The sequence below is a fragment of the Pseudoduganella sp. UC29_106 genome, assembly GCF_044055365.1.
Lineage (GTDB): Bacteria > Pseudomonadota > Gammaproteobacteria > Burkholderiales > Burkholderiaceae_D > Rugamonas.
On record NZ_CP171977.1, the window covers coordinates 4368637 to 4426307 of the forward strand.

Annotated in this window: 51 protein-coding genes, 5 tRNA genes and 8 pseudogenes (2 of these 64 only partly in view); 22 read left to right on the forward strand and 42 right to left on the reverse strand. The window is 61.8% G+C overall.

Annotation, left to right across the window (positions count from 1 at the left end):
- The 5 genes from ACHMW6_RS21720 to ACHMW6_RS21740 all read left to right on the forward strand — a co-directional run.
- Positions 1-279 carry the final stretch of a siderophore-interacting protein gene (locus ACHMW6_RS21720; RefSeq protein ID WP_395399833.1) on the forward strand. The gene continues 453 nt to the left of window position 1, outside the view, so only the last 279 of its 732 coding nucleotides appear in the window; its start codon lies off the left edge, out of view; it ends in the stop codon at positions 277-279.
- Positions 280-540: 261 nt separating this feature from the next.
- Positions 541-2121, forward strand: coding sequence for an isocitrate lyase (locus ACHMW6_RS21725; RefSeq protein ID WP_395399835.1), 1581 nt, complete (start codon positions 541-543; stop codon positions 2119-2121).
- Positions 2122-2320: 199 nt separating this feature from the next.
- Positions 2321-2593: a DUF4148 domain-containing protein gene (locus ACHMW6_RS21730; RefSeq protein ID WP_395399837.1), complete on the forward strand. Its 273-nt coding sequence runs from the start codon at positions 2321-2323 to the stop codon at positions 2591-2593.
- A gap of 315 nt (positions 2594-2908) precedes the next feature.
- Entirely contained in the window at positions 2909-3826 is a 918-nt protein-coding gene (locus tag ACHMW6_RS21735) for an MBL fold metallo-hydrolase (protein WP_395399839.1), read from the forward strand.
- A gap of 6 nt (positions 3827-3832) precedes the next feature.
- Positions 3833-4090, forward strand: a complete 258-nt coding sequence (locus ACHMW6_RS21740; protein ID WP_395399841.1) for a hypothetical protein — start codon at positions 3833-3835, stop codon at positions 4088-4090.
- Between the two features lie 4 nt (positions 4091-4094).
- On the opposite strand, the gene ACHMW6_RS21745 is transcribed toward ACHMW6_RS21740, so the two are convergent.
- The gene (locus ACHMW6_RS21745; RefSeq protein WP_395399843.1) at positions 4095-4556 is read right to left on the reverse strand and encodes a lipocalin-like domain-containing protein; all 462 of its coding nucleotides are present in this window, start codon (positions 4554-4556) and stop codon (positions 4095-4097) included.
- 97 nt (positions 4557-4653) lie between these two features.
- Here ACHMW6_RS21745 and ACHMW6_RS21750 point away from each other — a divergent pair, with 97 nt between their 5' ends.
- Positions 4654-5502: a LysR family transcriptional regulator gene (locus ACHMW6_RS21750; protein ID WP_395399845.1), complete on the forward strand. Its 849-nt coding sequence runs from the start codon at positions 4654-4656 to the stop codon at positions 5500-5502.
- Positions 5503-5731: 229 nt separating this feature from the next.
- Here the strand turns inward: ACHMW6_RS21750 and ACHMW6_RS21755 are convergent, their stop codons facing one another.
- From ACHMW6_RS21755 to ACHMW6_RS21765, 3 genes are all read right to left on the reverse strand, one after another.
- On the reverse strand, positions 5732-6835 hold the full coding sequence (locus ACHMW6_RS21755; RefSeq protein WP_395408685.1) for a TonB-dependent receptor domain-containing protein: 1104 nt from the start codon (positions 6833-6835) through the stop codon (positions 5732-5734).
- Positions 6744-7445, reverse strand: coding sequence for a hypothetical protein (locus ACHMW6_RS21760; RefSeq protein ID WP_395399847.1), 702 nt, complete (start codon positions 7443-7445; stop codon positions 6744-6746). The genes ACHMW6_RS21755 and ACHMW6_RS21760 overlap by 92 nt, the downstream gene beginning before the upstream one ends.
- 88 nt (positions 7446-7533) lie before the next feature.
- Entirely contained in the window at positions 7534-8379 is an 846-nt protein-coding gene (locus tag ACHMW6_RS21765; RefSeq protein WP_395399849.1) for a TonB-dependent receptor plug domain-containing protein, read from the reverse strand.
- A 705-nt stretch (positions 8380-9084) separates the two neighbouring features.
- Here ACHMW6_RS21765 and ACHMW6_RS21770 point away from each other — a divergent pair.
- The 13 genes and pseudogenes from ACHMW6_RS21770 (at position 9085) to ACHMW6_RS21830 (ending at position 24045) form a co-directional block, all read left to right on the forward strand.
- A complete protein-coding gene (locus tag ACHMW6_RS21770) occupies positions 9085-10281 on the forward strand; it encodes a DUF3089 domain-containing protein (protein ID WP_395399851.1) in 1197 nt (398 codons plus the stop codon).
- 665 nt (positions 10282-10946) lie between these two features.
- Positions 10947-11322, forward strand: a pseudogene (locus tag ACHMW6_RS21775) (TolC family protein); the annotation flags it as partial.
- A 90-nt stretch (positions 11323-11412) separates the two neighbouring features.
- Complete coding sequence (locus ACHMW6_RS21780; protein WP_395399853.1) at positions 11413-11598, forward strand: LacI family DNA-binding transcriptional regulator; 186 nt, start codon at positions 11413-11415, stop codon at positions 11596-11598.
- Complete coding sequence (locus ACHMW6_RS21785; RefSeq protein WP_395399855.1) at positions 11529-12437, forward strand: substrate-binding domain-containing protein; 909 nt, start codon at positions 11529-11531, stop codon at positions 12435-12437. The genes ACHMW6_RS21780 and ACHMW6_RS21785 overlap by 70 nt, the downstream gene beginning before the upstream one ends.
- Complete coding sequence (locus ACHMW6_RS21790; RefSeq protein WP_395399857.1) at positions 12434-13705, forward strand: extracellular solute-binding protein; 1272 nt, start codon at positions 12434-12436, stop codon at positions 13703-13705. The genes ACHMW6_RS21785 and ACHMW6_RS21790 overlap by 4 nt, the downstream gene beginning before the upstream one ends.
- Complete coding sequence (locus tag ACHMW6_RS21795; RefSeq protein WP_395399859.1) at positions 13702-14772, forward strand: carbohydrate ABC transporter permease; 1071 nt, start codon at positions 13702-13704, stop codon at positions 14770-14772. The genes ACHMW6_RS21790 and ACHMW6_RS21795 overlap by 4 nt, the downstream gene beginning before the upstream one ends.
- A complete protein-coding gene (locus tag ACHMW6_RS21800; RefSeq protein WP_395399861.1) occupies positions 14769-15638 on the forward strand; it encodes a carbohydrate ABC transporter permease in 870 nt (289 codons plus the stop codon). Before ACHMW6_RS21795 ends, ACHMW6_RS21800 begins: the two co-directional genes overlap by 4 nt.
- A gap of 17 nt (positions 15639-15655) precedes the next feature.
- A complete protein-coding gene (locus ACHMW6_RS21805; RefSeq protein ID WP_395399863.1) occupies positions 15656-16633 on the forward strand; it encodes a family 43 glycosylhydrolase in 978 nt (325 codons plus the stop codon).
- A complete protein-coding gene (locus ACHMW6_RS21810; protein WP_395399865.1) occupies positions 16633-17874 on the forward strand; it encodes a LamG-like jellyroll fold domain-containing protein in 1242 nt (413 codons plus the stop codon). Before ACHMW6_RS21805 ends, ACHMW6_RS21810 begins: the two co-directional genes overlap by 1 nt.
- Positions 17798-18997 carry a glycoside hydrolase family 32 protein gene (locus ACHMW6_RS21815; RefSeq protein ID WP_395408686.1) on the forward strand — a complete coding sequence of 400 codons (1200 nt, stop codon included), beginning with the start codon at positions 17798-17800 and terminating at the stop codon, positions 18995-18997. Before ACHMW6_RS21810 ends, ACHMW6_RS21815 begins: the two co-directional genes overlap by 77 nt.
- 13 nt (positions 18998-19010) lie before the next feature.
- A pseudogene (locus ACHMW6_RS21820) lies at positions 19011-20075 on the forward strand (ABC transporter ATP-binding protein); the annotation flags it as partial.
- Between the two features lie 38 nt (positions 20076-20113).
- The gene (locus ACHMW6_RS21825) at positions 20114-21040 is read left to right on the forward strand and encodes a carbohydrate kinase (protein WP_395399867.1); all 927 of its coding nucleotides are present in this window, start codon (positions 20114-20116) and stop codon (positions 21038-21040) included.
- Between the two features lie 155 nt (positions 21041-21195).
- The gene (locus ACHMW6_RS21830; protein ID WP_395399869.1) at positions 21196-24045 is read left to right on the forward strand and encodes a TonB-dependent receptor; all 2850 of its coding nucleotides are present in this window, start codon (positions 21196-21198) and stop codon (positions 24043-24045) included.
- A 301-nt stretch (positions 24046-24346) separates the two neighbouring features.
- On the opposite strand, the gene ACHMW6_RS21835 is transcribed toward ACHMW6_RS21830, so the two are convergent.
- The 30 genes and pseudogenes from ACHMW6_RS21835 to ACHMW6_RS21980 form a co-directional block, all read right to left on the reverse strand.
- Entirely contained in the window at positions 24347-25264 is a 918-nt protein-coding gene (locus ACHMW6_RS21835) for an alpha/beta fold hydrolase (protein ID WP_395399871.1), read from the reverse strand.
- 444 nt (positions 25265-25708) lie between these two features.
- Positions 25709-25782 (reverse strand) — tRNA-Cys (locus ACHMW6_RS21840).
- 53 nt (positions 25783-25835) lie between these two features.
- Positions 25836-25911, reverse strand: a tRNA-Gly gene (locus ACHMW6_RS21845).
- Between the two features lie 14 nt (positions 25912-25925).
- Positions 25926-26001, reverse strand: a tRNA-Gly gene (locus tag ACHMW6_RS21850).
- Positions 26002-26040: 39 nt separating this feature from the next.
- Positions 26041-26116, reverse strand: a tRNA-Gly gene (locus tag ACHMW6_RS21855).
- Between the two features lie 63 nt (positions 26117-26179).
- Positions 26180-26255 (reverse strand) — tRNA-Gly (locus ACHMW6_RS21860).
- An 82-nt stretch (positions 26256-26337) separates the two neighbouring features.
- Entirely contained in the window at positions 26338-26922 is a 585-nt protein-coding gene (gene pgsA, locus ACHMW6_RS21865) for a CDP-diacylglycerol--glycerol-3-phosphate 3-phosphatidyltransferase (protein ID WP_395399873.1), read from the reverse strand.
- 128 nt (positions 26923-27050) lie between these two features.
- On the reverse strand, positions 27051-28904 hold the full coding sequence (uvrC, locus tag ACHMW6_RS21870) for an excinuclease ABC subunit UvrC (protein WP_395399875.1): 1854 nt from the start codon (positions 28902-28904) through the stop codon (positions 27051-27053).
- Entirely contained in the window at positions 28897-29295 is a 399-nt protein-coding gene (acpS, locus tag ACHMW6_RS21875; protein WP_395399877.1) for a holo-ACP synthase, read from the reverse strand. The genes uvrC and acpS overlap by 8 nt, the downstream gene beginning before the upstream one ends.
- A pseudogene (gene pdxJ, locus ACHMW6_RS21880) lies at positions 29292-30052 on the reverse strand (pyridoxine 5'-phosphate synthase). Before pdxJ ends, acpS begins: the two are co-directional and overlap by 4 nt.
- A gap of 7 nt (positions 30053-30059) precedes the next feature.
- Positions 30060-30846: pseudogene (recO, locus tag ACHMW6_RS21885) on the reverse strand (DNA repair protein RecO).
- Positions 30846-31748: a GTPase Era gene (gene era / locus ACHMW6_RS21890; protein ID WP_395399879.1), complete on the reverse strand. Its 903-nt coding sequence runs from the start codon at positions 31746-31748 to the stop codon at positions 30846-30848. Before era ends, recO begins: the two are co-directional and overlap by 1 nt.
- 16 nt (positions 31749-31764) lie before the next feature.
- Positions 31765-32554, reverse strand: a pseudogene (rnc, locus tag ACHMW6_RS21895) (ribonuclease III).
- A gap of 6 nt (positions 32555-32560) precedes the next feature.
- Entirely contained in the window at positions 32561-32947 is a 387-nt protein-coding gene (locus ACHMW6_RS21900; protein WP_395399881.1) for a DUF4845 domain-containing protein, read from the reverse strand.
- Positions 32948-32978: 31 nt separating this feature from the next.
- Positions 32979-33905, reverse strand: a complete 927-nt coding sequence (gene lepB, locus ACHMW6_RS21905) for a signal peptidase I (RefSeq protein WP_395399883.1) — start codon at positions 33903-33905, stop codon at positions 32979-32981.
- Positions 33902-35696: pseudogene (gene lepA / locus ACHMW6_RS21910) on the reverse strand (translation elongation factor 4). Before lepA ends, lepB begins: the two are co-directional and overlap by 4 nt.
- A gap of 151 nt (positions 35697-35847) precedes the next feature.
- Positions 35848-36090, reverse strand: coding sequence for a glutaredoxin family protein (locus ACHMW6_RS21915; RefSeq protein ID WP_395399885.1), 243 nt, complete (start codon positions 36088-36090; stop codon positions 35848-35850).
- 6 nt (positions 36091-36096) lie between these two features.
- Positions 36097-36477 carry a hypothetical protein gene (locus tag ACHMW6_RS21920; protein ID WP_395399887.1) on the reverse strand — a complete coding sequence of 127 codons (381 nt, stop codon included), beginning with the start codon at positions 36475-36477 and terminating at the stop codon, positions 36097-36099.
- Positions 36478-36542: 65 nt separating this feature from the next.
- Positions 36543-38018 carry a DegQ family serine endoprotease gene (locus tag ACHMW6_RS21925; protein ID WP_395408687.1) on the reverse strand — a complete coding sequence of 492 codons (1476 nt, stop codon included), beginning with the start codon at positions 38016-38018 and terminating at the stop codon, positions 36543-36545.
- Between the two features lie 114 nt (positions 38019-38132).
- Positions 38133-38357, reverse strand: coding sequence for an RseA family anti-sigma factor (locus ACHMW6_RS21930; protein ID WP_395399889.1), 225 nt, complete (start codon positions 38355-38357; stop codon positions 38133-38135).
- 30 nt (positions 38358-38387) lie between these two features.
- Positions 38388-39020: an RNA polymerase sigma factor RpoE gene (gene rpoE / locus ACHMW6_RS21935; protein ID WP_395399890.1), complete on the reverse strand. Its 633-nt coding sequence runs from the start codon at positions 39018-39020 to the stop codon at positions 38388-38390.
- A 12-nt stretch (positions 39021-39032) separates the two neighbouring features.
- Complete coding sequence (locus tag ACHMW6_RS21940; RefSeq protein ID WP_395399892.1) at positions 39033-39416, reverse strand: hypothetical protein; 384 nt, start codon at positions 39414-39416, stop codon at positions 39033-39035.
- Positions 39417-39517: 101 nt separating this feature from the next.
- Entirely contained in the window at positions 39518-40762 is a 1245-nt protein-coding gene (gene fabF, locus ACHMW6_RS21945; protein WP_395399894.1) for a beta-ketoacyl-ACP synthase II, read from the reverse strand.
- Positions 40763-40797: 35 nt separating this feature from the next.
- Complete coding sequence (gene acpP, locus ACHMW6_RS21950; RefSeq protein ID WP_028104092.1) at positions 40798-41037, reverse strand: acyl carrier protein; 240 nt, start codon at positions 41035-41037, stop codon at positions 40798-40800.
- A gap of 145 nt (positions 41038-41182) precedes the next feature.
- Entirely contained in the window at positions 41183-41929 is a 747-nt protein-coding gene (gene fabG / locus ACHMW6_RS21955) for a 3-oxoacyl-ACP reductase FabG (RefSeq protein ID WP_395399897.1), read from the reverse strand.
- A gap of 13 nt (positions 41930-41942) precedes the next feature.
- A pseudogene (gene fabD / locus ACHMW6_RS21960) lies at positions 41943-42885 on the reverse strand (ACP S-malonyltransferase).
- 46 nt (positions 42886-42931) lie between these two features.
- Positions 42932-43918: a beta-ketoacyl-ACP synthase III gene (locus ACHMW6_RS21965; protein WP_395399899.1), complete on the reverse strand. Its 987-nt coding sequence runs from the start codon at positions 43916-43918 to the stop codon at positions 42932-42934.
- Positions 43872-44981 carry a phosphate acyltransferase PlsX gene (gene plsX, locus ACHMW6_RS21970; protein ID WP_395399901.1) on the reverse strand — a complete coding sequence of 370 codons (1110 nt, stop codon included), beginning with the start codon at positions 44979-44981 and terminating at the stop codon, positions 43872-43874. The genes ACHMW6_RS21965 and plsX overlap by 47 nt, the downstream gene beginning before the upstream one ends.
- 91 nt (positions 44982-45072) lie before the next feature.
- The gene (gene rpmF / locus ACHMW6_RS21975; protein ID WP_028104096.1) at positions 45073-45255 is read right to left on the reverse strand and encodes a 50S ribosomal protein L32; all 183 of its coding nucleotides are present in this window, start codon (positions 45253-45255) and stop codon (positions 45073-45075) included.
- A gap of 278 nt (positions 45256-45533) precedes the next feature.
- Positions 45534-46034: a YceD family protein gene (locus ACHMW6_RS21980; protein ID WP_395399904.1), complete on the reverse strand. Its 501-nt coding sequence runs from the start codon at positions 46032-46034 to the stop codon at positions 45534-45536.
- A 116-nt stretch (positions 46035-46150) separates the two neighbouring features.
- Here ACHMW6_RS21980 and ACHMW6_RS21985 point away from each other — a divergent pair, with 116 nt between their 5' ends.
- Positions 46151-46744, forward strand: a complete 594-nt coding sequence (locus ACHMW6_RS21985; protein WP_395399906.1) for a Maf-like protein — start codon at positions 46151-46153, stop codon at positions 46742-46744.
- A gap of 58 nt (positions 46745-46802) precedes the next feature.
- Complete coding sequence (locus ACHMW6_RS21990; protein ID WP_395399908.1) at positions 46803-47540, forward strand: SAM-dependent methyltransferase; 738 nt, start codon at positions 46803-46805, stop codon at positions 47538-47540.
- Here the strand turns inward: ACHMW6_RS21990 and ACHMW6_RS21995 are convergent.
- The 5 genes from ACHMW6_RS21995 to ACHMW6_RS22015 all read right to left on the reverse strand — a co-directional run bounded on the left by ACHMW6_RS21995 (position 47534) and on the right by ACHMW6_RS22015 (position 53268).
- Complete coding sequence (locus ACHMW6_RS21995) at positions 47534-48805, reverse strand: EAL and HDOD domain-containing protein (protein ID WP_395399910.1); 1272 nt, start codon at positions 48803-48805, stop codon at positions 47534-47536. The genes ACHMW6_RS21990 and ACHMW6_RS21995 overlap by 7 nt on opposite strands.
- A 67-nt stretch (positions 48806-48872) precedes the next feature.
- Complete coding sequence (locus ACHMW6_RS22000) at positions 48873-49793, reverse strand: 23S rRNA (adenine(2030)-N(6))-methyltransferase RlmJ (RefSeq protein WP_395399911.1); 921 nt, start codon at positions 49791-49793, stop codon at positions 48873-48875.
- 116 nt (positions 49794-49909) lie between these two features.
- Positions 49910-51214 (reverse strand): isocitrate lyase, encoded by a 1305-nt coding sequence (gene aceA, locus ACHMW6_RS22005; RefSeq protein ID WP_395399912.1) that lies wholly within the window; start codon positions 51212-51214, stop codon positions 49910-49912.
- Between the two features lie 306 nt (positions 51215-51520).
- Positions 51521-52015 (reverse strand): ribonuclease E activity regulator RraA, encoded by a 495-nt coding sequence (rraA, locus tag ACHMW6_RS22010; protein ID WP_395399913.1) that lies wholly within the window; start codon positions 52013-52015, stop codon positions 51521-51523.
- A 35-nt stretch (positions 52016-52050) separates the two neighbouring features.
- Positions 52051-53268, reverse strand: a complete 1218-nt coding sequence (locus ACHMW6_RS22015; RefSeq protein WP_395399915.1) for an MFS transporter — start codon at positions 53266-53268, stop codon at positions 52051-52053.
- 70 nt (positions 53269-53338) lie between these two features.
- On the opposite strand from ACHMW6_RS22015, the gene ACHMW6_RS22020 reads away from it, so the two are divergent.
- A complete protein-coding gene (locus ACHMW6_RS22020) occupies positions 53339-54127 on the forward strand; it encodes an AraC family transcriptional regulator (protein ID WP_395399917.1) in 789 nt (262 codons plus the stop codon).
- A 228-nt stretch (positions 54128-54355) separates the two neighbouring features.
- Here ACHMW6_RS22020 and ACHMW6_RS22025 read toward each other — a convergent pair whose 3' ends face one another.
- From ACHMW6_RS22025 to clpB, 3 genes and pseudogenes are all read right to left on the reverse strand, one after another.
- The gene (locus tag ACHMW6_RS22025; RefSeq protein WP_395399919.1) at positions 54356-54781 is read right to left on the reverse strand and encodes a YybH family protein; all 426 of its coding nucleotides are present in this window, start codon (positions 54779-54781) and stop codon (positions 54356-54358) included.
- The gene (locus ACHMW6_RS22030) at positions 54778-55374 is read right to left on the reverse strand and encodes an HD family hydrolase (RefSeq protein ID WP_395399921.1); all 597 of its coding nucleotides are present in this window, start codon (positions 55372-55374) and stop codon (positions 54778-54780) included. The genes ACHMW6_RS22025 and ACHMW6_RS22030 overlap by 4 nt, the downstream gene beginning before the upstream one ends.
- Positions 55355-57671 (reverse strand): annotated as a pseudogene (gene clpB / locus ACHMW6_RS22035) (ATP-dependent chaperone ClpB); it runs 271 nt beyond the window's last position. Before clpB ends, ACHMW6_RS22030 begins: the two are co-directional and overlap by 20 nt.

Genomic DNA, 57671 nt, shown 5'->3' on the forward strand with positions numbered 1-57671 from the left:
ATCGTCATCGCCAGCGGCGACGACAACGCGTCCTTGCTGCCCCTTTCTTCACAATTCCTCCAGGTCCACCGGGTTGCAGGCGAAGAGGAAATGGCCGCAGCCGTCCGCGCCCTGCTCGTGCCGGCTGGATTGGGTTACTGCTGGTGCGCGGGCGAAGCCGCCGCCATGAAACAGTTGCGCGATGTGCTAAGCAATGAAAAGCAACATCCCAAGAACGCCATGCGCATCGCCGCTTACTGGAAACAAGGCGTTCAAATGCACCACGAAAACCTGGAGTGATCGCTGCGCACCCGCCCCTCTACCACATTGTGAAAAGCGATTCTCACATCGCAGAAAATCACATTGCGGCGCACCATACTCTCCAGTTCATTCCGCGAAAGCCAATTTCGCATCCCGAAAAATTATTACTAACACCTTGAACTTAAAGGATAAAATTTAAGTTATATGTCTTATATAAGACATGGAGCAAAGCAAAAAGATGGCCTATCATTATTCCAACTGCTTCCCTTTTCTTAACCGCTTTTTGCTAGGAATATGACCATGTCCCAATATCAAGATGACATCCAGGCTATCGCAGGCCTGAAGAACAAGAACGGCAGCGCCTGGAACGCGATCAGCCCGGAAGCGGCTGCCCGCATGCGCGCCCAGAACCGCTTCAAGACGGGTCTGGATATCGCCCGCTACACCGCGAAGATCATGCGCGCCGACATGGCCCGATACGATGCCGATCCCTCCCAGTACACCCAATCCCTCGGCTGCTGGCACGGTTTCATCGGACAGCAGAAGATGATCTCGGTGAAGAAGCACTTCAACAGCACCGACCGCCGCTACCTCTACCTGTCCGGCTGGATGATTGCCGCGCTGCGCTCTGAATTCGGCCCGCTGCCGGATCAGTCCATGCACGAGAAGACTGCCGTGTCGGCCCTGATCAAGGAGCTGTACACCTTCCTGCGCCAGGCCGATGCGCGCGAGCTGGGCGGCCTGTTCCGCCAGCTGGACGCCGCCCAGGGCGATGCCAAGCAAGCGATCCAGGACAAGATCGACAACCACATTACCCACGTGGTGCCGATCATTGCCGACATCGACGCCGGCTTCGGCAACGCCGAGGCGACCTACCTGCTGGCCAAGCAGATGATTGAAGCGGGCGCCTGCTGCATCCAGCTGGAAAACCAGGTGTCCGACGAGAAGCAGTGCGGCCACCAGGATGGCAAGGTCACCGTGCCGCATGAAGACTTCCTGGCCAAGATCCGCGCCGTGCGCTACGCCTTCCTCGAACTGGGAGTGGACGATGGCGTCATTGTGGCCCGTACCGATTCGCTGGGCGCCGGCCTGACCAAGCAGATCGCCTTCACCCGCGAGCCTGGCGACCTGGGCGACCAGTACAACGCCTTCCTCGATTGCGAAGAAGTGACTGCCGATTCCGTCAGCAGTGGCGACGTGCTGATCAAGCGCGACGGCAAGCTGCTGCGTCCGAAGCGCCTGCCGAGCAACCTGTTCCAGTTCCGCTCCGGCACCGGCGAAGAGCGCTGCGTACTCGACTGCATCACCTCGCTGCAGAACGGCGCCGACCTGCTGTGGATCGAAACCGAGAAGCCGCACATCGGCCAGATCGGCGGCATGGTCAAGGAAATCCGCAAGGTGATTCCGAACGCCAAGCTGGTCTACAACAACAGCCCGTCCTTCAACTGGACCCTGAACTTCCGCCAGCAAACCTATGACCGCATGAAGAACGAAGGCCAGGACGTGTCGGCCTACGACCGCGCAGCCCTCATGAACGCCGAATACGACGCCACTCCGCTGGCAGCGGAAGCGGATGAGAAGATCCGCACCTTCCAGGCCGACGCAGCGCGCGAAGCAGGCATCTTCCACCACCTGATCACCCTGCCGACCTACCACACTGCGGCCCTGTCCACCGACAACCTGGCCAAGGAATACTTCGGCGAGCAAGGCATGCTGGGTTATGTGGCCGGCGTGCAGCGCAAGGAAATCCGCCAGGGCATCGCCTGCGTCAAGCACCAGAACATGTCCGGCTCGGACATTGGAGACGACCACAAGGAATACTTCAGTGGCGAGTCCGCGCTGAAGGCGGCGGGCAAAGATAATACGATGAACCAGTTCTAATACAACTCAAGCACTAGCCTCAAACGCCACCCTCGCGGTGGCGTTTTTCTTTCCGCCGCGCCTCCTCGGCAAACGGTTCAGGCATAGCTCCTGCCTAATGCGTCGATAGAAGGAATCCATCCTCCACGGGCCACGGTTGCCTAGACTGAGACTAGCAGATTGATCCTGACTGGGTTGATAACGCTTGAAAGGAATGATCATGAAAAGCACACAAGCTGCCCTCGCCGCACTCTTCGTTGCGGCAACAGGAAGCGCGCTGGCTGCGCCCGCCGCCTCTGTCGATATGCCGACCGTGGCTATCACAGCAGGTACCTTCACCGGCCCCAACAGCGGCGAAGGATATCAGGGCTATACGAGCTTCGTATCCACCAAGACCCGCGCCCAGGTTCGGCAGGAACTGATGGATGCGCTGAGAAATGGAGAAATCTTTGCGGGTGAAGCATACCCGGGGCCAATCGTGGGCCTGCATTAAGACGCAACCCCTCAATTGCCAGCCGCCCGGCTACAACCATCACGCGCTCGGCGTACCCGAGCATTGCCCGCCCTCATGGCTACCCCTTCGCGGTGGCAGCTGTGATGACTCGCAGCGCCTCTTTGCCTTGCCCCGGTAGAGAGATTGGTGCAAATCAGGTAACAGTGTGAGTCCATTTGCATCCCTACCGACGCGCCTCCCTTCTGACTACGATGTGGTCACACGGTCTCTACCGTGTCCGCGCCTCTCAAGCTCTGTGTTGAAGGCGCCTGGCCTGGTCCGGGCAATCGGACCACATTATCTGGAGAATTCATTATGTTTACCGTAGACAGCAACGCGCGCTCAACCGCCCATGCACCCACCGAACTGGTTCCATCCCGTTACGCCCTGCAGGTTGGCGAGATTGGCGTTTTGGTGGTCAGCGATGGCGTGCTGCCGCTGCCCACCGCAACGATGGCCACCAATGCCGATCCGGCGGACCTGCAAGAATGGCTGAAGCAAAACTTCCTGCCGTCCGAAGCGTTCGACTGGCCGCTGAATGTGATGGTGGTGCGCAGCGGCGAACAGACCATCCTCGTCGATGCCGGCCTGGGCGGCCAGTTCCCCGGTTTCCCCCGCGCCGGTCAGTTCCCTCAGCGCCTGGAGGCAGCCGGCATTGCGCTGGAATCCGTCACCGACGTGGTCATCACCCATATGCACATGGATCACGTCGGAGGCCTGCTGGTCGACGGCATGAAGGAACGCTTGCGCAAGGACGTGCGCATTCACGTGTCCGAAGCCGAAGTCAAGTTCTGGGCAGAGCCGGACTTCGAACACACAGACATGCCAAAGCCGGTGCCGAATGTACTCCGTTCCACCGCCACCAGCTTCTATAACGAATACCGCGACAAGCTGTGCATCTTCAAGGAGAAGGTCGAGGTCGCGCCAGGCGTCGTCGCCCGCCTCACCGGTGGCCACACCCCAGGGCATTGCGTGGTCGACCTTGCGTCCGGCGGTGAACGCCTGCTGTTCGCAGGCGACGCCATGTTCCCGGTCGCCTTCGACCACGTCGACTGGCATAACGGCTTCGAGCATGACCCCGTAGAGTCGGTCAACGTTCGTATCCGCCTGTTCCGGGAGTTGGCGGCGAACGGCGGCATGCTGGTGGCATCGCACCTGCCGTTCCCATCTGTCGGCCGCGTAGCCATTGACGGCGACGCTTTCCGTTACGTACCAGTCATCTGGGACTTCTGACGCTTCGTGTTGGCGACCGGCAGCCAGGTCTTCCGTCCCCCACTGCCGGGCCTGGCCGACTGCGCGTTCAACTCGATTCGATGGCCAGCGCGCAATGCCGTGGCGCCAGATCCTGGGCACGGATGGCGTGCGCGTGGTGATGACGTCGGCAGGCGTGACCGCCAGCGCCAACTGATGCCCAAGCGTCGGGCGGATACGAGCGCCAACTCCTATCCGCCACTCGGCATCGCCCACATCACACTGCAGGCGAAGCCGGAACGCTAAGTGACTAACGCTGGGCACGGCGCCACACTGATATTGGCACGTCGCCATCCGGCCGCGGCGGGACGCGCCACTCCAGCACATCCCCCGTCAATCGATACGGGCGCTTCTGCACGGCGCCGTCCCACTGCGGATTCGACGCAGCCGTGATCGTAAAGGTCAGCGTTGCCGCATCCACGCTGTAATGGCCATAGTGCGTGCTCATGGCGAGCAGCAGGCGCTTGTATTCCGGCGCGGGCCCGGCTCGATAGTCGCCTTCGAACGGCGGACGTTCCATATGGTAGATCTGCAGCGCGTAAAGGCCGTCGTTCGACATGGTCAGCGTGCCGCGCGGCTTGCTGCCGTAGTCATCGCTACGCGTCCCATCGGCATGCTCACGATAGGCACCGATCAGCTCCCAGTTACCGGCCAGGTCGGCTGCCTGCACGAGGCCGGGCAGGCACAATAGGGCAAGCACGAGTTTCTTCATTGCGGACTCCATTTGTTGGACATGGCGTCTACGATAAATGCAGCGCACTTGCCGCGAAATGGCAAAAACTTCGCCTCCCCCGTGCATAATTGCACCTATGAACACCCCAGACTGGAACGACCTCCGCTACTTCCTCTCCGTGATCGATGCTGGTTCGCTGTCCGGCGCGGCACGCGCGCTCAGCGTCGAACACACCACAGTCGCGCGTCGTATTGAAGCGCTGGAACAGGTGCTTGGCCTGCGCCTGTTCGACCGCTTTGCGCGCGGCTGGGCGCTGACGGATGCAGGCCAGTCCCTGCTGCCGCAAGCCCGCCGCATCGAGGAGAACGTCGTCGGCCTGCTGCGCCAGGCAAGCAGCGCGTCCGACAGTGCGAGCGGCACCGTGCGCATCTCGGCGCCACCGGCCATTGCCGCGCACGCGATCGCCCCGCGCCTGGCGGCGCTGCGGCCGCAGCTGGGTGGCATCGATATCGAGCTGGCGGCCGAGGCGGGCCATGCCGACCTGTCGCGCCGCGAGGCCGACATCGCCCTGCGCTATCAGCGCCCAACCGCGCCGGACATGGCAGTGCGCGCCATCGCGCAGATACGGTACCGCATATGCGCGACGTCCGGCTATCTCGCCAGCCACGAGCAGGAGAATTGGGAATTCATCGGCTATGACGACAGCCTGTCCGAAACGCCGCAGCAGCAATGGCTGGAGGAATTCGCCAACGGCCGCCGCTTCATCCTGCGTTCGAATGACCTTGCCACGATTCACAGCGCAGCGCGCGCTGGCGCGGGAGTGGCCGTGCTGCCGGACTACCTCGAAGGCCCGCCAGCGCTGCCCGGCACCGATTGCCCGGTCCAGCGCCAGCTATGGATGGTGATTCACGACGACGTGCGCAAGTCCGCGCGCGTGCGCAAAGTCGCGGACTTGCTCGTGGGCTTATTCAAGCCTTTGCCCTGACACGGCGATCACCCTAAGTTCAGATCGAAGGCGCCTCTGCCTGGCAACGCAATCCCATGGCACCCCGTTTGCTCGGTGCAAAATAGCGTCGACCCAATTAGCAAAAAAAGAGCTCCAGTCTTCCCTCGCAGCGAGAGCGCCAGAGACAGACCGAAGTAACAGGAGAACATCAGTGCACAGCTCAGCTACAAGCAGGCAATGCCTGCCTGGTTTGCGGCATCGCGGCGCACTACCACTTCTTCATCAGCGAAACCGAAATAAAGCGTCCGATAGCCGACGCGTTCTGGGAGTCCCAGGACGAAGTACCATTGATGACAACTGGCGGAGCGCGATCGAACAGATTTTGCGCACTCGCGCTCAGCACCATTCCGCCCAGGCCAAATGACGCGTCCTTATCGAAAGCATACGAGACCGAAGCATCCGTGGTCGTCAAGCTGGACACTTCAACGTTTGGCACCACAGCGGTGTTGGTATAGCCGCCGGTATAGTTGGCAAACACGTTTGCGGTCCAGTTTCCGGATTTCCAGCCAGCCGTGGCCCGCACCCGCAGGCTGACCGGATTGCCGAATTTGTCGAGGACGTCGACATAAGGAAGGCCTGGCGCACCGGAACGGGTCAGTTTCAAAATCTTTGCGACGTTCACTCCAAGCATCCAGTTACCAATCGAGCTGTTGAACGAATAGCGGCCGTCGAGGTCAATGCCCTGCTGCTTCAGAGTACCCAGATTATTGCGCCGCCCGTCGATGATGACGAGGATGTTCGACGGATTCTCGAGGGGACTTTGCAGGTTTGGGCTGGCAAAGTAGCTGTTGACGACTGCGACTGATGGATTGCGCTGAATGTACGCAGAGTACAGCGACTCCTGCCCCAGTGCACTCGCGCTGGGCACCACATCAATGCGGTTGCTGTAGTCGATCTTGTAGTAGCTTGCGGACAGGTTCATGCCACGTGCCGGCTTGATTTCGGCACCGAGCGACCAGGTCTTTGCTTCCTCTGGCTTGAGGTCAGGATTGGCGCCGTTGACAAGAATGCCGCGGCGCACGCCACCGGGCGCAGTCGGATCAGCAATGTTCTGAATGAAAACGTTCGTCAGCGAGAGGTTGGTCAGCGAGCCCAGATTATCCACCAGAGAAGGCGCACGGAATGAGGTGCCGTAGGTCGAATTCAAGCTCACAACGTCGTTCGGCGACCAGCGTACGCCGACCTTCGGATTGCTTGTACTTCCGAAATCGGAGTAACGCTCATAGCGCCCTGCCAGGGAAAGCTCCAGCCGCTTGATGAATGGACGTTCGTTCGTGCTTCCTACGAGCGGAACAAACAGTTCGGAGTAGATCGACTTTACATTCCTGCTGTTCTCGACTTCCGAAAAGGCGGGCGTTGGCGTCGGCGTGGTTACATTCTCGAGTCAAGCTTTGCTCGAAGCCGACGTGGCGTATCTCGGCACCTACTGCGAGCCGGACATCGCCTCCAGAAATCCTGTATATCGGCCCATCGAGCTTGATGGCGAAAGAGGAGTCAGTATTTGTCCCTGTCTGATCGCGGTGGGCAGCCAGTGAGGCAAATCCCGGGTTACTGCCGGCAGTCGCACTGAATGGATTGAGGCGGCCGCTGGCAAGAGCACCGGCTAACGATACCGAATTAATCAGGCCGACACGGTGCACAAACGCATCACTCTTTGCGTGAGTCAGCGAGCTGTTGATCGCCCATCCGCCATCAAGGTCATACGTCAATCCGACTGTATTCAGACTATTATTTTCACGCCCGCCCATGTTCCTGTCGGTGTCGTCAAACACAAAGCGATAGGCCACGGTTTCGCTTGATGCTGGAGCGGCACCTGCCGGACGGACGAAATAGGGGCTGCTGCTCGGAACATTCAGGTTGGCGCCCAATGCGGACATCAGCTGGTTGAAGTCTCGCCTGGAATACAATCCTTCGTAGTACACCTCGAGTTGATCGTTGAATCGATGGTACAGATTCCCGTAAATCGTATCCCGCTTCTGCGACGGCAGGAAGTCGCCATCGGCGCCTGCGTCAAATCGGTTCCCTGACGAGGCGACCAGCTGCGCGGGGAGTAAGCCCGATGCCGTTCTGATTAGCCGGTATGGCGTAAATCGTGCTGCCGATCAGGACGTTGCCAGGGGCAGCCTGTGTCGACCGCTGGTCTGTCCCACCATAGGGACGCAAATCATTCGAGAAAAATGGCCGCGCGGCAGCGGACAGGTTGCTGCGATCATTGTGTTCGAAAGCGACGAAGGCGCTACCCTCGTCCCACTTCTTGCCGAAGGTCTGGCTGAAAATCTTTTGGTTCATGCCGTCGGCCTTGCCATAGCGCAGCGTCGTTTCGGCCGTATCCACATTGCTGCGGGTAATGATGTTGACCACGCCGGCGACTGCATCCGAGCCGTAGATTGCCGATGCCCCATCCAGGACCACTTCCATCCGCTGAATTGCCGCGGCAGGTATCTGGTTCGGATCGGCGAGCGACTTAACCACACCGCTTGCGGCCACACGGCGACCATTCACCAGCAACAAGGTGGCTTCGTTGCCGATCCCTCGCAAATTGATCCCTGAGGTGCGGGTAGTATTTGCGCCAGCGTCCTGGGCGCCGCTCAATCTGCTTTCGTCCGCCCCCAGGGTAATAACTTGCGGCAGCGTGCGGGCTATCTCGCTGCTGTTTGTGGCGCCACTCGCGGCAATTGCGTCGCGATTCAGGTTCAGGCTTGGCGAGCCAACCGCTCCAACGCCACGAATACTGGACCCGGTCACAACAACCTGTTGCAGCTTTTCGGCGCCGCTGGCTGGCGGCGTATCGGCGGCGCTTTGCGCGAAGGCCGGGGCCGTGATACCGCTGGCCAGGCAGAAAACAGCGAAGGCCACGGCTGTCATCCGTTGAGGTGCTGGCCCGTAGCCGCATGCGTGCCCCAACGGCACGCTACTCGGGAAATGCAGAGGAAAGGTCGCCAAGTTAAGTCTCCGAAGTTTAGTTATTAAGCATATTTGTTATATCTTAGAACAAAAACTTTGGAGTTACAACACATTCAACGTTGGCTCGCGACACATGTCGTAGAAAAGGCCCTTCCTGCGCAAACACGCGCTCGGCCTGCGTCAGCCCATTTGAACGCAAAAAAGCCCGGAAATTCCGGGCTTTTCGCAAGCTAAGTGCTTGATTTTTCTGGAGGCGAGGACGGGGTCGTTAAATTCCATTAAGAATCAGCTGGGGCGGCCACCAAGCGAGCGGCAGCGTGAAAATGGGCGGTTGCTGAAAGCTCTCCGTGCCAGCCATGAAGCGAGCGATCGCACATATGGTTCGCCTCGGGCATTACCAGATTTATGGCACCGATGGAATCTCCCTTAAGGTGGTGGTCTGGCAGCAGAACGCGCAAGTACAATCCTGGCAGTGCGCTCACGAAGACGCACGCCAATACAGTCACGGCGACGACCAGGCGGCTCAAATGTTTATCCTCCACTGGGGATCATCGTCGCACGGCATCAGGCTGCAGTACGGACGCTGGGACCTAAGACCGTAGTGGAGGCAAGATGCAACTCACGTGGATACGCCTTATTGCTGCCGTAGGATTAGTAATGTCGGCCGCATCGAGTATTGCCGCTGCAAGGGAATCTGCTCAGGAAATACCTATCGCTCGCTCCTCAGCCAATGATTACTCAGAAGGGCAGAACTGGCTATGCCGGCCGGGGCGGGTAGACGCCTGCTCGATTGACCTTACAGCGACAGTGATATCAGCTACCGGGCAAAGTCGAATTGAGCCGTACGTCGGCACGGCACAGGACCCGAGTTTTGATTGCTTTTACATTTATCCAACTGTCTCACTGCAGAACAAAGCGAACAGTAATATGGTCCAGGAAAGCGAGGAATTTAATCGCATCCGTACCCAGTTTGCGCGTTATGGGTCGGTGTGCCGGTTGTATGCGCCAATGTACAGCCAGCTGACTCTAACCGCCATGGCCCCCCTTGTTGTCGATCAGAGGAGCTTTAATCCCCGCACCCAGCTACCCGCATCGCCGGCGTATGCCGTCGGATATGAAGATGTGCTGGCGGCGTGGCGCTACTACCTCAAAAACGACAACAAAGGGCGGGGCGTGATTCTGGTAGGGCATAGCCAGGGATCTTTCATTCTGCTAGATCTGCTTCGCAAGGAAATTGACGGCAAACCGCTGCAGAAACAACTTATTGCTGCACACCTCGGCGGTGTGGTCCTATCAGTACCGGCTGAGAAAGATGTCGGCGGGACTCTCAAATCCATTCCTGTGTGCCGCCGACAAGGTCAAGCGGGTTGCGTCGTTTCCTGGTCCGCATTTCCAGCCGCTAGTCCGCCGCCGGAATGGAGCACAGGCTTTGGCGCCACTGATCTGCCGGGTATGGTCAACAACTGCTCCAATCCTGCGGAACTATCAGGGGATGGTAGTGGGCTGCGCCCGTATTTCGATTCGTCCCGACATGTGGATGGAGACCCTGCAAATGCGCGGTGGCCATGGCTCAAGAACGGGACACCAATTAGCACGCCGCTTGTCAGCTTCCCGGCATTATTCAAAGCGCGTTGCATACAGGCAGGGCGCATTTCCTATCTTGCCATCAGCATGACCAGAAAACCTGATGATCAGCGGACAAGCAAAATGCCTGGCGCAGTCTACATCGGCATGACGTGGCTGAACAGTTGGGGCCTGCATGATGCCGACTTGGAATATACCTTAGGTAACCTCGTCAAACTTGCCCGCATACAGGGTGATGTCTGGCTAAAGGCGCGGAGCGAGGGGCGTTAAGTGGAATTCAGAATTAGGTTTCACGTGCAGTCGACGCAGGCAGGCGGCGACGGCTGTAGCTGGCGGCCGCAATCGGCCTTCGGCGGATAAACGGGCAAAACATTTTTATCGATCCAGTCGCGCGAATCGTAATTGTCCATACGGGCAACGGCCCTAATGCTGAGGTTAACGGCAACGCCAGGGTGGAACCAACGGTCTTTACTTGTCGACCGTCGGCCCGCTTCATCCCAACGTTAAAAACGGCGAGGAGTGGCCTTTATTCGGCATTTAACGAGAGAAGGTGCGCCGTCCCCGGAACAACGCGCTCCACATTGACGGCTGCGCAAGCCGTTTAGCGCTTGCGTATTCAAGACCTTACAGCGCGGCCATGTCATGCTACCTAGCCGAAAATTAGCTGCCAATAGCTGAGCGTAGTAAGTGCAAGAACAGTCGCAGAGACTCAATCGACGCGTCTTGCAGCGCTACCCCGACACGCTGCCCCTGCCCACGCCTGGACAATAGCGACTGTGCTGGCGGCAACCGGGCCGCCGCCGCGTGTTCCGCCGCGCAGCGGCATCGCATACGACCTACGATGCAGCATTCGACAACCTCGCTTGGCGCTCGGAGAATGGCCCCACTGCCCGAGGCGCGTGCAGCGACCTACACCGCCATCGACCTTGGTGGCTCGCATCGAGGCGCAGATCCATGCAGCCAAGAGACGCGAGACCGAAGTATTGGCTGCCTACCGGCTATCGGTGCTGCACGCGGTGGAGGACGTGGAAATTGCTTTCTCGGGGCTGGTGAAGCGCGAACAGGAAGCCGGCTTCCCGGCCGTCGGCGTGGATCCGCTTACTCAGGCGCGTGCAGCCTCGGTCGGCGCCGGTCACGAAGGCGTGGTCAGCCTGGTCGAAGACTGCAGGCCGATGAAAACCTGCTCCGCGCATCCAACATACAGGCCCAGGCCTTAACCGAGTCCGGCCACGCCGCCGTCGCTGCGTTCTTGGCGCTGGGCGGCTGAATTGGCAGCGCCGTCGCGCAACAGCACAAATTTCCAACATGTAGTTGACCTGCCAGCCGGAAGTCTTTATGCTTTCCTAAAAATGACAACGATGGACATTTCGAGGCAAAGCCCAAAAGTCCGAAGGAGACTAAGTGCCAACTATCCATGACGTCGCCGAAAAGGCGGGCGTTTCGATCAAGACCGTCTCACGCGTGCTGAACGACCCCGGCACCGTGAAGAGAAGACGCGCCTGCGCATCGAAAAGGCCATGGAATCGCTCGATTTCGCCCCTTCCGCAGTGGCGCGCATGCTGCGCGGACGGCCCACCGGCCTGGTAGCCGTCATCGCCGAACAGCTGACCACCACGCCCGACTCGGCGGAAATCATCAAAGGCATCCAGTCCGTCTGCGAGGAACACGGCAAGATACTGCTGATCGGCGAAACCGGCGGCGTGGCCGAAACGGGCAGCCGCCTGGTGGCGGACATGCGCGAGCGCCGCGTGGAAGCCATCATCTTCGCCACGCCCTTCCACCGCGAAGTCACGCTGGACCACGTTCTGGGCCAGACGCCCGCTGTGCTGGCAAACTGCTTCCAGTCCGATCCGCGCTATGCCCAGGTAGTACCCGACGACGAGGGCGGCGGCTATGACGCGGCAAAGATCGTGCTGCAGGCGGGCCACCGCAAGATCGCCTTCCTGCAGCTGATCGAGGGCATGACAGCAACCCGTCTGCGCCTGCAGGGCTTCCACCGCGCCATGCAGGAGCACGAGGTGCCGGTCAATCCGAAATGGCTGAAGCACGGCGCCGCAGCTGTCGACGGCAACGAGTTCGAACACCTGGAAGAAGCGATAGACAGCCTTTTCGCGCAGGCCAACCGCCCCACCGCCATCCTGTGCGGCAACGATAAGATGGCCATGCGCGTTATCTTCATCCTGCAGCGGCGCGGCTTGCGCGTGCCGGACGATGTGTCCGTCGTCGGCTTCGACGATTTCCGCATCATCTCGGAAGCCCTCGATCCAGCTCTGACCACGGTCGGCCTGCCCTATCGCGAGATTGGCGAGCTGGCCGCGCGGCAGGCGCTGGCCGGAGAGGAAGCTTCCGCGGCGACCGTGCGCATGCCGTGCCGCCCCATCATGCGCGGCACCGTGGCGCCGCCGCCGAAAGGACGGCACAAATGAAGCGGCTCGCACTGGCAGCGGTACTGGGCTTGCCGGCAGCTTCCTGCCTGGCGGAGCCGGTCGAGATACGGGTCTGGCGCCATGACACCGGCGACTCCGAAATGGTGGCCAGCAAGGCTTCGGTCGAGCGCTTCAACCGTTCCCAGGACAAATGGAAGGTCGTCGTCGAAGCGATACCCCAGGGCTCCTATACGGAATCGATTACCGCGGCGTCTCTCGTTGGCCAGCTACCCTGCGTGCTGGCGATTGACCAGCCCACGGTGCCCAACTTCGCGTGGACCGGCCATGTCCGTCCACTGGACGAGCTGCTTCCCAAGGCCGCAGTGAGCAAGCTGCTGCCCGGCGGGCGCGGCACCTATCAGGGCAAGTTGTACAGCGTCGGCCAGTTCGACGTCGTGCTGGTGCTGTATGCGCTGCGCTCGCAGCTTGAAGCCCACGGTGTGCGTATCGCGACCATGCAGCAGCCCTACACGGCCAGGGAATTCCACGACATCCTGGCGCGCGTGCGCAAGACTGGCAAATACCGCTTCCCGGTGGACCTGAACGGCAAGGCCAAGGGCGAATGGGTCAGCTATGGCTTCGCGCCGTGGTTCCAGAGCGCCGGTGCGGACCTGATCGACCGCCGCGACTATCTGCGCGTGGACGGCGTGCTCAATAGCGACGCGGCGCTCGGCGTGGCGCGCTACTACAGCCATCTGTTCAACGAAAAGCTGGCCGAGCGCAATCCCGCGGACGACCACGGTTTCGAAATGGGCCGCTCGTTGTTCCAGTACACGGGTTCCTGGAAGGCGCGCTCCTACGTGGCACGCTTCGGCAGCGATCTTGTGGTGATGCCGCCGCCGGACTTTGGCCAGGGGCCGCGCGCCGGCGCAGCATCGTGGCAGTGGGCGATTACGCGCAGCTGCCCGACGCCGGAAGGCGCGGCGGCCTTTGTGCAGCACCTGATTTCCCCCAGGGAGACGGCAGAAGTATCACGAGCCACGGGCCTGATTCCCGTCAGCGAGGAAGCCGCCGCGCTGACCGAGCATTACCGCCCCGGCGGCGACTGGCGCATTTACTTCGATTTCGCGGCGCGCTATGCGCTGCCCCGCCCGGCCACGCCGGCCTATCCCGCGATATCCGCCGCCTTCGACAAGGCCATGTCCGATCTGCGCGGGGGCAAGGACCCCGCCGAGGCGATGGACGAAGCGGTGGAAGCGATCGAACGCAATCTGGCCCGTAACAATGGCTACGGCTTTTCAACTCAATCGGTGGCGGTGCGCAAATGAAAACCCGGCTTGGACAGGATAGCCTGCTTGCGGTAGGCGGTTTCGCGGGTCCCGCGCTGCTGCTGTTCGCCGCCTTCATCGTGTTGCCGCTGCTGCTGGCAGGCGGCGCCACGCTCACCAATCTGCGCCTGCTGTCGCCCGAGCCCACGAGCTTTGTGGGCCTGGAAAACTACAAGCGCCTGCTGTCGCTGCAATCCATCGTCATCGAACCCCTGCGCGACCAGCGCGGCGCCCCGCTGCGCGATGAAGACGGCCTCCGTTTCCCGACCTGGCGCCAGGCCCGCCAGCAGCATCCGCAACTGGCAGGTTACCGCGAAGCCTTCTCCTTCCGCATCGGCGAGAAAAAGCTGGTGCTGGCGGCCACCGACCCGGTTTTCTATCGCTCGCTGGTGAACACCTTCCTGTTTGCGCTACTTGTGATGCCGCTGCAATGCGGCGTGGCGCTGGGGCTGGCCCTGCTGGTGAACCAGCGCATCAAGGGACGCATCTTCTTCCGCACCGTGTACTTCGTGCCGGTTGTCACCTCGATGGTGGTGGCCTCGATCGTCTGGGCCTTCATGCTGAATACGGACCGTGGCCTGCTCAATGAGGTTTTCCGCGCCGTGATCGGCGATCCGAACGCAGGACCGGACTGGCTGGGTGACCGTCACTACGCTTTGCCGGCCGTGGCGCTGATGTCGGCCTGGCAGGGCTGCGGCTTCCAGATGCTGGTATTCCTGGCGGGCCTGCAGTCGATTTCGCCGGAGCTGTACGAGGCAGCCACGCTGATGGGCGCCAACGCCTGGCAACGCTTTGTGCACGTTACGCTGCCCGGCCTGCGCAACACCATCGTGTTCGTGCTGGTGTCCACCACGCTCATGGCTTTCGGCCTGTTCACCCAGGTAGATGTGATGACCAGCGGCGGCCCGCTCGACTCGACATCCACCGTCGTCTACCATGCCGTGCGCAGCGGATTCCGCGAACAGGACATCGGCTACGGTTCCACCATCGCACTCGTGTTCTTCGGCGTGGTGCTCGGCGCATCGGCCGTGCAGCGCCTGCTGGCGGCCAAAGGAGGCAAGCAATGAAGATCGCCCACCGTATCCTGATGCTGCTGGCCATGAGCGCGCTGGCCATCGTGTTCGTCACACCGCTGCTGTTCATGGTCGCTTCCTCTTTCAAGAGCGAGGATGCCATTTTCAGCAATATCGCCAGCCTGTCGGCCTATATGCCGTCAGAGAGCTGGTCGCTGGACAATTACCGCGAAATCTTCAGCCGCAGCCAGCTGCCGTCCTTCCTGCTCAATTCCGCCATCATCGCCAGCTCGGTGGTGGTGGGCGGCGTGCTGCTGAACAGCATGCTGGCCTTTGCCCTGTGCCGGCTGCGCTGGGGCGGCCGGCAGGCGGTGCTTGCCTTTGTGGTTGCACTGCTGGTCGTGCCCTTCGAAGTCATTGCCATTCCGCTGCTGTCGCTGGTCGCCCGCCTGCCCTGGCCGGCCATCGAGCATGGCGCGTTGACGCTGCAGACCGGCTGGTTCAACAGCCTGCATGTGCAGATTATCCCCTTCCTGGCCAATGCCTTCTGCGTCTTCCTGTTCTACCAGTTCTTCCGCGATATTCCGCAGGAGCTGGATGAAGCGGCCAAGATGGATGGCGCCGGGCCATGGACCCTGTACTGGCGCATCATCATGCCCAATAGCGGACCGGTGATCGCCACGGCCGCCATCGTGCTGTTCATCGCCGCCTGGAACCAGTACCTGTGGCCCATCATGGTTGTGCAGGGCACGGGCGCGCGCCCCGTGCAGCCGGGCATCCAGCAATTCTTCGGCCGGTCCGAATCGTGGGGACAGATCATGGCTTATGCAACGGTCGTCACCCTTCCAGTGCTTGCGGTGTTCCTGGCCTTCCAGCGGCAATTCGTCGCCTCGGTGGTGGGCTCGGGCATCAAGGGCTAATTCATGCGACGTTCACTATGACACTCAAACTCGACGACAAATTCATCTGGGACTTCTGGCACTACGCCGAAGACGGCCTGCAGCACCTGTTCTTCCTGCAGGCCGACCGCTCCATCGGCGATCCCAACCTGCGGCACTGGAACGTATCCGTTGGCCACGCCGTGTCGCGCGACCTGCGCCAGTGGGATTACCGCGGCACGGTGTTCGCGCCGGCCGCCTCGCCGTCGTGGGACGACTACACCACCTGGACCGGCTCCGTGATCCGCGCCGAGGGACGCTACCACCTCTTCTACACCGGCACCTGCCGCGCCGAGAACGGCATGCGCCAGCGCATCGGCCATGCGACCGCCGACAGCCTGGATGGTCCGTGGCAGCGCGTGGGCGATGGCCTGGCGCTCGATATCGACGAGCGCTATTACGAGGAGCACGCGGAAGGACGCTGGCACGACCGCGCCTGGCGCGATCCCTGGGTGCTGCCGCAAAAGCTGGACGGCATATATCACATGTTCTTCACTGCCCGCCGCAAGGACGGCGACAAATTCGCGCGCGGCGTGATCGGCCATGCCGTGTCCCCCGACCTGGTCACGTGGACGGCAACCGAACCGGTGTACGCTGGTGGTCATTACGGCCAGCTCGAAGTGCCGCAGGTGTTTGAACGGGACGGCCGCTGGTACTGCGTGTTCTGCAATATCCGTGAACACTGGACCGACGCGCAGCGCGAACAGATGGATGGCGGCGTCTCCGGCACGCACTATCTGGTGGCGGAACACCCGCTGGGCCCATGGCGTCCCGCGCCGGGCTTCCTCGATGGCGACGTGCCGTGCAGGCGTTACGCGGGCAAGATCCTGCCCGATCCTGTGACGGGGCGTGACTGCCTGCTGGCCTTCCTCGATACGGGCCCGGACGGCAACTTCGTCGGCGCGATCAGCGGTCCCATTCCCCTGCGCCGGGAGGATGGCCTGTACCGCCTGGATGACTTTTTTCGGGGCCAATAATGACAACGATGGACAATATGCGTAGAGCGACGGCTGCGGCGTTGCTGGCAGCGCTGGCGGCGGCCAGCTGCGGCGGCGTAAAAGCGGCGGCTGACAGCACGAGGCCTGCCGCCGACATCGCGCACTGGTCTTTCGATGAACAGCGCGGCAGCACGGCACTGGAGTCGGTATCGGGCCGCGCCGACAAGATCGAATACGTCTTCAACACGGCGCGCTACAAGCCATCCTCCGATCCGCTGTGGCGCCCCGCCCCGGCCTGCATCCGCGGCGGCTGCCTGTTGTTCGACGGCTATTCGACCAAGATGACCGTGCCCGCACTCTCCGTGGCGCAGCTGCAGAATGGCTGGACCCTGAGCGCCTGGGTAGCGCCGCATGCCTTCGAATGGGGCGATGGCGGCAATTACTCGGCCTTCCTCAGCCAGTTCGACGAGCAGTCCAGGCAGGGCTTTTCCTTAGGCATGTACCGCTTCGGCACCTGGGGCATCCGCCTCGGCTTCGGCAGCGAGAACATCGATGTGCGCGTGCGCGGCGCCGTGCTGCCGCGCGATGCCTGGTCCTTTGTCGCCGCCAGTTATGACCCTGCCGCACGCCAGGTGCGCCTCTACCTGAACGGCGAGCAGGTGGCCAATGCCGCGGCGCCGGCCGGCGCAACGTTCACGTTGCCACAGCGCCCCCTGGTCGTCGGCAGCCATTCGCAGTCTGTAATGCTGGAAGGCGTGTTCCGCCTGAACAGCTTCCTCGGCCTGATGGACGAAGTGCGCATCAGCGCCGGCGCGGCGAGCGCGGGTGAACTCAAGCGCAGCATGGCAGCCGACCTGGGGGCGCATGGCGGCAAGCCGCCCGCATTGACGATGAGCGATGTCAGCGTGGGCCGGGAAGTATTCGATGGGGACCGCCACCGCCCCCAGTTCCACGCCATGCCCAACTACGGCTGGATGAATGAACCGCACGCGCCCTTCTATTACAAAGGCAACTATCACCTCTTCTTCCAGAAGAATCCCTTTGGCCCTTTCTGGCACCAGATCCACTGGGGTCACTGGACCAGCCCGGACATGGTGCGCTGGCGCGAGCTGCCGATGGCGCTGGCGCCGGAGAACGGCGAGCTGCGCGCCGGACGGCATCTGGTCCGGCAGCGCCAGCTACGCGGCAGACGGCACGCCTGCGCTGTTCTTCACTGCGGGCAACGACAGCGCCGCCACGCGCGAGCGGACCGGCCTTGCGGTGCCGGCGAACGTCAATGATCCTGACCTGCTTGCGTGGAAAATGCATCCGGTGCCGGTAACGCTGCCGGAACCCGGCGCCACCAGCGGCGGCAATTTCCGCGATCCCTTCGTATTCCGCGACGAACAGCGCGGCAGCTGGTTCCAGCTGGTGGGCGCGCTGCTGCCGGCCGGCAGCGGTTCCGCGCTGGTGTACGAATCGCAGGACCTGAAGAACTGGCGTTACCGCGGCCCGCTGTTCTCCATCGATCCCGCGAAATACCCCGCCTTCGCGCGCACCTTCGAACTGCCGGTACTGCTGCCGATCGGCGCCGGCAAGGATGGCCGCCAGCGCCATGTGTTCCTGGCCGACGTGGGCGCCCAGGCCTACTACTGGGTCGGGGTATTCGATCCCGCCACGGCACGTTTCGTCCCCGAAGGCGAAGCGCCGCGCGTGTTCGACCTTGGCGAACGCCATTTCTCCGGCCCGAGCGGCATGGTCGACCCCAGGACGGGCCGCAGCATCGTGTTCTCCATCGCACAGGGCGAGCGCACGCTGCGGGCCGAGTGGGCGAGCGGCTGGGCCCACAACGCCGGGCTGCCGGTGACGATGTCGCTGGGGGAGGATGGCGACCTCCGCCTGGCCCCGATCGAGGAAATCAAGTCGCTGCGCGGTAGTCAATTGCTGGACCTGCGCGACTCCACGGCCGCCGAGGCCGGCCGTGCACTTGCAGCCGTGGGCGGCGACATGCTGGACATCGAGCTCGAACTGGCGCCCGCACCGGGCAGCGCCGCGAAACGCGGCCTGGTCCTGCGCCGCACGCCGGATCACGCCGAGCGCACCGAGTTGTATGTGGACAGTGCGGGCGCCCGCTTCGAAATTGACCGCCAGCGCACCACGCTCGATGCGGAAGCGCTGTCGCGTGGCGTGCAGGGCGGGCCGTTCGACCTGCGCGGCGAGAATGTCCGGCTGCGCGTGCTGCTGGACCGTTCGATGGTTGAGGCTTACCTGAATGGCCGCAAGAGCCTGACCAGCCGCGTCTACCCTTCGCGCCTCGACGCCACCGGCCTTGCCCTGCTGGCCGGTCCCGAGGACCGCATTGTCAGCCTCCAGGTGTGGCGCATGCTGTCCCTGACCGGGCAGCCCGCCGCGCCCGCACGATAGAACAGGAATCGCAATGGCATCCATCACACTGAACCGGGTCGCCAAGACCTATCCGGGCAAGGACAGCACTTACATCATGAAGGATGTTTCCTTCGACATCGCCAGCGGCGAGTTCGTGGTGCTGGTCGGTCCGTCCGGCTGCGGCAAATCGACCTTGCTGCGCATGATCGCAGGCCTGGAGGAAATATCGGGCGGCGACATCCTCATCGACGGCGAGCGCGTCAACGAGGCGCCGCCGGCAAAGCGCGGCCTGTCCATGGTGTTCCAGAACTACGCCTTGTATGCCCATATGAGCGTGTTCGAAAACATCGCCTTCGGCCTGAAGCTGGCACGGGTACCCCGTGCCCAGATCGACACCGCCGTGCGCGGCGTGGCGAAGATGCTGCAGCTCGAGCACCTGCTGGAGCGCCGGCCGCCGCAGCTCTCGGGCGGCCAGCGCCAGCGCGTGGCGATCGGGCGCGCCATCGTACGCCAGCCGCGCGCCTTCCTGTTCGACGAGCCGCTGTCCAACCTCGATGCCGCGCTGCGGGCTGACATGCGGGTCGAGATCGCGCGCCTGCACAAGCAGCTCGGTGCAACCATGATCTACGTAACGCATGACCAGGTGGAAGCCATGACGCTGGCGGACCGCATCGTGGTCCTCGGCCCTTCCGGCGTGCAGCAGATCGGCCGCCCGCTCGAACTGTACGACGAGCCGGCCAATACCTTCGTGGCGGGCTTTATCGGCAGCCCGAAAATGAATCTGGTACCGGGCCGGATCGATGCGGCGGGCCGCCTGCTGATCGGCAATGGCATCGCCATCGATTGGGCGGGCGCCGGCGCCCTTAGTGGCCCGGTGACGGTCGGCATTCGCGCCGAGCATCTGGCGCCGGACCCCTCGGGCCCGATTCGCGGCAACGTGCTGCTGGTCGAACGCCTCGGCGCCGAATCCCATGTCCACCTTTCCGTGCCGGGCCTGGAGCGGCCGCTGGTCGTGACCTGCAAGGAGGATGCGCCGCGCGACGATGCCATCCTGGCCGTTCGCCCGCCACGGGCCGCGTGCATGTCTTTGACGAAAACGGGCAGCGCATGGCGCCGGCAATGCCCAACCGACTGGAGGCCGTATGATCGCCGTATGTGGAGAAGCGCTGTTCGACGTCTTTCCCCCAGCAGCAAACCGCTACGGGCCTCGAACTTTCGGCGCGCAACGGCGGTTCGCCTTTCAATCTCGCCGTCGGACTGGCGCGTCTGGGCGAAGCACCGATGTTCTTTGGCGGCCTCTCGCGCGATGTGTTCGGCCAGCGGCTGCAAGCTGCGCTGCTGGCGGAAGGCGTGAACCTGGACGCTGCGCCGCGTTCGGACGCGCCCTCCCCGCTGGTCATCGTCAGCCTGGACGACACCGGCCATCCCGCCTACGCCTTCTACGGCAGCAATACCGCCGAATGCCAGGTGCAGCTGCCGCACCTGGCGCTGCTGCCTTCCGATGTACGCGCCGTGCACGTCGGCTCCTACTGCATGGTGGCCGAGCCGGTGGCATCGACGCTGCGCGCGCTGATCGAGCGCCAGCATGGCCGCAGCCTGATCGCCTACGACCCCAATGTGCGCCTGACCATCGAGCCGCGCGTGCAGCGTTGGCGCGATGCGCTGCAATGGATGCTGGGCCGCAGCGACATCATCAAGATCAGCGAGGAAGACATTCAAGCGCTCTACCCCTCGCTCTCCATTGACGCCTTCATCGAGCAGGCCATGCTTTCCGGCGTGGCGCTGACCGTGGTCACACGCGGCGCGCAAGGCGTGGTGGCGCGTACAGCCACGGCGGGCCGCCTCGAACTGCCTGCAACGCGGGTGGACGTAGTCGATACCGTCGGCGCGGGTGACACCTTCCAGGCAGCGCTACTGGCCGGCCTGTCCCGCGCAGGCCAGTTGCGGCGAGCAGCGCTGGAAGCAATGGACCGCGACAGCCTGGCGCACGTGCTGGCCTTCGCCAGCCGGGCCGCTGCGATGACCTGCTCCCGGCGCGGGGCCAATTTGCCAACGCTGGCCGAGCTTAACTCGGCCCTTTAATGACAACGATGGACAGCGGGATTCCGCAGCCTTAATATGACAACGATGGACAGGAGGTGCAGTCGAAGCAGATACGATCAACGTAAAGCGACATGAGAGCGGCCAGCCCGGAGCAAGGCCGCCCCGACTTACAGAACAATTACGGAGATACCCTTATGCGTTATTCGATTTCCCGCTACATCGGCCAGTCCGCCGCCCTCGCAATCTGTCTGTTACCGGCGCTCGCATTCGGCCAGCAGAATGCCGATGCCGCCAATCCGCCCGCCGAACTGGGCGGCGCCAGCGAAAAAGTGCAGAAGACGGAGGAACCGCAGAACGTGGTGATCGTTACCGGCGTCACCCGCGTCACCACCAAGAAGAATGCGACCTTCTCCATCAATACCATGAGCGCTGAAGATATCCAGCGCGTCGCGCCCATGAGCACGGCCGACCTGCTGTCCAACCTGCCCGGCATCTATGCCGAAGGCAGCACCGCCGGCGAAGCGAGCAACAACATCACGGTGCGCGGCCTGCCCGTGGTGGGCGGCTACCGCTTCGCGCCACAGCTGATCGACGGCCTGCCGGCCTACGAGGAGCCGGAAGCGCCGCTGATGAACAACGACGTCTTTATCCGCGACGACCTGATGACGGAAAGCATTGAAGCGGTCAAGGGCGGTCCCGGCGGCATCCTGTATTCCAACGGCCTGGGCGCCACCGTCAACCATATTTCGCGCACGGGCGGCGACCGTCTCGAGGGCGGCTACAAGATCGAGTATGCGGACTATGGCTTCATCCGCCAGGACGCTTTCGTGTCCGGCCCGCTGAACAGGAACGTGACGGGCGCAGTAGGCGGCTTCTACCGGCGCAGCAACGGCATCCGCGATACCGGATACACCGCCGACCGCGGTGGCCAGATTCGCGGCAACCTGGTCTACACCAGCGACGACCGTACGCTCACGGCACGCGTCGATGGTCTGGCCATCAACGACCGCACGGCCTTCTACCAGAACCTGCCGATCTCCGTGCCGCGCCTGAGCAAGAGCGGCACGCCGTCCGATCCCACCGTGATCAACCAGGACACGGTGCAGCCACTCGGCATCGACTTCGCGCACGGCACCACCGCGTCGCCCAACAACCGCTTCTTCAATATGATCGGCGAGTACGGCACGCGCACCATCGACCAGGCGGACGGCATCCACCCCGACTTCAAGATGCTGACGCTGAAGGTGACCAAGGACCTGGAATCGGGCCTGCGCCTTTCCGCCGGCGCGCGCCATACGGGCGGCAGCAATGGCTTCAACGCCGTCTTCACGGGCAACGACACCAACAGCGCCACCAACTTCCTCAACGCGCGCTTCCAGAACGATGTGATCTCGCCGGCACATTCGGCGGCCCTGAGCTGCAATCTCACGAACGCAAAGCTGATCGGCTATTTCAAGATCCCGTCCAGCAATCCCTGCGGGGCTTTCGCCAATATCAGCCGCGACGACTTCGTACGCAACTACGCCAAAGTCACCGGCGTGGCGGGCGCCTGGCTGAATGACGGATCGGCCGTAAAGCCGAATGACTACCTGAACTTCCTGATTCCTTTCGTGGCGCGGGTTGAAGCCAGGAGCGACATCCTGGACCTGAAGGCGCAAAAGACCTTCGAGGCATTCGGCACGCATGACCTGACGATGGGTGTGTACGGCAGCCGCTATACCTTTGACCCCAACTTCCAGGCCTCGCTGATGGTGGGCGAAAGCGCAGCCAATTCGCGCCTGGCCGACCTGAAGGCAGTCGATGCCAGCGGCAAGCAGGTCGGCCCCTCGCTGACCAGGGACAGCGCCATCCTGCCCGGCTGGTTCGGCTTCGACAGCCATGTGAAGGCCGATGGCCGCGCCGCCTACTTCCTCGATCACTGGGAAACGATGGGCGGCAAGCTGAAGATCGATGGCGGGGTGCGCTGGCAGGAAGTCAAGGCCAGCGTCAATCGCCGCGACCGCGATACCTCGGTCGACATGACGCCGGCCGGCGTGGTTGTCGGGTCGACCCAGGATACGGCGGCCGACGACGCGATTCTCGTCCCCGGCAAGCCCTACCTGCTGAACAGGAAATACCATGGACTTGGCTGGTCCCTCGGCGCCAACTACAGCTTCAGCAAGCCGTTTGCGGTATACGGCCTGGTGTCGCGCGCTTTCCGCCTCCCCAGCCTGGAGGACCTGAACAATCTCGCGACCGCCACGCCGCCGGTGGTGAACGGCAAGCCGGTGGAAATCGAGGCGATTGAACATATTCGCCAGTACGAAACGGGCTTGCGCTACCTGACCCGCGAATTCGGCGCCGCGGTGGCCGTGTTCTACAACGACTTCACGCCACGCAGCGCGGTGAACGTGTACAAGGACCTCAACTCGCCCTCCTGCGCTACGCTGGGCGGCGTTACCCAGATCAATTCCTGCCCGGATGTGGCGCAGCTGTACAAGCGCGGAGTGAAGAACCTGGGCACCGAGATCGAGCTGTCCTGGCGCCCCGGCTTCGCGGAAGGACTCGAGCTGAAAGGCAGTGTGCTGGCGCAGAAGCCTGAAATCAAAGGTGCAAATTACACCTTCACCCAGGCAGACCGCGACTCGCAGGGCGTGATCACCGGCTACCACTATGTGCAGGTCAGCGAAGACGGCCGCCGTCCGCGCCGCCTCGCCAAGCTGATGGCCAACTTCATGCCTTCCTATGATTTCAAACATGCGACCGGTGTGCCGCTGACCGTCTACGGCCAGTACCAGTACACGGGCTCGCGCTTCTCGGAAGCGACGGATACCAATGTCACGCTCTATCCGTCCTATTACGTCCTGAACCTCGGCGCGCAGTACCAGTTCTCCGAGCGCCTGACCGGCCAGCTGTTCGTGGCCAACGCGACCAACCAGCTGTCCTTCACCGAAGGCGATCCCCTGTTCGTCGACCTGACGACACCGGACGGCACCCGCAATCGCGGCGTCGCCCGTCCGCTGTTCGGACGTACCTTCCGCGTCAGCCTGACCTATCGATTCTGACCCGAAGCCAGCGGCCGCCCCCGGGCGGCCGCGTCGGTCTCTGCCTCTGCCATGCAGTCACCAGTCGACTACATGCGTCCTGCACGAGACCGCTTTGAGGCCATCTGAACGCAAAAAAGCACGGGGGTTCCGGGCATTCCACAAGCTAAGTGCTTGACTTTTCTGAGGCGAGAAAGGGAGTCGAACCCTTCTAGACGGCTATGCAGGCCGTTTGAGCCTGTGGCCCCAAAAGACATCTGGTTCGAACCAACAAGAATGGATGGCGCATGGCGAGGAGCAGTCACCACACGCCATCGAGGCATCACTTAGGAAGTGTGCGCATGAAGGACGACGTGATGTTCGCAACGTCGTCGAGCTTGGTATCCATCACAAAGTGGCCGCCATCGAGAATATGCACTTCTGCCGCGGGATTGTCCCGTTTGAAGGCATGCGCCCCTGGCACGATAAAGGCCGGATCGTACTTGCCCCAAATGACGAGAGTCGGACGCTTGTGCTGGTTGAGCCACGCTTGCCACCGTGGGTAAGCTGCGAGGTTGTTTTGGTAGTCATAAATCAGGTCGGCTTGTATCTTGGCCTGCCCAGGACGATTTAAGTACGCATGCTCGTCCATCCAAAGGTCGGGGTCGTAGGCTTCAACAATTGGGTCAGTCCCGATATGTCGAGCTTTTGTGACCGCGATGGATTGATGCGCCGTGATTACATCCCTTTCGTGAGCTGCACGGTCCGCCCAGAACGGCTTGCGCTTCTCCCACATCGGGCCGAGTCCTTCCTCATAGACGTTCCCGTTCTGGAAGATCAGCGCGCGCACAGAATCAGGCCGCGCTGTCACCATGCGCATCCCTACGGGCGCACCATAATCCTGCATCAGCAAGACATACCTCTGCATTCCCAAAACGTCAGCAAATTTTTGCATCACGTTTGCCAGGTTATCAAATGTGTAGGTGAACCTCGAGGCATCAGGGGCGTCGCTGTTACCGAACCCTGGATAGTCAGGCGCCACTAAATGATATTGGTCGCCGAGCTTGCGCAGCAAGCCGTCGTACATCCGAGAAGAGCTTGGTACGCCATGCAGCAGCAATAGGGCCGGCTTGCTCGCGTCCCCTGCCTCTCGATAGGCGATGTTGATTCCATCTACAGTCACGTTGCGATAAGCAACCGGTGCGGATTGCGCAACGCCTGCGAGAGTTACCAGGGCTGCGGCGGCCAAAGTCTTCTTCATGTGGTTCTCCGATGGGCTGAAAATGCATGCACTGTAGCGCGATGCATTTCCAATGAGAACCTTGTGAGAAGAAACAGACTATTGCGCAGGACGATTGATTGCTCGCCAGGGGGTGTCCGAGCAGAAGGCAATCAATTCGATAAAGATAGCCGCCCAGGCTAACGAAATCATATCGCTCGCTCCCGACTGCTCACCCGTATTCAAACAGGAGGAATAGCGCGAGATGTGACGGTCCAGACATATGCTCGCTGACCAGCGAACGGGCATCGCGATCAACCTGCGCTACCGACAAATCATCACCGGCTTTTGAGGGATATCAAAAAAAATGGCCCAGGTTGACACAGCCATTAACACAATCCCATCTCCATCCCGCATAAAAAAATCCCCGACTGAGCGGGGATTCTTATCAGATTTGCCGATCACGGCAGCAAACCCTTGATGTTTTGGAGGCGAGGACGGGAGTCGAACCCGTCTAGACGGCTTTGCAGGCCGCTGCATAACCGCTTTGCTACCTCGCCAGAGGCAACCTGATCGACAACGGCAGCCGGTTACTGTCTGCCGTTCGGAATTCTGGAGCGGGAAAAGAGTCTCGAACTCTCGACCTCAACCTTGGCAAGGTTGCGCTCTACCAACTGAGCTATTCCCGCATTGGGTGAACTACTGGAGCGGGAGAAGAGTCTCGAACTCTCGACCTCAACCTTGGCAAGGTTGCGCTCTACCAACTGAGCTACTCCCGCTTGGAGTGACAACTTTTACTACTTACTGCTCCGATGAACTGGAGCGGGAGAAGAGTCTCGAACTCTCGACCTCAACCTTGGCAAGGTTGCGCTCTACCAACTGAGCTACTCCCGCATTTCAAAGGAACCGTATTATCGCAGAAACATTCCTAACTTTCCAGCGATTGTTGCTGATGACTGGAGCGGGAGAAGAGTCTCGAACTCTCGACCTCAACCTTGGCAAGGTTGCGCTCTACCAACTGAGCTACTCCCGCTTTGCTCTTACTGCTCGCTGTCATCAACAGCAGGCCAGCATTATAGATGATCCAAATACCCTGTCAAGGGCAACATTTGCATTTAGGTCAGACTGCCCGCTTTTTCCTTGATGAGCGGCCAGGCCTTCTGCAGGTAGTAGCACATCGACCAGACTGTCAGCACGGACGCCAGCCACAGCAGCTTCTCGCCCCAGTAGCGGGTGTCGATGGCGCCGAACACGACTTCGTAGTACAGCAGCATGGGAATCGCCACCATCTGGGCGGCGGTCTTGATCTTGCCGAGGGAGCTGACGGCCACCGATTTGGAGGCGCCGATCTGGGCCATCCACTCGCGCAGGGCGGAAATCGTGATTTCGCGGCCGATGATGATGAAGGCCAGGATGGCGTTGCAGCGGTCCAGCTGGACCAGCACCAGCAAGGCGCCGGCGACCATCAGCTTGTCCGCCACCGGATCGAGGAAGGCGCCGAAGGCCGAGGTCTGGTTCCAGCGACGGGCAAGGAAGCCGTCGAACCAGTCGGTGATAGCGGCGACGATAAAGACCAGGGTTGCCGTGAAATTGCGGTCGTGCAGGGGAAGCCAGTTTTCGGGGAGATAGAAGACGCCTACTACCAGGGGAATCAGTGCTACGCGGAGCCAGGTTAGCAGAATCGGAATATTGAAGGGCATAGGCGATCTTGTTGAATTGTAGTTATGCGCCGTTAGTGTATATCACGAGATAGTGGTAAGGCCAGTTTCGACGGAGTGTTGGGGCGCAGAGCGCCCTGTAGGGCGGATCATTGATCCGCCATGCGTGCTCAGTGGAGCTGCCTGTAGATTTCTTCCGCCAGCGTGCTCGATATGCCGTCCACCGACATCAAATCCTCCACGCTGGCGTTCATCACGCCGCGCAGGCCGCCGAAGCGCGCCAGAAGCTTCTGCCGGCGCTTGACGCCGATGCCTTCAATCTCCTCCAGCCGCGAGGTCTGGCGAGCCTTGGCGCGCTTGGCGCGCATGCCGGTGATAGCGAAGCGATGGGCTTCGTCGCGGATCATGGCGACCAGCATCAGCGCCGCCGACTCCTTGCCCAGTTCCTGCGGCGCGCGGCCGTCGACAAAGACCAGCGTTTCCAGGCCCACGCGCCTGCCCTCGCCTTTCGCCACGCCGACGATCAGGCTGATATCCAGGCCCAGTTCGACGAAGACCTGGCGCGCCATCTCGACCTGGCCTTTGCCGCCGTCGATCAGTACCACGTCCGGCATCACGCCGTCGCCGCCGGCCACTTTCTCGTAGCGGCGCGTGAGCACCTGGCGCATGGCGGCGTAATCGTCGCCGGGCGTGATGTCGTTGATGTTGTAGCGGCGGTATTCGCCGTTCTGCATCTGGTGGTGATGGAACACCACGCAGGAAGCCTGCGTCGCCTCGCCCTGGGTGTGGCTGATGTCGAAGCACTCGACGCGCAGCACATCCAAGTCTTCGTTTTCGAGGCCCAGCGCATCGGCCAGCGCGCGCGTGCGCGATTGCTGCGAGCCCTGTTCGGACAGCAGCCGCGCCAGCGAAATCTCGGCGCCCTTCTGCGCCAGCTCCAGCCACTGGCGGCGCTGGCCCTGCGGCTGGAAGATCAGGTTGATGCGGTGGCCGCACTGCTCCTGCAGCGCGATCATCAGCTCCGGCTGATCGAACTCGATGTTCAGGATCAGGGTGCCGGGGATGTACTTTTCCGTGTAATGCTGGACCAGGAAGGCAGCCAGCACTTCGACTTCGATCGCCTGTTCGGCCACGGCTTCGGCATCCATCACATGGCTCGGGAAGTAAGCGCGGTCGCCCAGGTGGCGTCCACCGCGCACCATGGCGAGGTTGACGCAGGCGCGGCCGCCCTGCACCACCACGGCCAGGATATCCACGTCCTGGTCGCCGGTGGTTTCCATGCTCTGCTGGTGCAGCACCTTGGACAGCGACTGGATCTGGTTGCGCACCGAGGCCGCCTGCTCGAACTTCAGGTCCGAGGCATAGGCGAGCATCTTCTGCTCCAGTTCCTCCATTACCTCGGTCTGGCGCCCGCGCAGGAAGCGCGCCGCGTTATTGACGTCGTTGCGGTAATCCTCGGCGCTGATCAGGTCCACGCAGGGCGCGCTGCAGCGGCCGATCTGGTGCAGCAGGCAGGGGCGTGTGCGGTTCTGGTAGACGCTGTCCTCGCAGGTGCGCAGCAGGAAGACCTTCTGCAGGATCTGCATCGACTCTTTCACCGCCCAGGCAGACGGGAAAGGGCCGAAGTACTGGTTCTTCTTATCCACCGCGCCGCGGTAATAGACCATGCGCGGGAAATCGTCGCCCGTAATCTTCAGGTAGGGATAGGACTTGTCATCCCTGAACAGGATGTTGAAGCGCGGTTGCAGTGTCTTGATCAGGTTATTTTCCAGGATCAGCGCTTCGGCCTCGCTGTGCGTGACCGTGGTTTCCAGGCGCGCGATGCGCTCGACCATCATGGCGATGCGCGGGCTGGCCAGGTTCTTCTGGAAGTAGCTCGATACGCGTTTCTTCAGGTCGCGCGCCTTGCCGACGTAGAGCACCTTGTCCTCTGCGTCGAAATACCGGTACACGCCCGGCAGGTTGGGCAGCTTGGCGACGGTGGCCAGCACCTGTTCGCGCGGATCGTTGCTCTGTTCAGTCATTCGCTTGCTCGACGATCGCATAGGCGACCGCGTAATCCTCTTCATCGCTGACCGAGATGTGCACGGTCAGCCTGTGTTCCTTCATATAGTCGGCCAGCGCGCCGCTGCAGACTATCACCGGCTTGCCCTTCTCGGTATTCAGCATCTGCGCGGTGTGCCAGGACATCGGCGGCGTCAGTCCCAGGCCCAGCGCCTTGGAAAACGCTTCCTTAGCCGCAAAGCGCGTGGCCGCGTAGCGCACGCCGCGCACGGGATTGCGCTCGCAGCGCTCATGATAGACCTTCAGTTCGTCCGGACCGAGTATCTTGCGCGCGAAGCGCTCGCCGCTGCGTTCGAGCGCGGCGGCGATGCGCGGGACTTTGCAGACGTCGGTGCCGATCCCGTAGATCATTTTGCTCCCAGGCGGGTCGAGACCATGATGGCCTTCATTTCGCGCACGGCGTTTTCCCAGCCGGCGAAGATCGAATGGGCGACGATGGCGTGCCCGATGTTCAGTTCAGCGATGTCCGGAATGGCGGCAATCGCCTGCACATTGGTGTAGTGCAGGCCGTGGCCGGCGTTGACCTTCAGGCCTTTCGCCACGCCCCAGCGCACGCCGTTCTTCACGCGTTCCAGTTCCGCCAGCTGCGCCTCGCCTTCGGCGTCGGCATAGGCGCCGGTGTGCAGTTCGATGACGGGCGCGCCCACGTCGGCGGCGGCGGCAATCTGGTCTTCATCGGCATCGATGAACAGGGAGACGCGGATGCCCTCCCCTTGCAACTGCTTCACGGCCGCGGCGACTTCCTTATGGTAGCGGATCACGTCCAGGCCGCCCTCGGTAGTCACTTCGGTGCGCTTCTCCGGCACCAGGCATACGTCCGCCGGCTTGATGCGGCAGGCGAAGTCGATCATTTCCTGCGTGACGGCCGCTTCCAGGTTCATGCGCGTGATCAGCTGCGGCGCCATTGCGATCACGTCCGCATCCTTGATGTGGCGGCGGTCTTCGCGCAGGTGCAGCGTGATGCAGTCGGCGCCGGCCTGCTCAGCCAGCAGCGCTGCGCGGATCGGGTCCCGGATACTTGGTTCCGCGCCGCATTGCGCAGGGTTGCGACGTGGTCGATATTGACGCCCAGGTCGATCACCGGGCCGGTTGTGTGCAGGAAGCTCATGTTCTTTTTACAGTTGCATCAGGTCGATCAGAATCTGGCGCGTGTTCAGCGGCGCGCCACCCAAATGGTGAGCCAGCAGGAAGCGCATCAGCTGCTTGCTTTGCGCTTGCGTAGTGGCGTCGTGGTAATCCTCGCAGTCCATGTCCAGCAGGGTCTGGCCCAGCACGCGCGGGGCGTTATCGCCGGCGCGTTCGGCTCGCGGGCCGCGTTCGGGATCTACTACGTAATGTAACCCGGGCAGGACTTTTTCGCGCGTGTCCAGGCAGCGCGTGAGGTCGGCAGCGACGCCCGTAGCCCTAAGTAAGGCCATTTCGAATTTGCGCAAGACGATGGGCGCAGGTTCGTTGTGCGCCAGCTGGTTGAGCGTGGACACGTAATGATCGAACAATGCCGGATGGGCATCGTCGCGCGCGGTCAGCTTGACCAGCAGTTCGTTAAGGTAGAAGCCGCACAGCAGCGCGGTGCGCTCCAGCGGCAGCATGCCGCCGACCCCATTCGGCATCGGTCAGCGTGCGCAGCTCATTCTTGCCGGTCCAGCTGGCGGCAAGGGGTTGAAAAGTTTGCAGCACGCCACGCAGCTGCGAGTGCGGGCGCTTGGCACCCTTGGCGATCAGTGCCACGCGGCCGAAATCGCGCGTGAACATGTCGACAATCAGGGAGGTTTCCTTGTAGGGGTAGCTATGCAGCACAAAGGCCGGCTGGCCCTGCACCCGCGTGCCGACCGTGCGTTCCTGCGCAGCCGACCGCCGCCGCTGGGACGGCGCTGCGACGGGCTCGGCTGCTACAGAGGACATTATTCGTAGCCGTAGGCGCGCAGGCCTGCCTCGTTGTCCGCCCAGCCGGATTTAACCTTGACCCAGATTTCGAGATAGACCGGGCCGCCGAACAGCTTTTCCATGTCCAGGCGGGCCTGGCTGCTGACCTCTTTCAGGCGCGCGCCCTTGTTCCCGATGATCATGGACTTGTGCGAATCGCGCTCCACCAGGATGGCGGCGAAGATGCGGCGCAGATTGCCTTCCTGTTCGAACTTCTCGATCAGGACCGTGCTGGTGTAAGGCAGCTCGTCGCCCACGAAGCGGAACAGCTTCTCGCGCACGATTTCGGACGCCAGGAATTTCTCGCTGCGGTCGGTGATGTCGTCCTCGCCGAAGACCGGTTCATTCTCGGGCAGGAAGCGCTTGATCTCGTTCTGCAGGCCGTCCAGCTGGAAGCGCAGCTTGGCGCTGACCGGCACGATGGCGGCGAAGGTGAACTTCTCGGCCACCTGCTGGGCGAAGGGCATCAGCACCGCCTTGTCCTTCACGCGGTCGGACTTGTTGATCACCAGGACCACCGGCACATTCTTCGGCAGCAGGTCCAGCACTTGCTGGTCGGCCTGGCCGAAAGTGCCCGCTTCCACGATGAACAGGATCACATCGGAGGAATCGAGGGTGTTGGTGACGGTCTTGTTCAGCGTCTTGTTCAGCGCATTCGAGTGGCGGGTCTGGAAGCCTGGCGTGTCGACGTAGATGAACTGGGCATCGCTCAGGGTCTGGATGCCGGTAATGCGGTGGCGCGTGGTCTGCGCCTTGCGCGAGGTGATGCTGACCTTGGCGCCGATCAGTGTGTTCATCAGGGTCGACTTGCCCACATTCGGGCGGCCAACGATGGCGATATAACCGCAGCGGAAACCGGCGGGAGTGGGTGCATTCGTCATGATACGGACTCTTTGATTACTGTTTTGCCAGCTTTTTTTCCGCCGGCTGGTCACTCTGGACCGTGGCGATTCCCGCCAGCTTCAGCTGCGTGGCGCGCGGCTTGGATTTGCGCGAGGAGGATGGCGACTTTTGCAGCGCCTGCTCGGCCACTTCGAGCGCCAGCTTGGCCGCTGCCTGTTCACCGGCACGGCGGCTGCCGCCGCGGCCATAGACCTGGATGCCCAGCTTGGGCACCAGGCATTCGATCTCGAATTCCTGGCTGTGCGCAGCGCCGTGCGTGGCCACCACGTTATAGGTCGGCAGCGAGATCTTCTTCGACTGCAGGAATTCCTGCAGCAGGGTCTTGGCGTCCTTGCCCAGGGTTTGCGGATCGACCGTGTCCAGGATGGGGATGTAGAAGGAGCGGATCGCCTTGCTGGCGGCATCGAAGCCGCCATCGAGGAACACCGCGCCCAGCAGGGCTTCCAGCGTGTCGGCCAGGATGGAAGGACGGCGGAAGCCACCTGATTTCAGCTCGCCCTCGCCCAGGCGCAGGAATTGCGAGAGTTCCAGCTTCTGGGCGATTTCGTACAGCGACTGCTGCTTGACCAGGTTGGCGCGCAGCCGCGACAGGTCGCCCTCGTCGATCGCGTTATAGCGTTCGTAGAGGATGTTGGCGACCACGCAGTTCAGGATGGAGTGCGCCCAGGAATTCCAGGCGTTCGTTATGCAAACTGCTATGGCTACGGTGCGTCAAGGCCTGCTGGAGCAACCCGGCATCCTTGAACGTGTAGCCTAATCTGGTTTGCAATAACTCTAATTTCATTGTGTCTTATTGGTCGTTTTTAACTGGTGGTCCGTTTTTGGACGTGGATCCGGCATATTCCAGCAACAGGCTTGCGGGACCGAACAGCGGAATCTTCTTCTCGTAGGCGAAGCTCACTTCCATTTCGCCGTTCACGCGCTCGATGATCAGGTCACGGCCATGCAGGGTACTGATGTAATTCACTTCCGCGCTGCGATCGAAGGAATCCTGGATGGCCTTCACCGACTCGCCGGCCGACTTGGCCTTCACGATGGCGGAGCTGATCGCACGGTATTCGCTGTAGGTCGGTACGATCTTCATCGCGATCACGCCGATAAAGCCGAGAATCGCCAGAACCACGATCAGACCCACCAGCGAAATGCCGGCCTGCTGCTTCAGTGCCTTTACTTGCATAAATCCACTCTCCCCGCAAAAAGTGCATTAATTAATGAATACTGCCGATGCGCTTGATATTACCCAGGCTCGTGTTCATCCACACGAAGAATGCCTTGCCGACGATGTTCCTGTCCGGCACGAAGCCCCAATAGCGGCTGTCGGCACTGTTATCCCGGTTATCGCCCATCATAAAGTAGTTTCCTGCCGGAACCACGCACGTAAAGCCTTCATAGTTGTACGTGCAGGCTTCGTGTTGCGGAAACTCCTTCACCTCGGCCAGGTTCAGCGTCGGTGCGCGCTCGTCGTTCAGGATGCGATGGGCAACGCCTTTCAGGTTCTCGGTGAATTGCTTTTTATAAACAAGACTTTCGTCATCCAGGTAGTCATCCAGCGGGGTGTAGCTGACAACCTGGCCATTGACGGTTAACTTCTTGTTTTCATAGGTGATTTTATCACCGGGCACACCGATCACCCGTTTGATGTAATCCTGGCTCATATCCTGCGGATATTTGAACACCATGACATCGCCACGCTGCGGATCATTGATCTGCACGATCTTCTTGTTGATGATCGGCAGACGGATACCGTAGGTGTATTTGTTCACGAGGATGAGGTCGCCCACCAGCAGGGTCGGCACCATCGACGAGGACGGGATCTTGAACGGCTCCCACAGGAAGGAGCGCAGGAAGAACACCAGGGCAATCACGGGGAAGAAGCTGCCCGAGTATTCGATCCAGGTCGGCTGGCGCAGCAGCGCGGACTCGATCTGCGCGCGCTTGCTGGTGGTGGCGTCGGTCTTGATGCCGTCGGCCGTCAGGCGCGCCGTGTGGGCGTCGTAGTCCGCCAGCGCCTTGTTGGCGGCCAGGCGGCGCTGCTTTGCCAGGTAGAACACATCGAGGCACCAGATGACACCGGTGACCACCATCAGGACGAAAAGGATCAGTGCGAAATTGCCCAGGATGGATTGCAGTGTCATTTCTCTTCCACTTGAAGGATTGCCAGGAATGCCTCTTGCGGGATCTCCACGGAGCCCACTTGCTTCATGCGCCTCTTACCTGCTTTCTGCTTCTCCAGCAGTTTCTTCTTACGCGTGATGTCGCCGCCGTAGCACTTGGCCAGCACGTTCTTGCGCATCGCCTTCACGTTCTCGCGCGAGATGATGTTGGAGCCGATCGCCGCCTGGATCGCCACGTCGAACATCTGGCGCGGGATCAGTTCGCGCATCTTTGGCCGCCACGGCGCGGCCGCGGTAAGGCGCATTGGCGCGGTGCACGATGATGGCCAGCGCATCGACCTTTTCGCTGTTGATCAGCATGTCGACCTTGACCACGTCGGCGGGGCGGTTTTCCTTGAACTCATAGTCCATCGAGGCATAGCCGCGCGAGGTGGACTTCAGCTTGTCGAAGAAGTCCAGCACGATCTCGGCCATCGGGATTTCGTAGACCAGCTTGACCTGGCGGCCGTGGTAGCTCATGTCCATCTGGATGCCACGCTTGGCGATACACAGGGTGATCACGGAACCCACATACTCTTGCGGCATGTACAGGTTCACCGTCACGATCGGTTCGCGCACTTCGTTGATGTGGCTCGGCTCCGGCATGCGCGACGGATTATCGACGTAGATCACGCTGCCATCGCGGCGCTCGACCTCATACACCACCGTTGGCGCCGTGGTGATCAGGTCCATGTCGAATTCGCGCTCCAGGCGCTCCTGCACGATTTCCATGTGCAGCAGGCCGAGGAAGCCGCAGCGGAAACCGAAGCCCAGCGCCTGCGACACTTCCGGCTCGTACTGCAGCGCCGCGTCATTCAGCTTCAGCTTTTCCAGCGAGTCACGCAGCGCGTCGTACTGGTTCGCTTCCACCGGGAACAGGCCGGCGAACACCTGCGGCTGGACTTCCTTGAAGCCTGGCAGTGGTTCCGGCGCCGGCTTGGCCACGGAGGTGATGGTGTCGCCCACGCGGGCGGCCTTCAATTCCTTGATGCCGGCGATCACGAAGCCCACCTGGCCGGCGGACAGCTCGGGCAGGGAGACGGAGCGCGGCGAGAAGATGCCGATGTCTTCCACCAGCTGCACCGAGTCGGTGGCCATCAGGCGGATCTTTTCCTTCGGACGCATGGTGCCGTTGACCACGCGCACCAGCATCACCACGCCCACGTAGGCGTCGTACCAGGAGTCGATGATCAGGGCCTGCAGCGGCGCTTCCGGATCGCCTTTTGGCGGCGGCACCTTGGCGATGATGGATTCGAGCACGTCTTCCACGCCGAGGCCGGTCTTGGCCGAGCAGTGCACGGCGTCGCCCGCTTCAATGCCGATCACGTCTTCGATTTCGGCGATGGCGGATGGCGGGTCGGCGTTCGGCAGGTCGATCTTGTTCAGCACCGGCACCACTTCCACGCCCAGGTCCAGCGCGGTATAGCAGTTGGCCACGGTCTGGGCTTCCACGCCTTGCGAAGCGTCCACCACCAGCAGCGCGCCTTCGCAGGCGGACAGCGAACGGCTCACCTCATAGGAGAAGTCGACGTGACCCGGAGTATCGATCAGGTTCAGGTTGTAGATTTCGCCGTTGCGCGCCTTGTATTTCAGGGCTGCGGTCTGGGCCTTGATGGTGATGCCGCGCTCACGTTCCAGGTCCATCGAGTCGAGCACCTGCGCCTCCATCTCGCGGTCGGACAAGCCGCCGCACAGCTGGATAATGCGGTCTGCCAGCGTGGACTTGCCGTGGTCAATGTGGGCGATGATGGAGAAATTGCGAATGTTGTTCATTAAAATTCAAAGCGAGCTATAGCAAAAAAGCGCCCGGGCGAGCGCCTTTTGTAACAATCGATGCAAGGATAATCCCCGGCATTTTACCGGATTTCAGAGGGGAAAGCCCGATTTCTGAGATGACGGGTGTGAAATAATGTTTAAATATTAATTATTTCGACAACACTGCACGGACTTTTTCTTCATCCAGGAAATAGTGGCACAGTTCGGGTTCGCCCAGGTCGCCATACAGTACCGGCACCAGTTCATCGTATTTCGCCACCAGCGCTTCATCCGCATCCACGTCGATCACCTCGACGGTGAACGGTTTTTCCGGGGTTTGCAGGGCGTTGAGGGCATTCAACATGTCCTCGCAGAGGTGGCAGTAGGAACGGGAATAGAGCGTGAAGTGCATCCGGCATCATTTGGGGGGCTGAGCCTGCCATTGTAACGCGCCGGGCGGAATGACGATAACGATGGGCGGAGTCGCCAGCGCTTGTGCCGCCGGCGCGACCGCGGACGATGGCGCCGGGCGGGGCCCCGCGTTGTTCAGCACGAACGTCATCACAGTTGCCAACGCTATGCCCACCCCGCCCACTGTGCCGACCACCCACTTGATCAAAGTGACCTCCAGGCGATGCAGATCATCCCTGGTCGCCATCGTCGCCTCGATTTTCGCGAGGCAGGCGAGGACGTCGGCGGCGATGACTTCGAGCCTGGAAACACGGTTATTCATACGCCCATCTTCGGACGCACGATTGTCGTTGTCAAACTCAGGTGATGGAGGCAGGCCGGATTCCATGCGCCGACTCTACACCCGCCGCCGCGCTGCGCCTTGAGGCGCGGCAAGCGGCGGCGGATAGGGGATTACTTCGCGGCGGGCTTGAGCGAGATGAACTGGGACTGGTCGCCGCGGCGCACGAGGACGACGGAGGCCTTGTTGCGGTCCAGCTTGGCCACGGCGGCGTTGAACTGCTTGCTGTCCGTGATTTCCGTGTTGTTCAGCTGGAGCACGATGTCGCCCTGGCGCAGGCCGGCAGCAGCAGCGGCGCCTTCGGCGGCTTCGACCACCACGCCGCCATTCACGCCCAGCTCCTTCTTCTGCGCGGCCGTCAGGTCGCTGACCTTGAAGCCGAGCGCGTTGGACGGCGTGTCGGCCTTCGGCTTGGCGGAACCGCGCTCCTTGCCTTCAGCCTTGGCCGGCTTGTCCACATCGGCCTCGGCCACCACCACCGTCAGCTCGACCGGCGCGCCCTTGCGCCACACAGTCACTTTCGAGTGACTGCCGACGCCGGTGCCGCCGACCACGCGGGTCAGGTCGGACCATTTGTCGATATCCTTGCCGTCGAACTTGAGGATGATGTCGCCGGCGCGTATGCCCGCCTTGTCGGCCGGGCCGCCCGCTTCCACCTGGGACACTTCGGCGCCCTTGTTATTCTTCAGGCCCAGCGACTCGGCCACTTCCTTGTTCAGTTCGGAGATCTGGACGCCGATGCGGCCGCGCGTCACCTTGCCGGACTTCTTCAGCTGGTCGGCCACGCGCATGGCTTCGTCGATCGGCACCGCAAAGGAAATGCCGTTATAGCCGCCGGACAGCGTGGCGATCTGCGAGTTGATGCCGATCACCTCGCCGCGCATATTGATCAGCGGACCGCCCGAGTTGCCGGGATTGACCGCCACATCGCTCTGGATCAGCGGCAGGTAATCGCCGGTATCGCGCGCCTTGGCCGAAATGATGCCGGCCGTGACCGTGCTCTCCAGGTTGAACGGCGAGCCGATCGCAATCACCCATTCGCCCACGCGGATCTTAGAGGAATCGCCGATGGTCAGGTAAGGCAGCTTGCTGCCATCGATCTTCAGTACGGCGACGTCGGTGCGCGCATCCTGGCCGAGCACCTTGGCCTTGAATTCGCGCTTGTCGGTCAGCGTCACATAGACTTCATCGGCGCCATCGACCACATGGGCATTGGTCAGCACATAGCCATCGGCCGACGTGATGAAGCCGGAACCGACGCCGCGCTGCACTTCCTCACCTGGCGCACGGCGGCCACGCGGCCCCTGGCCACGCGGAATCTGCGGCATCTGGCCGCCAAAGAAGCGGCGGAAGAATTCCTGCATTTCCTCGTCGCCCATCTGGTTGTCGCGCTGCTTGATGCGCTCGGTGGTGCGGATATTGACGACGGCAGGACCGACGCGGTCGATCAGGTCGGTGAAATCGGGCAGGCCGGCCACGGCGGCGGCAGGGGCGGCGTGCACAGGGGCCAGGCCCGCTACGGCAGGCAGGCCCAGGGTTGCTACGCTGAGCAGCAGTGCCGGCAGTACTTTAGCTCCAGCAGAGAACATGTTCTTCATGGTTGCTTTAGTAAAAGTGAATGAATACGCGCAATAGTAGACCACTATAACGCCTTACAACAGTAGGGAATTTGTGACGATATGTTGCGCCCGTCTTCACACTTTTCAAGGCAAGGCTTCGGCCGAGGGCACGCTTTCCGCATCCAGCCGCGCCGCCAGGCGCTCGGCGAAACCGGGCGGCACCCCGTCCTCCCCTTCGCGCAGCGCTTCGCCAATGGCTTGCCACACGCGCCAGCTGGCCTGGGCATCGGCGCCGGCCAGCGCCGCCAGCGCCAGCTCGGCGTCGTCCTGCGGCAATTCACCATCCATCAGGGCCGATAATTTTTCCATGTCCCCTTCCATTGCTTGAGTGTTGGCTTGTTACCAGCGCTTGTCAACCGGCAAATCCAGCAGCGGACGCAGCTTGCGGGCAATCGCTTCCCGCGCCCGGAAAATCCGGCTGCGTACCGTGCCGATCGGGCAGCCCATGATTTGCGCGATCTCCTCGTAGCTCAGGCCTTCGATCTCGCGCAGGGCGATGGCCGTGCGCAAATCGATGGGCAGCGCATCCATGGCCGCGTTGACGGTCTGGGCGATCTGCTTGCTCGCCAACATGGACTCGGGCGTGTTGATGTCGCGCAGGCGCTCTTCTTCCCCGCCGCCGTCCGGCTTGATGACGGCCGGCTCGACCGGACTGGAAGCCGCGAGCCGCTTGCGCATCAGCAGCGCATTCTTGGCGGTATTGATGCCGATCCGGTACAGCCAGGTATAGAAGGCGGCATCGCCGCGGAAATGGCGCAGCGCGCGGTAAGCCTTGATGAAGGTTTCCTGCACCACGTCCTCCGCTTCGGCAGGGTCGTTCAGCAAGCGCGCAAGCAGGCGCATCAGCCGGCGCTGATACTTCGCAACGAGCAGGTCGAACGCAGCCCGCTCACCTGCCCGGGCCCGCTCGACCAGCAACTGGTCGCCTTCGCGGTCTGTCGTCACACTCGGTCCTTTTCTTGGATGGACCACGGCAAAATTGGTTCACGCTTTTTCCGCCAGCGCCTGCACGGCAATGGCCAGCCGGCGCCGCGCATCAGGCGGGGCGCTGTCCGGCAGCACGGCGAGCCAGCGGCGCCGACCGCCCTGCTCCAGGCGCAGCAGCATCAGGCCGGGCCATACCGTGCAGCCGGGCAGCAATATCGCAGCCCCTGTCTGCTGGTATACCGTCAGGCGGAGTTGCCCGCGTCCAGATACATCAATGCGACAGGGATTGACATCGCGCCGCCATGCGAAACCTGCCGCGCCTGCCACGGCGAGGACGGGCTCCCGCCACAACCCGACCGCCAGCAGGGACGCGCACAGGCCCACCCGCAACAGGTACAGGAACAGCGACGGCCGGACCACAATGGATGCCGCGATCGACATGGCGCACGATGCATTGAAAGGGGAAACAAAAACGCCGGCGAGCGCCGGCGTTTAGCGCTCACTCCGGTTGTGACCGGAGCGAGGCAGAAAAGTTCAAACTATCAGACCTTGCCGAACACCAGGCTGCCGTTGGTGCCGCCGAACCCGAAGGAGTTCTTGACGGCGTACTGGATCTTGGCATCACGCGCGATGTTCGCGCAGAAGTCCAGATCGCAGGCCGGGTCCTGGTTGAAGATATTGATGGTCGGCGGGATCACCTGATGGTGGAGCGCCAGCACAGTGAACACCGACTCCAGGCCGCCCGCGCCACCCAGCAGGTGACCGGTCATCGACTTGGTGGAACTCACGACCAGATTCTTCGAATGCTCGCCGAAGGTGCGCTTGATGCCCTGCACTTCCGCCACATCGCCCAGCGGGGTCGACGTGCCGTGTGCATTCACGTATTGCACCTGGTCCGGATTGATGCCGGCGTTGCGCATTGCGGACTGAGCCGACTTGCTGCCGCCTGCGCCATCTTCCAGAGGCGAGGTCATGTGGTATGCGTCCGCGCTCATGCCGAAGCCATGCAGTTCCGCATAGATCTTCGCGCCGCGCGCTTTGGCGTGTTCATACTCTTCCAGCACCATGACGCCGGCGCCTTCGCCCAGCACGAAACCATCGCGGTCCTTGTCCCATGGACGGGACGAGGTCGCCGGGTCGTCGTTGCGAGCGGACAGGGCGCGAGCCGAGGCGAAGCCGCCCAGGCCCAGCGGCGACACGGTCGATTCCGAGCCGCCGGCAACCATCATGTCGGCATCGCCGTATTCGATCAGGCGGGCCGCAGCGCCGATGCAGTGCAGGCCGGTGGTGCAGGCCGTCACGATCGCCAGGTTGGGACCGCGCATGCCGTACTTGATCGACAGGTTACCGGAGATCATGTTGATGATCGACGACGGCACGAAGAACGGCGAAATGCGGCGCGGGCCGCGCTTGTCGTAGTCTTCCTTCTGTTCTTCGATCATCGGCAGACCGCCGATGCCGGAGCCGATGATCACGCCGATGCGATCGGCGTTCTCTTCGGTAACCGTAATACCGGAATCCTGGATCGCCTGGATACCAGCCGCCATGCCGTAATGGATAAAGATATCCATATGGCGCGCTTCCTTGGCGTCGAGATAGTCCTCGACGTTGAAGCCTTTGACTTCACCCGCAAAACGGGTGGAGAAAGCCGACGCGTCAAATCGGGTGATGGTAGCGATCCCGGACTTGCCCTCGGTAAGTGCTTTCCACGCATCAGCAACCGTGTTGCCGACCGGGGAAACACAGCCAAGGCCGGTAACCACTACACGACGGTTCTTAGAACTCAAGCGAATCTCCTGGAGTGGATCAATGCCAGGGCTTATCAGGCCTTGACGTGTGCAGTCGCGTAGTCGATCGCTTGCTGCACGGTGGTGATCTTTTCAGCCTGTTCGTCAGGGATTTCCATCTCGAACTCGTCTTCCAGTGCCATTACCAGCTCAACGGTGTCGAGGGAATCGGCGCCCAGGTCGTCCACGAAGGAAGACTCGTTCTTGATGTCCGCTTCAGCGACGCCCAGTTGTTCAGCGACGATTTTCTTAACGCGTTGTTCGATATCCGACATGTTATGGCTCCATTATGTTTGTTACGGAAAGCGCGCATTTTAGCAGGTTTGCGCGCCGAAAAACTAATTTCGGTGCTTGATTTGATCTGCGCCGAAATCGCTATTAAAAGACTTGAACACGCGGCCATTATGCCGCATGAACTCATCAATTCATATACATACCACCATTTACATGCAGGGTGGTGCCGGTAATATAAGCGGCCTGCGGCGATGCCAGGAAGGCGACCGCCGCAGCAATATCTTCAGGCTTGCCGAGACGCCCCAGCGGGATCTGCGTCAGCAGCGCAGTGTGCTGGTCTTCGCCCAGTGCCTTGGTCATATCGGTGTCGATGAAACCCGGCGCAACACTGTTGACGGTAATGTTGCGGCTGCCGATTTCACGCGCCAGCGCGCGGGTCATGCCCTCCACGCCCGCCTTGGCGGCAGCATAGTTCATCTGGCCGGGATTGCCAGCCGAGGCCACCACCGAGGTGATATTAATAATACGCCCGGTTTTCGCTTTCATCATGCCCCGCAGGACGGCGCGCGACAGGCGGCCGACGGAGCTCAGGTTGGTGGCGATCACGCTGTCCCATTCCTCATCCTTCATGCGCATCGCCAGCTGATCCTGGGTGATGCCGGCATTGTTGACGAGGATGCCGACGGCGCCGAATTCCTTGCCGATCTCATCGATCACGGCCGCGCAGCGCTCCGCGTCGGTCACGTTCAGTACCATGCCCTTGCCGGCGTCCGCACCGATCTCGGCCAGGTAGGCGGAGATGGCTTGCGCGCCCGCTTCGGTGGTGGCGGTGCCGATGACTTTCGCGCCCTGTTTTGCCAGTTCCTGCGCGATGGCCTTGCCGATACCGCGCGATGCGCCCGTTACCAGGGCAACTTGATTAGCCAGAGTCATTCTTGTCCTTTTCTTATTTGAAGGTTGCCAGCAGGCGTTCCAGGGAAGCCTGATCGAAGATCGCGTCACCCACCAGATTGGTGTCGATGCGCTTGGCCAGGCCCATCAGGACCTTGCCCGGGCCGCATTCGATCACATTGGTGATGCCGTCCGCGGCGACCTTTTGCATGGTCTCCACCCAGCGCACCGGGCTTGCCGCCTGGCGCACCAGCGCATCCTTGATGGATGCCGGATCGTTCAGCACGGCCACATCCACGTTGTTGATTAGCGGGATTTGCGGCGCGTTGAAATGGATATTGGCCATGTAGTCGCGCAGGCGGTCCGAAGCCGGCTTCAACAGCGAGCTGTGGAACGGTGCGGAGACCGGCAGGCGCATGGCGCGCTTGGCGCCCTTGGCTTTGGCGAATTCGCAGGCCTTGTCGACAGCGGCGCTGTGCCCGGCGATCACGACCTGGGCCGGCGCGTTGAAGTTGACGGCTTCCACGACTTCGCCGGGGATGGCAGCCAGCGCCTCAGCGCAGGCGGCGCGCACATCATCGTCGGACAGGCCCAGCACGACAGCCATCGTGCCCTGCCCCACCGGCACAGCTTCCTGCATCGCTTGCGCGCGGAAGCGCACCAGCGGCACGGCATCCTTGAAATCGATCACGCCAGCGGCGACCAGGGCGGAGTATTCGCCCAGGCTGTGGCCGGCTACCACGGAAGGCACGGGACCGCCGGCGGCGATCCAGGCGCGATAGGCAGCCACGGCAGCGGTCAGCATGACGGGCTGAGTATTGGTGGTCAGGTCCAGTTCTTCTTTTCGGGCCTTCGGCCATCAGCTTGCCGAGGTCGAACTGCAGCGCGTCGGACGCTTCAGCGATGGTTTGCGCCACGACCGGGTTGCCGGCGAAGCCGTCCATCATGCCGACAGCTTGCGAACCCTGGCCCGGGAAAACGAATGCGAATTTGGTCATTATTTAGAGCTCTTATTCTAAAAACGGTCGAATTTTACACGCGGGCTTACATGCGCGCCAGGACAGCGCCCCAGGTGAAGCCGCCGCCCACGCCTTCCATCAGCACGATGTCGCCCTTCTTCACGCGGCCATCGCGCACCGCGGCGTCCAGCGCCAGCGGGATCGAAGCGGCGGAAGTATTGCCGTGCTGGTCGACGGTCACCACCATCTTCTCCGGCGACATGCCCAGCTTCCTGGCGGTGCCGTTCATGATGCGGATATTGGCCTGGTGCGGAATCAGCCAGTCGATCTTGTCGGCGGTCATGTCGGCTGCTTCCAGCGCCTCGTAGGCCACCTTCTCCAGCACGCTCACGGCCAGCTTGAACACGGCCTGGCCATCCATATACAGGTAGGCCGAGCCGGCCACCGCGCCGCCGGCCACATTGCCGGGGATGCTCAGGATGTCCGAATGGCGGCCGTCCGCGTGCAGTTTGCACGAGAGGATGCCGGGCTCTTCTGACGCCGTCATGACAATGGCGCCGGCGCCGTCGCCGAACAGCACACAGGTGGTGCGGTCTTCGAAATTCAGAATGCGCGAGAACACTTCAGCACCGATCACCAGCACATTCTTGTGCAGGCCGGACTTGATGAAGGAATCCGCGCTGGCCATCGCGTACACGAAGCCGGAGCAAACGGCTTGCACGTCCACGGCGGCGCAGTTGTTGGTCATGCCCAGCTTCTTCTGCACGATGCAGGCGGTGCTGGGGAAGGAGCCGAAGAAATCGGGGGTGGAGCTGGCGACGATAATCAAGTCGATATCGTCCGGCTGCAGGCCGGCCGCATCCAGCGCCTGGCGCGCGGCCAGCACGCCGAGGTCGGACGAAGCCTGTTCCGGCTCCGCGTAGTGGCGCGCGGAGATGCCGCTGCGCGACACGATCCACTCGTCCGAGGTTTCGATGCCCTTGGCCGCCAGCTGGGCAGCCAGTTCATTGTTCGTTACGCGCTTTTCAGGCAGATAGCTGCCCGTGCCGATGATTTTGCTGTACAGGGTCATGCGTGTCTCTTCCGCCGTTAGACGGCTCGATAGGGTTTTCCTGGGGCATGAGTTCGGCAATCATTGCCGACAGATGCTCTTGTACATCATTTTTTGCAGCATCATACGCTCTGCGGATCGCCCACTCATAACCTTCCGCATCCGCGCCGCCGTGCGATTTCAGCACCAGGCCACGCAAACCAAGCAGGCTGGCGCCGTTGTAGCGGGAAGGATTGAGGCGTTTGCCAATCATCTTCAGGGCACTGCGGGCGATCAGCGCGCCCAGCATGGTCAGCGGACTGCGCCGGAATTCGGTGTTCAGCACGTCCTTCACGAAGCGCGCCAGGCCTTCCACCGCCTTCAGCGTGACGTTGCCGACGAAGCCGTCGCACACCACGATGTCGGTCGTACCTTTGAAGATGTCGTTGCCTTCCACGTTGCCATGGAAGTTCAGGGCCCCGCGGTCATGGTCGGCCTGCAGCAGCTTGGCCGTAGCCTTGACCACTTCGTTGCCCTTGATGTCCTCCGTACCCACGTTGAGCAGGCCGATGGTCGGGCGTTCGATGCCCTCCACCGCTTGCACCAGCACATAACCCATGATGGCGAACTGGTGCAGGTGGTGCGGTTCGCAGTCCACATTGGCGCCAAGGTCGAGGGTATAGGTGGGCTTGCCCTTCTGGTTGGGCAGGATGGAGCAGATAGCCGGGCGGTCCACGCCAGGCATGGTTTTCAGTACATAGCGCGACACCGCCATCAATGCAGCGGTATTGCCCGCGGAAACGCTGGCGTGCGCCTTGCCTTCCTTGACTTGTTCGATCGCCACGCGCATCGACGAATCCTTCTTGCGGCGCAAGGCGACCTCGAGCGGGTCATCCATGGTGACCTGTTCGGATGCGTGAAGGATGGAAATGCGGGGCTGCGTTTCGGCGTGGTGCTTCTTCAGTTCAGCGCGGATGACGTCTTCCAGGCCCACAAGGATGAGCTCTGCGTCAGGTTCGTGCTTGAGGAAAGAGAGTGCGGCAGGAATAGTGACAGATGGGCCATGATCGCCACCCATGCAGTCGATAGAGATTTTGATTGTCATTGCCGGGTTGCTTAAATCCTAAAGAAAAAGCGGCGCGACGACAGGGGACCTGCGTTGCACCGCTTTGTCTAGACTGAAGCAAAAACGTCGATTACTCGTCGTTCTTGGTCTTCAGTACCTTGCGACCACGATAGAAGCCGTTCGGGCTGATGTGGTGACGCAGGTGGGTTTCGCCGGTGGTTGGCTCAACGGCCAGGTTCGGGGCAACCAGGAAATCGTGCGAACGGTGCATGCCGCGCTTCGATGGGGACTTCTTATTCTGTTGAACAGCCATGATGACTCCTAATACTAAAGTTCTAAGATTTTAACACATCCGATGCGCAAAAACATGCGTATCGAGTATCCCAGCGGCAAACCGGCCGCCACGTACTGCTACATCCATGCCAATACTCGATTAACAACACGCGTTTTGACACGTTCTAACACGGCGGGTCAATGACCCGCCCTACGCGCCAACATATCGACACAGCGTAGGGCGGATCATTGATCCGCCGAAGTTCCGCCCGGGACAACAAACTCGCCCGGGATGGCGGATCCAATCCGCCAAAATTCTTATTGATCCGCTTTCAGACCCTTGAGGGTGGCGAAGGGCGACTCCTTCGCGCTTTTCGCTTTGTCGAGCAGCGATGTGTCAGGGCACACCTCATGCTTCGGCGCTTGCGGCAAGGCCAGCAGGGCCTCGTCTTCAATCAGATCCATCAGGTTCATCGAACGGGTGCCGACGATTACGTCGATACTTTCGTCGTCGATGATTTCCTCGATTTCATCGGCTTCCTCGTCATCTTTACCCAGCATCAGCAGGGTCGAGGAATCCATTTCATATTCAAACGGGCCCAGGCATCGCTGGCACACCAGTTGCACTTTGCCGGCAACGGTCAGGCGCAGCTGCGGATAGCCCTGTTTGCTCGTGCCGCCCTCGGCCTTCCAGGCGACTTCACCGGAAGTGTCAGCACATTCCTTGCTCAGTCGGGTCATTTCAGCCACGGGCGTTACGCCTTCGCGGGTGCTGTTGGTCCGACAGAACTCAAAGGCGTCGATCTCAAAAGCGTTCATTGGCTAAAATTTCCCTCGAAAACCTGCGATAATAGCAGGATTTTCGTCGTCGCGTCAAAGACTTGCGCGATATTTCGCTGCATTTCGACGGCGCACAAGCATATAACATTTCCCTGATGAAAACAACTCGACTCATCCTCGCTTCCAGCTCCGCCTACCGCCGCGAACTGTTGTCGCGCCTGCAGTTGCCGTTCGAGGTGGATGTGCCGGACATCGATGAAAGCCCCCTGCCCGGCGAATCGCCTTCGGCCACTGCCTTGCGCCTGGCGCGCGAGAAGGCTGCCGCCGTCGCAGCGCGCCATCCGGATGCGCTGGTGATCGGCTCCGATCAGGTCGCCACGCTGGACGATGAACAAATCGGCAAGCCGGGCAACCACGCCGCCGCCCTCGCCCAGCTGCAGAAAATGCGCGGCCGCGAAGTGCTCTTCCACACGGCGCTGTGCCTGTGGGATGGTCGCAACAATACGCACCAGCTGGAAGACATCCGGACCGTCGTGAAGTTCCGCGATTTGCCGGATGAGGAGCTGGATGCTTATCTGCGTATCGAGCAGCCTTACGATTGTGCCGGAAGCGCCAAAAATGAGGCGCTCGGAATTGCGATCCTGGAACGGATCGATTCGAGCGATCCGACGGCGCTCACCGGGCTGCCATTGATTGCGCTGACGGGCATGCTGCGCGCCGCGGGCGTAAGCTTTTTCCAGAAACCGTAACCCCAAGTGGCTGCCACGTCGTGGCAGCCACTAGTTCTTAGCCTTGGGTTTTAAATACATGACCGGCACTTTATTTTTGATTCCTAATACTCTTGGCGCGACGGAGTCGCTGGACCACGTGATTCCGACGCACGTGCAGGCGCTGACCGCGCAACTGCCCTACTTCGTCGCGGAAAACGCGAAGACGGCGCGGGCCTTCCTGAAGCTGGTCGGGGCGACGCATCCGCTGGCGCGTCCGCTGCAGGAAATCACAATCAGCGAGCTGAATGTGAATACACCGGCGGCCGCGCTGGCGGGCTTGCTGGAGCCGCTGAAAGCCGGGCAGGATGCGGGCCTGCTGTCCGAAGCCGGAGTGCCGGCAGTGGCCGATCCCGGCGCCGACCTGGTGCGCCTGGCGCATCAGCACGGCATCCCCGTCCGTCCGCTGGTGGGACCCAGCTCCATCCTGATGTCGGTCATGGCCAGCGGCCTGAATGGTCAGAGCTTCGCCTTCAACGGCTACCTGCCGACCGACGCCGCCGCGCGCGCCAAGCGCATCAAGGACCTGGAAGGCCGCTCGCGTCACGAAAAGCAGACCCAGCTCTTTATCGAAACACCCTACCGCAACGCGGCCATGCTGGAAGCGCTGGTGAACAGCTGCAATGGCAATACGCTGATCTGTGTGGCGACCGATATCAGCCTGCCATCGGAAAGCATCCGCACCTTGACGGGCGCCCAGTGGAAGAGCCTGCTTACCGCAGGCAAGACGCCGGACTTCCACAAGAAGCCGACCGTCTTCCTGCTACTGGCTCACTGAATGGATTGCGCGTAGTCGTTGACCCAGTCGAAGGCCGCCAGCTGGATCGCGTAAAGCTCGGAAGGCGCCACCTCCAGCTTGTGCAGGATGCCGGTCAGCTCCGGCCCCTCCTGGGCGCGCTCGATCAGCTCGATCAGGTGCAGCACGTCGCCATACTCGCCCACGCGATGCAGCAAGGCATCACGCACTTCGTCCAGCACGTTGACGCAGTCGAGAATCTCGCCCATGCGCACGGAGAACAGCGCGTCCATCAGGGACATGATGCCCACCGTGAAGCCGATATCGGGCGCGATGCGCTCGCCCGGCCGCACCTTTTCCATCATCAGCTCCATGGTCTTGCCGCGCGTGGTCGCCATCTGCAGCAGCGGTGAATCGAACTCGGCGCCTTTTACGTAGAGCAGGATCTGCAGCCAGCGCTGCAATTGTCGGCGGCCCAAAACAATTAGCGCATGGCCGACGGAATTGATGCGGAAGCGCGCGCCAACGGCCGGTGTGTTGACCAGTCGCAGCAGGTTCAGCGAAATCAGCGGGTCGTGCTTGACGCTGCGTTCGACCTCGCGCTGGTCAGCGTCCTGGTTGAGCAGGTTCAGCAGGTTCATGATCGCCATCTGTGACGGCGCTATTTTCTTGCCACTGAGGATGACCGGCCGGGCGAAGTAATAGCCCTGAAAGTATTCGAAGCCCAGGTCCATGCATTCGCGGAATTCCTCGACCGTTTCCACCTTCTCGGCCAGCAGCTTCTGGCCCGGCGATTTGAGCGAAGCGGCGAGGGCGGGCAGGCTGCCGGGTGCGATCTGCTTGATATCGACCTTGATCACGTCCATCAGCGGACGCAGCTTTTCGACTGCTTCGGATTCGCCGGCCACGTCATCCAGCGCGAACTTGAAACCGGCCTGCTTCAGTTCGCGCAGGCGCGTCAGCACGTCCGGCGTTGGCTCTACGGATTCGAGGACTTCGAGGATTACCTTATCGTTCGGCAGGAAGCGAATGAAGTCGCTCATCAGGCCGATGGTGTCTACATTCACAAAGGCAAGCTGGTCGCCCACGACCTGCTCCATGCCCAGTTCGGAGGCGTGGGCGATCACGGCCGCAGTGGCTTGCGTACCGTTAGTCACTCTGGCTTCGTGGACTTCTGCATTCCGGTACAGCAGCTCGTATGCTACAAGCCGCTGGTTTCGATTGAGGATGGGTTGCCTTGCCAGGAAAAATTGATTGGCATATGGAAGAGGAAGCTGGGCTGCGTCTTGATGCAATGCGACATTCATGGGTTTCCCCACTGCTGGACTCATTACTGTCAGACTAACGCCGATTTACGATCTTGACAATGTTTTTTCAAGCGCGCTTCGCATTGCCCTTTTTACTTGTGGTCACCTCACCACTCTCCAGTGTAAATTTTGCGCCAGAATCCCGACCCAGAACCTTCACCAGATAGGGCATCACTTCCTTCAGCACGGGCTCCAGCGTGTATGGCGGATTAAGCAGGAACATGCCGCTGGTGTGCAGCGCGATGCCGTCCGGCGTGGGCGTGCTGATGGTCAGCGTGACGTTCAGCCAGGACCCCGTGGCCAGGTGCTTCATGCGCTCGGCGAAGTTGCGCGCCTCAATGCGCTGGAGCACCGGATACCAGACGGCGTAAGTGCCGCTCGGGAAACGCTTCAGCGCATCGCCCAGCATGTCCGTGACTTTCTTGTAGTCCTGCTTGTCCTCGTACGGCGGATCGCACAACACGAAGCCGCGGCGCGACGGCGGCGGCAGCAGCGCTTTCACGCCGAGGAAGCCATCAGCCTTGTTGACGATCACGCGCTTGCCGCGCCCTTGCGGACGGCGGCCCTGCGCGGCCTCATGCTTCGCCAGGTCGTTGAAATTGTCATCAAGGATCTTTGCGTCGGACGGGTGCAGCTCGAACAGGCGGATGCGGTCTTCGTCGCGCGCTACCTTTTCGGCGCAGTATGGCGAGCCCGGGTAATAGCGCATCTTGCCGCTCGGGTTCATGCCCTTGACCAGGTTCACGTACTCGGCCAGTGGCGCCGGCAGGTCGTCGCGCTCCCACAGCGGGGCGATGCCGGTTTCGAATTCGGCGGTCTTGGTGGCCTGGACGCTGTCCAGCTGATACACGCCCGCGCCGGCGTGGGTGTCGATGTAGGTGTAGGCGACGTCCTTCTGGTTCAGGTAATTGAGCACCTGGATCTGGACGAAATGCTTGAGGACATCGGCGTGATTGCCGGCGTGGAAGGCGTGGCGGTAACTGAACATGGATTGGTCTTATGGGTGTTTCAAGCCGCCATTATCGCATGGCGGACGCACCAATAAAAAAGCCCGGCCACCAGAGGGGCCGGGCGTGCAAAGGGTCAACGACCCGCCGGTACTACTTAAGCTGCTGCTTTCTTCTTGTCGTCGAAGAACTGTTCGTCTTCGGTTGAGCCGTGCAGGGCCGTGGTCGAGGACTGGCCTTGCTGAATGGTCTGGGTGACCGCGTCGAAGTAGCCGGTGCCCACTTCGCGCTGGTGCTTGACGGCGGTGAAGCCTTTTTCGGCGGCGGCGAATTCGGCTTCCTGCAGCTCCACGAAGGCGGACATCTGACGGCGCGCATAGCCGTGGGCCAGGTTGAACATGCCGTAGTTCAGCGAGTGGAAGCCGGCCAGCGTGATGAACTGGAACTTGTAGCCCATGGCGCCCAGCTCCTTCTGGAACTTGGCGATGGTCGCGTCGTCCAGGTTCTTTTTCCAGTTGAAGGACGGCGAGCAGTTGTAGGCCAGCATCTTGCCCGGGAACCTGGCGTGCACCGCGTCCGCGAATTTCTTGGCGAAAGCCAGGTCCGGCTTGCCGGTTTCGCACCACACCAGGTCAGCATACGGCGCATAAGCCAGGGCGCGCGAGATCGACTGCTCCAGGCCGTTGCGCACCTTGTAGAAGCCTTCCACGGTGCGCTCGCCGGTGCAGAAAGGCTTGTCATTGTCGTCGACATCCGAGGTCAGCAGGTCGGCCGCTTCCGCGTCGGTGCGGGCGATGACCAGGGTCGAGGTACCCATCACGTCAGCCGCCAGGCGTGCTGCGGACAGCTTCTCGACCGCTTCGCGGGTCGGCACCAGCACCTTGCCGCCCATGTGGCCGCACTTCTTCACCGAAGCCAGCTGGTCTTCGAAGTGCACGCCGGAAGCGCCCGCTTCGATCATGGACTTCATCAGCTCAAAGGCGTTCAGCACGCCGCCGAAGCCGGCTTCCGCATCCGCCACGATCGGCGCGAAGTAGTCGATATCGTCCTTACCCTCGGACCACTGGATCTGGTCGGCGCGCTGGAAGGTATTGTTGATGCGCTTGACCACCATCGGCACCGAATTGGCCGGATACAGTGACTGGTCGGGATACATTTCGCCGGCCAGGTTGGCGTCGCCCGCCACCTGCCAGCCGGACAGGTAGATGGCCTTCAGGCCGGCCTTCACCTGCTGCATGGCCTGGTTGCCGGTCAGTGCGCCCAGGGCGTTCACGAAGGGTTCGTTGTTCACCAGGTCCCACAGCTTCTCGGCGCCGCGCTTGGCGATGGTGTGCTCGATCTGCAGCGAGCCGCGCAGTCGCACCACATCTTCCGCGGTATAGGTGCGGGTGACGCCTTTCCAGCGCGGGTTGGTGTCCCATTCCTTTTGCAGCGCTGCGACTTGTTCTGCACGAGAGGCCATGATGTTCTCCTTTGTTCGAAATGAAAAACGAAATCCGTTAGACACATCATATGCCGTGTTGTTCACCGCAACAATAGTCTTATATAAGACATATGAGCAAATATATTCTTATATAATTCAATGGCTTAAGTTAAAATTTCCATGATACGGAAAGCCATTTCTCGGCATGAAAGAAAGGGGCATGCTTATTTTTGTGCACTTTTCAAAACGTGAGATGAATATTCCGCATCGTGAAAAATACACACGTCCGCAGCAGAAAAAGATAATGCCCCGGCGGGCGGGGCACTGTGTTGAAGCGGATCAGGCTCAGATTAGTTGCTGTTCTGCGACAACAACGCCATCGTTGTCCGCATAAATCCAGTTGCCGGGGCTCACCGGCACGCCGGCGATGTTCACGCGCAGGTTGCGCTCGCCCTCCCCTTTGCGCGCGCTGCGCTGGGGATGCGCGCCGAGGGCGCGCACGCCCACACTGCAGGTGTTGATTTCATCCGTGTCGCGCACGCAGCCGTTGACGATGATGCCCGCCCAGCCATTGTTTTGCGCCAGCACGGCCAGTTGGCCGCCGACCAGGGCACGGCGGATGCTGCCGCCGCCGTCCACCACCAGCACGCTGCCGTTGCCCGGCGTTTCCAGCGTGGCGCGCACCAGCACATTGTCTTCAAAGACTTTCAGCGTGACAGCGGGGCCGCAGAATTTCGTGTGCAGGCCGTAGTGCTTGAATACCGGCGGCAGCACGGCCAGGCGGCCATCTTCCAGCAAGCCGGGATTGTCGTCGCAGATATCGGTGGTGGCGAAAGTCATGGTCAATCCTGATAAGTGTTTGGATGATTCCGATTCTAAGCACTTTTCAGGCGCATGGCACGGGTGCTGCCGCCCACACCGACCGCTGTTGCAATCGCCATGAACTGGAAGACCGCGATGCCGATGAAGACCCAGGACGGTTGGTTGGCGTCCATCATCAGGCCGAAGATCGGCGGACCAAGGGCCAGGCCGCTATCCAGGCCGGAATAGACCACGCCATACACGCGTCCCGTCGCATTTTTCGGAGCCGCGGCGCGGATCATCAGGTCGCGCGATGGGCCGGCGATGCCGGAGAAGAAGCCGATCAGTCCCATCAACAGGAAGGCGCACCAGGCGGGCAGCACGGCGGCCGACAGCAGTAGCGCGAGTATGGCTGCCACGGTAAAGGCGGCGGCAACGGTGCGATCGTGATTCTTCGCGCCGGCGCCAAGGAAGCCGCCCAGCAGCATGCCGCCGGCGGAGGCCAGCATATAAGCCGTGTAGGAGCTGGTGGCAAGCGTCAGCGTCATGCCATACAGCTTGACCAGGCCGGTCGACGCGAAGCTCTGGATGCCGCCCAGCGCCAGCGCGGTCAGGAAGAAGAAGGCAAAGCACATCCAGACTGAAGGCAGCTTCAGGAAGTCCAGCGTGCCGCCCTGCTGCTTCTCGGCGTGCTGCACGATCGGCTCCGGACGTATTGCATCGCGCTGCACGAAGAGGATGGCCAGCACGGCAAACGGCAGCACAGACGCGCACAGCAAGGCCGTACGCCAGCTGCCGGCAGCGGCAATCGCGGTCAGGAACAGCGGCGAGGCGGCCCAGCCGATATTGCCGCTGATGCCGTGCACCGAGAATCCATGCGCCAGGCGGGCTTTCGACACGCGCTGGTTCAGGATCGTATAGTCCGCCGGGTGGAAGATGCTGTTGCCGACGCCGGCCACCAGCGCGCCCAGCATCAGCGTGGCGTAGCTGTTGGCGGCGCTTAGCAGCAGCGCGGACACGCCCAGCATGCTGATGCCAAAGAACAGTACGCGGCGCGCGCCGACCTTGTCGACCACGAAGCCGGCCATTGCCTGTCCAATGCCAGAGACGACGAAGAATACCGTCATCAGCATCGCCAGCTCGGCGTAGCTGAGGTTGAATGCCGGCTTCAGCCAGGGAAACAGCGCAGCCAGGATCAGGTGGTAGAAGTGGGAGGTGCCATGGGCGAGGCCAACCAGGCCGATCACGCGGGCATCCTGGCGCAGCAGCGCCTTGTCATTTTGAGTATCCATGCTGAATAGTTTAAGCATCACGGCCGCGTCTGGTTTAAGATAGCCGGACATTATTTGTCGAGATTCCGCCATGCCGACTGCTACCGTCCGCCACGTAGGGATTACACCGCGCCAGGAGGCCCCGGGCGGCGTGCGGCCCGTGACCGTGGTGTCGCGCCAGCTGGAGACCGACGAGGCTACCGGCTTGCATACCCACACCTGGGGGCAGTTCACCTATGCACTCGATGGCGTGCTGCGCGTGTCCGCCGCCAACAGCAGCTGGATCGTGCCGCCGCTGCGGGCGATCTGGATCGCCGCCGGCACCATGCACGGCGTGACGGTGCTCGAATCCGCGCGCATGCGGCTGCTGTGCGTGGACATGGCGCGCGCACCGTTTGCGCAGGACCTGGAAGTGGTGGAAGTGTCGCCCCTGCTGCGCGAATCGATCGAGGCGCTGGGGCAGATGGGCGTTGGCGATACTTCGCCGCGGTCGCGGCTGCTGTCCGAGCTGATCCTGGACGAACTGCCGCGCAGCGCCATCCGCCCCATCCGCGTTCCCCTGCCTTCGGACAAGCGCCTGAAAACCCTATGCGAAGGCTTGCTCGACGCGCCCGGCTCGCCGCAAACGCTGGAAGACTGGGCGCGCCAGGTCGGCGCCTCCGAACGCACGCTGGCCCGACTGTTCGAGCGCGAGCTGGGCCTCAGCTTCGGCCAATGGCGCCAGCAGGTCAGGCTCGCCCACGCCGCGCCCCTGATCGCCCGCGGCGTCCCCCTCTCCCAAGTCGCCGAGCAGCTCGGCTACGCCAGCCAGTCCGCCTTCTCCGCCATGTTCAAGAAAACCTTCGGCTCCACGCCCACAGCCTTCTTTCACAAGCGCTAATTCGGCGCCTAATTCGGGGTCAGCTCTGTCATTCGGACACCGCCTAATTCGGGGTCAGCTCTGTCATTCGGACGCGCGAGCTAAAAGTTTGAGCGATATCAATACGCGAAAAGCGGTCTATTTACGTATTGAGGAAGATCAAAAGCTAGCGCTAGCTGTCCGAATGACAGAGCTGACCCCGAATTCGGGGGAGGAGCTGTGCAAGTGGCAGCGCAAGCCCCAGGCGGCTCATGGGGCGCGGTAGGCGAGGATGGCTTTGCCGGTCTGGTGCTGGACGGGTGCGGAGGTGTGTTCGTGGATGACGCACCAGCCGTTGCGCTGGCGGCGCAGGACGACGGTGATGCGGTTGCTGAGCGAGCGCAGGGTTTCGCCGGCGGCGGAACGCGCGGTGTAGGTGAGGATGGCGGTGCCAAGCGTGAGGTCGGCGGTTTCGGTGCAGGAGACTTCCTGCGCATCGACCAATACCATCTCGTCGCCAAGCGATGCAAACCACTCCTCGGCCATGCGGCGCCAGGCGGGCAGGCCCTGCATCGACCAACTGCCCCACATGTCGAACACTTCCACTTCTTCATCATACAGCGCGGCAAAAGCGTTGGCGTCCTTGGCAAGGACGGCGGCGCGGTAGTCGGACAGGAATTGGTCAACGGGGGTCATGCGGAAGGCTCCTTATGCTGGCGTGTGCGGACGTGGCGACGCGTCTCGTCGTCGATCAGCGCCCGCAGCGCATCGAACAGCGGCCGGCCAGTCGTGTACTTCGTACCGTAACCGAGATTCCAGTCGTAGTCAAAGTCGGGCGGGTTGGCCCCCTGGTTATGCTGGAGCATGGTCTCCAGTTTGTCAAAGGCTTTCACGGCGCGCGCCTCGGGTGTGGACGCGGCTTCGTATTCATCCCATAAAGCAAGTATCTCAGCGCGCAGCGGCGCGTCGAGCGAGGATGTCAGCGTGAGCAGGTCGAGCCGCTCCTGCGCACTCTTGTCGGGATGCGCATGCTGTTCGATGGCAGGAATATCGCCATGAATGGCTTCCCCGAGATCGTGCACGACGCAGAGCTTGAGTAGGCGCAGCATGTCCAGGTCCGGCAATTCATCGGCAAAGGTGAGCGCCATCAGGCACAGGCGCCAGCTGTGTTCGGCCGTGCTCTCGCGGCGGCCACCGGAGGTGTGGCCGCTGCGCAGCACGTTCTTGAGACGCTCCGCCTCGCGCAGGAACGCGAGGCGGGCGGACAGGTCAGGCCTTGCTGAAGACAAGGTCGTTGCCCTGTGCGTCGACGCGGATCGTATCCTTCGGGCCGAACTTGCCTTCCAGGATCTGCTTCGACAGCGGATTCTCGATCTGCTGCTGCACTGCGCGCTTCAGCGGACGCGCACCATACACCGGATCGTAACCTGCTTCCGCAATCTTCTGCAGTGCGTCTTCCGTCACATCCAGATCCATATCCATGCGCTGCAGGCGCTGGCGCAGGATGTTGAGCTGGATCTTGGCGATCGCGCCGATGTTCTTGTCGTCCAGGCCGTGGAACACCACGATCTCGTCGATACGGTTGATGAACTCGGGGCGGAAATGTCCGCGTACCTCGGCCATCACGGCCAGCTTCACCACGCCCGGATCGGATTCATCCAGCGACTGGATCTTCTGTGAGCCGAGGTTGGACGTCATGATCACCACGGTGTTCTTGAAGTCCACGGTGCGGCCCTGGCCATCGGTCATGCGGCCGTCATCAAGCACTTGCAACAGCACGTTAAACACGTCCGGATGCGCCTTCTCGATCTCGTCCAGCAGGATCACGCTGTAAGGCTTGCGCCGCACGGCTTCCGTCAGGTAGCCGCCTTCGTCATACCCCACATAGCCCGGCGGCGCGCCGATCAGGCGGGCCACCGAATGCTTCTCCATGAATTCGCTCATGTCGATGCGGATCAGCGATTCCTCGGTATCGAACAGGAAGGACGCCAGCGCCTTCGTCAGCTCGGTCTTGCCGACGCCCGTCGGACCGAGGAACATGAAGGAGCCATACGGACGGTTCGGATCGGCCAGGCCGGCGCGCGAACGGCGGATGGCGTCGGCCACCGCGTTGATCGCTTCGTCCTGCCCCACCACGCGCTCGTGCAGCTTCTCTTCGATGTGCAGCAGCTTGTCGCGCTCGCCCTGCATCATGCGCGACACGGGAATGCCGGTCGCGCGTGACACCACTTCCGCAATCTCTTCCGCGCCAACCTGGGTGCGCAGCAGCTTCGGCTTGTCGCTCGCCTGCGCGTTGGCGCCTGCGGCTTCGGCCTGCTTCAGCTGCGATTCCAGTTCCGGCAGCTTGCCATACTGGAGTTCGGACACGCGCTGCCAGTTGGAAGCTCGGTCGCCTCTTCCATCTGCTGCTTGATGCGCTCGATTTCCTCCTTGATGTGCGTGGTGCCCTGCACATTGGCCTTCTCGGCCTTCAGGATTTCCTCGAAGTCGTTGTACTCGCGCTGCAGCTTGGCGATTTCCTCGTCGATCAGGTCGAGGCGGCGGCGCGACGCTTCATCCTTCTCGCGCTTCACGGCTTCCTTCTCGATCTTCAGCTGGATCAGGCGGCGTTCGAGCTTGTCCATCACCTCCGGCTTGGAGTCGATCTCGATCTTGATCTTGGACGCGGCTTCGTCGATCAGGTCGATCGCCTTGTCGGGCAGGAAGCGGTCCGTGATATAGCGGTGCGACAGCTCGGCCGCCGCGATGATGGCGGCGTCCGTGATTTCGACCTTGTGGTGCAGCTCGTACTTGTCCTGCAGGCCGCGCAGGATGGCGATGGTCGCTTCCACGCTCGGCTCGTCGACGAGGATCTTCTGGAAGCGGCGCTCCAGCGCGGCATCCTTCTCGATGTATTTGCGGTACTCGTCCAGCGTGGTCGCGCCCAGGCAGTGCAGTTCGCCGCGCGCCAGCGCCGGCTTCAGCATATTGCCCGCGTCCATTGCGCCTTCGGCCTTGCCCGCGCCCACCATGGTGTGCAGCTCGTCGATGAAGACGATGGTCTGGCCTTCGTCGTGCGCCAGTTCCTTCAGCACGGACTTCAGGCGCTCTTCGAATTCACCGCGGTACTTGGCGCCGGCCAGCAGGGCGGCCATGTCGAGCGACAGCACGCGCTTGCCACGCAGCGAGTCCGGCACTTCGTTGTTGACGATGCGCTGGGCCAGGCCTTCCACGATGGCAGTCTTGCCCACGCCCGGTTCACCGATCAGCACGGGATTGTTCTTGGTACGGCGCTGCAGCACCTGGATGGCGCGGCGAATCTCGTCGTCGCGGCCGATCACGGGGTCCAGCTTGCCCATGCGGGCGCGCTCGGTGAGGTCGAGGGTGTATTTCTTGAGGGCTTCGCGCTGGCCTTCCGCTTCCTGCGAATCGACCTTGCCGCCGCCGCGCACGGTGGCGATGGCCGCTTCCAGCGACTTGCGGGCCAGGCCGGCCTCGCGCGCCAGCTTGCCGGCTTCCGACTTGTCATCGGTCAGGGCCAGCAGGACCATTTCGCTGGAGACGAACTGGTCGCCGCGCTTCTGGGCTTCCTTGTCCGCCAGGTTCA

Coding starts and splice junctions, on each gene's coding strand:
- ACHMW6_RS21725 (WP_395399835.1), top strand. CDS start 541: ATGTCCCAATATCAAGATGACATCCAGGCTATCGCAGGCCTGAAGAAC.
- ACHMW6_RS21730 (WP_395399837.1), top strand. CDS start 2,321: ATGAAAAGCACACAAGCTGCCCTCGCCGCACTCTTCGTTGCGGCAACA.
- ACHMW6_RS21735 (WP_395399839.1), top strand. CDS start 2,909: ATGTTTACCGTAGACAGCAACGCGCGCTCAACCGCCCATGCACCCACC.
- ACHMW6_RS21745 (WP_395399843.1), bottom strand. CDS start 4,556: ATGAAGAAACTCGTGCTTGCCCTATTGTGCCTGCCCGGCCTCGTGCAG.
- ACHMW6_RS21750 (WP_395399845.1), top strand. CDS start 4,654: ATGAACACCCCAGACTGGAACGACCTCCGCTACTTCCTCTCCGTGATC.
- ACHMW6_RS21770 (WP_395399851.1), top strand. CDS start 9,085: ATGTCGGCCGCATCGAGTATTGCCGCTGCAAGGGAATCTGCTCAGGAA.
- ACHMW6_RS21785 (WP_395399855.1), top strand. CDS start 11,529: ATGGAATCGCTCGATTTCGCCCCTTCCGCAGTGGCGCGCATGCTGCGC.
- ACHMW6_RS21790 (WP_395399857.1), top strand. CDS start 12,434: ATGAAGCGGCTCGCACTGGCAGCGGTACTGGGCTTGCCGGCAGCTTCC.
- ACHMW6_RS21795 (WP_395399859.1), top strand. CDS start 13,702: ATGAAAACCCGGCTTGGACAGGATAGCCTGCTTGCGGTAGGCGGTTTC.
- ACHMW6_RS21800 (WP_395399861.1), top strand. CDS start 14,769: ATGAAGATCGCCCACCGTATCCTGATGCTGCTGGCCATGAGCGCGCTG.
- ACHMW6_RS21805 (WP_395399863.1), top strand. CDS start 15,656: ATGACACTCAAACTCGACGACAAATTCATCTGGGACTTCTGGCACTAC.
- ACHMW6_RS21810 (WP_395399865.1), top strand. CDS start 16,633: ATGACAACGATGGACAATATGCGTAGAGCGACGGCTGCGGCGTTGCTG.
- ACHMW6_RS21830 (WP_395399869.1), top strand. CDS start 21,196: ATGCGTTATTCGATTTCCCGCTACATCGGCCAGTCCGCCGCCCTCGCA.
- ACHMW6_RS21835 (WP_395399871.1), bottom strand. CDS start 25,264: ATGAAGAAGACTTTGGCCGCCGCAGCCCTGGTAACTCTCGCAGGCGTT.
- pgsA (WP_395399873.1), bottom strand. CDS start 26,922: ATGCCCTTCAATATTCCGATTCTGCTAACCTGGCTCCGCGTAGCACTG.
- uvrC (WP_395399875.1), bottom strand. CDS start 28,904: ATGACTGAACAGAGCAACGATCCGCGCGAACAGGTGCTGGCCACCGTC.
- acpS (WP_395399877.1), bottom strand. CDS start 29,295: ATGATCTACGGGATCGGCACCGACGTCTGCAAAGTCCCGCGCATCGCC.
- era (WP_395399879.1), bottom strand. CDS start 31,748: ATGACGAATGCACCCACTCCCGCCGGTTTCCGCTGCGGTTATATCGCC.
- ACHMW6_RS21900 (WP_395399881.1), bottom strand. CDS start 32,947: ATGCAAGTAAAGGCACTGAAGCAGCAGGCCGGCATTTCGCTGGTGGGT.
- lepB (WP_395399883.1), bottom strand. CDS start 33,905: ATGACACTGCAATCCATCCTGGGCAATTTCGCACTGATCCTTTTCGTC.
- ACHMW6_RS21915 (WP_395399885.1), bottom strand. CDS start 36,090: ATGCACTTCACGCTCTATTCCCGTTCCTACTGCCACCTCTGCGAGGAC.
- ACHMW6_RS21920 (WP_395399887.1), bottom strand. CDS start 36,477: ATGGAATCCGGCCTGCCTCCATCACCTGAGTTTGACAACGACAATCGT.
- ACHMW6_RS21925 (WP_395408687.1), bottom strand. CDS start 38,018: ATGTTCTCTGCTGGAGCTAAAGTACTGCCGGCACTGCTGCTCAGCGTA.
- ACHMW6_RS21930 (WP_395399889.1), bottom strand. CDS start 38,357: ATGGAAAAATTATCGGCCCTGATGGATGGTGAATTGCCGCAGGACGAC.
- ACHMW6_RS21940 (WP_395399892.1), bottom strand. CDS start 39,416: ATGTCGATCGCGGCATCCATTGTGGTCCGGCCGTCGCTGTTCCTGTAC.
- acpP (WP_028104092.1), bottom strand. CDS start 41,037: ATGTCGGATATCGAACAACGCGTTAAGAAAATCGTCGCTGAACAACTG.
- fabG (WP_395399897.1), bottom strand. CDS start 41,929: ATGACTCTGGCTAATCAAGTTGCCCTGGTAACGGGCGCATCGCGCGGT.
- ACHMW6_RS21965 (WP_395399899.1), bottom strand. CDS start 43,918: ATGACCCTGTACAGCAAAATCATCGGCACGGGCAGCTATCTGCCTGAA.
- plsX (WP_395399901.1), bottom strand. CDS start 44,981: ATGACAATCAAAATCTCTATCGACTGCATGGGTGGCGATCATGGCCCA.
- rpmF (WP_028104096.1), bottom strand. CDS start 45,255: ATGGCTGTTCAACAGAATAAGAAGTCCCCATCGAAGCGCGGCATGCAC.
- ACHMW6_RS21980 (WP_395399904.1), bottom strand. CDS start 46,034: ATGAACGCTTTTGAGATCGACGCCTTTGAGTTCTGTCGGACCAACAGC.
- ACHMW6_RS21985 (WP_395399906.1), top strand. CDS start 46,151: ATGAAAACAACTCGACTCATCCTCGCTTCCAGCTCCGCCTACCGCCGC.
- ACHMW6_RS21990 (WP_395399908.1), top strand. CDS start 46,803: ATGACCGGCACTTTATTTTTGATTCCTAATACTCTTGGCGCGACGGAG.
- ACHMW6_RS21995 (WP_395399910.1), bottom strand. CDS start 48,805: ATGAATGTCGCATTGCATCAAGACGCAGCCCAGCTTCCTCTTCCATAT.
- ACHMW6_RS22000 (WP_395399911.1), bottom strand. CDS start 49,793: ATGTTCAGTTACCGCCACGCCTTCCACGCCGGCAATCACGCCGATGTC.
- aceA (WP_395399912.1), bottom strand. CDS start 51,214: ATGGCCTCTCGTGCAGAACAAGTCGCAGCGCTGCAAAAGGAATGGGAC.
- rraA (WP_395399913.1), bottom strand. CDS start 52,015: ATGACTTTCGCCACCACCGATATCTGCGACGACAATCCCGGCTTGCTG.
- ACHMW6_RS22015 (WP_395399915.1), bottom strand. CDS start 53,268: ATGGATACTCAAAATGACAAGGCGCTGCTGCGCCAGGATGCCCGCGTG.
- ACHMW6_RS22020 (WP_395399917.1), top strand. CDS start 53,339: ATGCCGACTGCTACCGTCCGCCACGTAGGGATTACACCGCGCCAGGAG.
- ACHMW6_RS22025 (WP_395399919.1), bottom strand. CDS start 54,781: ATGACCCCCGTTGACCAATTCCTGTCCGACTACCGCGCCGCCGTCCTT.